Source organism: Streptomyces sp. NPDC091416, assembly GCF_044756845.1.
Lineage (GTDB): Bacteria > Actinomycetota > Actinomycetes > Streptomycetales > Streptomycetaceae > Streptomyces.
Genome location: NZ_JBIVTU010000020.1, coordinates 57,672 through 107,176, shown reverse-complemented (window position 1 = coordinate 107,176; position 49,505 = coordinate 57,672). Strand labels below are relative to the sequence as shown.

Below are 49,505 nucleotides of genomic sequence, written 5' to 3'. Positions count from 1 at the left end.
CAGGGGAGTCCCCGCAGGGACTGGCGTACGACCCGGGTCAATCACGTACCCGGGTGAACACGCCAGTTCCGAGGAGATCTCCCCGGAGGGACCCCGCCCCCACCCACCGGGCGTGGGCGGCCGCACCCGACGGGGAACCCGCACGAATCAAGCCCGTCCGGCGCTTGAGGACGGAACCCTCAGCGCCGGACCGGGGCAAGGTCAGGACCCCCGCCGCCGCCCGCCCAAGGGCCCCGCACCCCCGGACCGGGGCGCGGCAACCTCACCGCCCGCCCGGCCGAGGGCCCCGTGGGTCAGCCGTTGCGGGGGCCCGGGAAGGCGCCCGGGCGCAGATCCTCGCGCATCGGCGGACGCTCCGCCGACGGCTGTGGAGGCATCGAGCGGGCGGCCGGGACGGTAGGCAGCGCGGGGCTCGGGGACCCGGGCACCACCGGCACCGGGCGCTGTGCCACGACCTCGGCCGCGCCCTCGGCCGTGACCGGCTGGGGAGTGGCGCGCCGTGCGCCGTAGCGGCGGTGCACCGCCTGCTTGGTGACTCCGAGCGCGGAGCCCACCGCGTCCCAGGAGAACCCCAGCGAACGGTCGAAGTCCACTGCCGCCGTGACCAGGGTCTCGACGCTGTCCCGCAGTTCCTGGGCCAGCCTGACGGTGGGGGCCGGGGCCCTGCCGTAGACGACGAAGCCCGCGGAGGGGCCGGAGCGGCGTGGACGGTAGACATTGCCCAGCTGGGCGGTGAGTGTGCGCAGTGCGTCCACCTGCCGCCGCACCCGCTCGATGTCCCGCACCAGTAGATGCAGGCTGGCCCGCGCTTGGGCGTCGTGGGTTGCGTGGTCGGCCATGAAGAAGCCTCTCGAACCGGCGTTGAAAGGGATCGGGCCGCACCAGGGCGGCTCGCTTCGGTCAATCTCTCTTGACCAACGCCTCACCGGGGGATCTGGTCACGCTGCGGGGGCGCATATGCATACGCAAGGGGCGCGCAACCGTGCGTACGCCCCCCGGCGCCCCACCGGCTTCCGGGCCCATAGACTTGTGCGTTGCTCGTTACCGTAACGTTTCGGCCTGAGAGGCAGTCAGCCACCCATGAAGCTCGTCTTCGCAGGCACCCCCGAGGTAGCCGTACCCGCACTGGACGCCCTGATCGCCTCCGGTCGCCATGAGGTGGCCGCCGTCGTGACCAGGCCCGACGCGCCGGCCGGGCGGGGTCGCCGGCTGGTGGCCAGTCCCGTCGCCGAGCGGGCGGAGGAGGCCGGTATCGAGGTGCTGAAGCCTGCCAGGCCCCGGGACGAGGACTTCCTGGCCCGGCTGAGGGAGATCGCGCCGGACTGCTGTCCCGTCGTCGCCTACGGGGCACTGCTGCCCAAGGCCGCACTCGACATCCCGGCCCGCGGCTGGGTCAACCTCCACTTCTCGCTGCTGCCCGCCTGGCGCGGCGCCGCTCCCGTCCAGCACTCCGTCATGGCGGGCGACGAGGTGACGGGGGCCTCCACCTTCCTGATCGAGGAAGGGCTCGACTCCGGACCCGTCTACGGCGTCCTCACCGAGGAGGTGCGGCCCACCGACACCAGCGGCGACCTGCTGACCCGGCTGGCCTTCGCCGGCGCCGGGCTGCTCGCCGCCACGATGGACGGCATCGAGGACGGCACCCTGCACGCCGTGCCGCAGCCCGCCGACGGCATCACCCTCGCACCCAAGATCACCGTCGAGGACGCCCAGGTCCAGTGGTCGGCGCCCGCCCTGCGCGTCGACCGCGTGGTCCGCGGCTGCACCCCTGCGCCCGGCGCCTGGACCCTCTTCCGCGGGGAGCGCCTCAAGCTGATCCAGGCCGTGCCCGTCGTGGACCGGGCCGATCTGGCGCCCGGCGAGCTGTCGGCGGCCAAGAACAACGTGTACGTGGGCACCGGGTCGCACGCGATCGAGCTGCTCTGGGTCCAGCCGCAGGGCAAGAAGCCGATGCGCGCCGCCGACTGGGCGCGCGGGGTGCGCATCGTCCCCGGCGAGCTCGTCGGCATCTGAGGGGCTCGGCGGACGGGCGGACCGGGCCGGGGACGTAGGCTGGGACGGTTCGCCCCCTCACCATCAGCGGAGCACCTTTCACGTGAACGACCAGCCGCGTCGCCGTCCCGCCAAGCCGCACCGCCGTCCGCAGAAGGACCCGGTCCGCTTCCTCGCCTTCGAGGCCCTCAGGGCCGTCGACGAACGCGACGCGTACGCCAACCTCGTCCTGCCTCCGCTGCTGAAGAAGGCCAGGGCCAAGGGAGACTTCGACAACCGGGACGCCGCGCTGGCGACCGAGCTGGTCTACGGGACGCTGCGCCGCCAGGGCACGTACGACGCGATCGTCGCCGCCTGCATCGACCGGCCGCTCGTCGAGGTCGACCCGCCGGTCCTGGACGTACTGAACATGGGCGTGCACCAACTGCTCGGCACCCGCATCCCGACGCACGCCGCCGTCTCCGCCAGCGTGGAGCTGGCCCGCGTGGTGCTCGGTGAGGGACGCGCCAAGTTCGTCAACGCCGTCCTGCGCAAGGTGTCGGCGGACGACCTCGACGGCTGGGTGGAGCGGGTCGCCCCTTCCTACGAGGACGACGCCGAGGACCACCTCGCCATCGTCCACTCGCATCCGCGCTGGGTCGTCTCGGCCCTCTGGGACGCGCTGGGCGGCGGCCGCGCCGGAATCGAGGACCTGCTCGAAGCCGACAACGAGCGGCCCGAGGTCACCCTGGTCGCCCGCCCCGGACGCTCCACCACCGATGAGCTCCTCGACGCCCTCGGCGAGGAGAACGGCCTCCCGGGCCGCTGGTCCCCGTACGCCGTACGGATGGCCGAGGGCGGCGAGCCCGGCGCCCTGACCGCCGTTCAGGACGGCCGGGCCGGCGTCCAGGACGAGGGCAGCCAGCTCGTCGCCGCCGCCCTCGCGAACGCCCCGCTGGAGGGCAGCGACACCCGCTGGCTCGACGGCTGCGCCGGCCCCGGCGGCAAGGCCGCGCTGCTGGCCGCTCTGGCCGCCGGCCGCGGCGCCGCCCTGCTCGCCGCCGAGAAGCAGCCGCACCGGGCCCGCCTCGTCGAGCGCTCGCTGGCCGGCAACCCCGGCCCGTACCAGGTGATCACCGCCGACGGCACCCGCCCGCCGTGGCTGCCCGACACCTTCGACCGGATCCTGATGGACGTCCCGTGCTCGGGCCTCGGCGCGCTGCGCCGTCGCCCGGAGGCCCGCTGGCGCCGGCGCAAGGAGGATCTGGAGAGCTTCGCGCCGCTCCAGCGGGGGCTGCTGCGCGAGGCGCTGAAGGCCGTCCGGATCGGCGGCGTCGTCGGATACGCGACGTGCTCGCCGCACCTCGCGGAGACCCGGGTGGTCGTCGAGGACGTGCTCAAGGGGCGCGGCGGCGCCCCCGTCGAGGCCGAGTGGGTGGACGCCCGCCCGCTGATGCCCGGAGTGCCCGCCCTGGGCGACGGGCCCGACGTCCAGCTCTGGCCCCATCTGCACGGCACCGACGCGATGTACCTGGCGCTCCTGCGGCGCACCGGCTGATCCCCGCGGGAGGGGCCGGCCGGGGTGAAAAGCCGGGAATGCGCGAACTGTAATGATCCCGTGAGGCTTTGGAGCGCACCGAAGCGGGGAAGTGCCCCGGAGCATGGCAGTCTTGGCCCCATGGCCCAGATCAACCCCAGCATTCTTTCCGCCGACTTCGCACGTCTCGCCGAGGAGGCGCAGGCCGTCGAAGGTGCCGACTGGCTCCACGTCGATGTCATGGACAACCACTTCGTGCCCAATCTGACGCTCGGTGTCCCGATCGTGGAATCGCTCAGCAGGGCCACCAGCACGCCGCTGGACTGCCATCTGATGATCGAGGACGCGGACCGCTGGGCACCCCAGTACGTGGAGGCGGGGGCGGGTTCCGTCACCTTCCACGCGGAGGCCGCCGCGGCACCCGTCCGGCTCGCGCGGGAGATCCGGGCCAAGGGGGCCCGCGCGTCCATGGCGCTCAAGCCGGCGACGCCCATCGAGCCGTACGAGGACCTGCTCCCCGAGCTCGACATGCTGCTGATCATGACGGTGGAGCCGGGCTTCGGGGGCCAGTCGTTCCTCGACATCATGCTGCCGAAGATCCGCCGCACCCGTGAGCTGATCTCCAGGCACGGACTCGAACTCTGGCTCCAGGTCGACGGCGGCGTCTCCGAGTCCACGATCGAGCGGTGCGCGGAGGCGGGGGCCGACGTCTTCGTCGCGGGTTCCGCCGTGTACGGCGCCAAGGACCCGGCCGACGCCGTCCGGGCCCTGCGCGCCAAGGCCGACGGGGCCATCGCCTCGGCGGGGTGGGCGTGCGGCCACTGACGCCGATGACGGCGCAGACACCCGCTCCGGCCCCCGATCGCACGTCGGCCGGGCCAAGTGCAGATGAACGCGGTCCGACGGGACCGATCAAGGGCCGCCGTATCTGACAGGATGAACGGCGTATCGAGAGCGTGAACAGCAGTGAGGAGAACGCGGTGTCTGCAATGTCGGCGGGCCGGTCCGCCCTGCGGATGGGGCCCGCGGAGCTGGTGCAGGCGGCGGCCATGGCCCGCCGCTTCTACCTCGAGGGCAAATCCAAGATCCAGATCGCCGAGGAGTTCGGCGTCAGCCGCTTCAAGGTGGCCCGGGTCCTGGAGACGGCCCTGGAACGTGACCTCGTACGGATCGAGATCCGGGTCCCCGCGGAACTGGACGCCGAGCGCTCCGACGCGCTGCGTGCCCGCTACGGGCTGCGCCACGCGGTCGTGGTCGAGTCCCCGGCGGAGGAGCAGGACGACGCCGCCGATCCGGAGAACCTCGGCGAGGTCGCGGCCGACCTGCTCGGCGAACTGGTGAACGAGGGCGATGTGCTCGGCCTTGCCTGGGGGCGGTCGACCATCCACATGGCGGCGGCCCTCGACCGGCTGCCGCCGTGCACGGTGGTGCAGCTCACCGGGGTGTACGACGCGGGAACGGCCGAGCGCGGCTCGGTCGAGGCCGTGCGGCGGGCCGCGCAGGTGTCCGGCGGCGAGGCCCACCCCATCTACGCGCCGATGCTGCTTCCCGACCCGGCGACGGCTGCCGCGCTGCGCCACCAGACGGGCATCGCGCGCGCCTTCGAGTACTTCGACAAGGTGACGGTCGCGGCCGTCTCCATCGGCTCCTGGGAGCCGGGGATCTCCACGGTCCACGACATGCTCTCCGACGCGGAGCGCGAGCACTACGCCTCGCTGGGCGTCGCCGCCGAGATGTCGGCGCATCTCTTCGACGCGGACGGGCGCCGGGTCGGCCGGGACCTCGGTGAGCGCTGCATCACCGTCGAGGCGGACCGGCTGCGCCGGATCCCCGAGGTGGTGGCGATCGCGGGCGGCCAGCGCAAGGCCGCGGCGATCGGCGCGGTACTGCGGTCCGGTCTCGTCACCAGCCTGGTGACCGACACCGCGGCCGCCGACTACCTGCTGACGGACTCGGCCGCGCCGCGCCGGCCCGCGCTGGAGCGGACCGACCCCGACGGGGAGTGAGTTCTCGGAACGCGGCGGGAGGGGGGGGGGGGGGGGCCACCCCCCCGCGCCCCCCCCCCCCCCCGCCGCGTCCGGGTCAGTCCTGCCCGACGCCCAGCACCGTCGCCTCCAGATACTGCTCCGGTTCCTTGTACTGGTTGACGTCGGCCGGGTTGTAGCGCGGGGTCTGCCGCGACCAGTCGAGGTTCCCGCGCATCCAGCTCCGCATCCCGTCCAGATACGGTTCCAGCATCCAGGTGAGCTGCGGATGGGCGGCCAGCAGCTCCGCCTCCGCGGTCAGGAAGCGCTCGGTCTCCGTGGCGATCTCCGCGCAGACGTGTTCCAGCGCCTGCTGCTTGCCGAAGCCGCGATGGTGCCGGACGAGGTGCACGAGGTTGTGGATCTCGCCGAGAACCTGTTCCTTCTCGTACGAGTAGACGTCGTTGGCCCAGCACACGACGTTGCACGAGGCCTCGAGCGCCGTGATGAAGCGCGGGTCGTCATGGACCGACGAGGGCGCCTCGATGCCGGCCACGATCTCGATCAGGTCCATGCAGACATGTATCGCGCCCGTGTGGCGGCGCTTTTCTATGTACGTCGCCTCGGCCGGGACCACGCCGGCCGCGCGGTTCCCGGCCTCCCAGGTGGTGGCCGTCGTGAGATAGGTGATCAGGTGCCGGGCGAAGCGCTGCCGCCAGTGGGCCGCCGCGGCCGGCATCGTGCGTTCCCACAGGTCCGTGAGGGCGACGACCGCGGCGGGCAGCCGCTCGTTCGCCGGGGTGCCCGTCCCGGTGCCCTCGACCACGGACTGCATCAGTGCCACGACGTCCCGTACGCGGTCCGGGCTCCGGCCCAGATGCCCGTCGTCCAGCTGGTCGTCGACGAGAAACAGCCAGACGAACCAGTCGGCCACGAGGTCCAGATTCTTGCTGTCGGCGGTCGGGTAGACCATGCCGACGAAAGCCCCGAAGTCCGCCTGCTCGAAGCGGTCCCTGGCTGAATCCCGGTGCACCAGACCGGTGTTGCGGGTCCAGCTGTCGAGATGCTCGCGTACGTGTCCGACGTGCGGGTTCGTCCGCTGGGGGAACGGGCAGTAGATGTCCGGCAGTTCGATCTCCACGGGCGGGTCGCCATCCTCTCCGGTGGTACGTGCGGCGGGAGTTGTGGCCGCACCGCCTTGATGCTCCGGGGCGTCTGGTGACCCGCGGGACCTGCGCGTTTGAAGCTACCTGACCCCGAGTCACCAGGTCCAGGGAAGGTGATCACGAATGATTCCGGCGCCCCTCGGGTAGGGTCTGTGGGCAAGGCAGGTTCCACTTGCCCGGGACTCCCGATCCTGTTCCTTGGAGGAACATACGAAGGCGGGAGTCATTTGCTGTGTCTTCGTGGAAGCGACCTGCGTCATTTCGTATGAAAAAATGAGTGTTATGCGTTTTCTTGAGCCCGGCACCGGTCGATACACAGAGTCCCCCTCCGTCCCGTACGACCTCACGTACGACGACGTCTTCATGGTTCCGGGCAGGTCGGCGGTCGGATCCCGCCAGGGGGTCGACCTGGCCTCGCCCGACGGAACCGGCACCACCATCCCGCTCGTCGTCGCCAACATGACGGCCATCGCGGGCCGCCGGATGGCCGAAACCATCGCCCGTCGCGGTGGGCTCGTCGTCATCCCCCAGGACATCCCGATCGAGGTCGTCACCGAGGTCATCAGCTGGGTGAAAACGCGCCACCTCGTGCTCGACACACCCATCGTCCTGGCCCCCGGCCAGACGGTCGCCGACGCGCTGTCGCTGCTGCCCAAGCGGGCCCACGGTGCCGGGGTCGTCGTCGACGGCGACGGGCGTCCGGTCGGCGTCGTCACCGACCACGACCTGACCGGCGTCGACCGCTTCACGCAGCTCTCCGAGGTCATGTCGAAGGATCTGGTGCTGCTGGACGCGGACATCGACCCGCGCGACGCGTTCAACAAGCTCGACGGCGCCAACCGCAAGCTCGCCCCGGCGGTCGACGCGGACGGCCGGCTCGTCGGCATCCTCACCCGTAAGGCCGCACTGCGCGCCACGCTCTACACACCCGCCACCGACGCGGCGGGCAAGCTGCGGATCGCGGCCGCCGTCGGCATCAACGGCGACGTGGCGGGCAAGGCCAAGCAGCTCCTCGACGCCGGAGCCGACACGCTCGTCGTCGACACCGCGCACGGTCACCAGGAGTCAATGATCAGCGCGGTGCGCGCCGTGCGGGCGCTGGATCCGCAGGTGCCGATCGTCGCCGGCAACATCGTCGCCGCCGAGGGCGTGCGCGACCTCATCGAGGCGGGCGCGGACATCATCAAGGTCGGTGTCGGACCCGGCGCGATGTGCACCACCCGGATGATGACGGGCGTGGGCAGGCCCCAGTTCTCCGCCGTCCTGGAGTGTGCCGCCGAGGCGAAGAAGTACGGCAAGCACGTCTGGGCCGACGGTGGGGTCCGTCACCCGCGCGACGTGGCCATGGCGCTCGCGGCCGGTGCCTCCAACGTGATGATCGGCTCCTGGTTCGCCGGGACGCACGAGTCGCCCGGCGACCTCCAGCAGTCCGCCGACGGGCGCTTCTACAAGGAGTCCTTCGGCATGGCGTCCGCGCGCGCCGTGAAGAACCGTACGTCCGACGAGTCGGCGTACGACCGGGCCCGCAAGGCGCTCTTCGAGGAGGGCATCTCCACCTCGCGGATGTTCCTGGACCCGGCCCGCCCCGGAGTCGAGGACCTGGTCGACTCGATCATCGCGGGCGTCCGCTCCTCCTGCACGTACGCCGGTGCGGGCTCCCTCGCGGAGTTCGCCGAGAAGGCGGTCGTGGGTGTGCAGAGTGCCGCCGGTTACGCGGAGGGCAAGCCGCTGCACGCCAGCTGGGGCTGATCCCGCATCCTCGTAGCGACCGTGCCCCTTCCGGCTGTTCACGCCGGAAGGGGCACCGGTGTTTTCCGGGCGTCCGAGGGCCGGGGCGTGGCCGGAAACGGCGCTCGGGGCAGGCCGGTATCCACCACAACTCTGTTGAAAAATAAGTAATATGAATCCCATTCAGCTGCCCGCCACTCTGCGGTAAGGGATCTCATGTCCTTCTTCACTGACCTGGCCCATCAGTACATCGACGGAGAGTGGAGGCCGGGCAAGGGGTCCTGGGACATCATCGACTTCAACCCGTTCGACGGGGAGAAGCTCGCCTCCATCACCGTCGCCACGGCCGACGAGGTGGACCAGGCCTACCGTGCGGCACAGACCGCACAGCAGGCGTGGGCGGACACCAACGCGTACGCCAGGCGAGCGGTGCTGGAGAAGGCCCTGCGGGTCGTCGAGGAGCGCGAGGACGAGATCGCCGAGGCGATCGTCGCCGAGCTCGGCGGCACCCGGCTGAAGGCGGCCTTCGAGCTCCACCTGGCCAAGGAGTTCCTGCGCGAGGCGATCCAGCTCGCGCTGCGGTCCACCGGGCAGATCCTGCCCTCGCCGACCCCGGGCAAGGAGAACCGCGTCTACCGGGTGCCGGTCGGCGTGGTCGGCGTCATCAGCCCCTTCAACTTCCCCTTCCTGCTCTCCCTGAAGTCCGTGGCCCCGGCCCTCGCGCTGGGCAACGCCGTGGTCCTCAAGCCGCACCAGAACACCCCGGTCTGCGGAGGCACGCTGGTGGCCAAGGTGTTCGAGGACGCCGGACTCCCGGCCGGTCTGCTGAACGTCGTCGTCACCGACATCGCGGAGATAGGCGACGCGCTGCTGGAGCACCCGATACCGCAGGTGATCTCCTTCACCGGCTCGGACAAGGTCGGCCGGCACGTCGCGACGGTGTGCGCGGCCAACCTCAAGCGCTCGGTGCTCGAACTCGGCGGCAACAGCGCCCTGATCGTCCTCGACGACGCCGATGTGGACTACGCCGTCGACGCGGCGGTGTTCAGCCGGTACGTGCACCAGGGGCAGGTCTGCATGGCCGCCAACCGGATCCTCGTCGACCGCGCGGTGGAGCAGGAGTTCACGGAGAAGTTCGTGGCGAAGGTCGCCTCGCTGCGCGTCGGCGACCCGGCCGACCCGGCGACCCAGATCGGCCCGCTGATCAACTCGACCCAGGCCGAGGCCATCGCCACCCTCGTCGACCAGACCGTCGAGGCCGGCGCGACCGCGCTGCTGCACGGCCGGGCCGAAGGAAACGTCGTCAGCCCGTCCGTCCTCACCGGCCTGGCGCCCGATTCCCCCGTGCTGTCCCAGGAGATCTTCGGCCCGGTCGCGCTCCTCGTGCCCTTCGACGGCGAGGACGAGGCGGTCCGGATCGCCAACGACACGCCGTACGGGCTGAGCGGCGCCGTCCACACCGCCAACATCGAGCGCGGTGTCCGGGTCGGGCAGCGCATCCGCACCGGCATGATCCACATCAACGACGGCACCGTCCACGACGAGCCCATCGTCCCCTTCGGCGGCGAGAAGAACTCCGGGCTCGGGCGGCTGAACGGGGACTCGATGCTGGAGGCCTTCACCACGCAGAAGTGGATCTCCGTGCAGCACGGGCGCTCGCAGTTCCCGTTCTGATCCGGCACGCTCTGCGCCGAGCGCGCCCTGCGGGGCGGGCCCATGGTCTACTTCCGGGGGTGGCGATGCCGCCCCCGGCAGCAGCCGTGCCCCGCCCGACCAGGGCCCTCGCCATCGCAGAGAAGTGACCCGTACGACGTGCGACTGAACGACCTCGACGAACGCATCGTCCACGCCCTCGCCGAAGATGCCCGCCGCTCCTACGCCGACATCGGCGCGATCATCGGGCTGTCCGCACCCGCGGTGAAACGCCGGGTGGACCGGCTGCGCGCCGAAGGGGCGATCACGGGGTTCACCGTCCGGGTGGATCCGGCGGCGCTCGGCTGGGAGACCGAGGGATACATCGAGATCTACTGCAGCCGCAACACCTCACCGGAGTCCATCAAGCAGGGCCTCGCCCGCTACCCGGAGGTCGCGTCGGCGTCCACGGTCACCGGGGACGCCGACGCGCTCGTCCAGGTGTTCGCGGCGGACATGCGCCACTTCGAGCAGGTCCTGGAACGGATCGCGGGCGAGCCGTACGTCGAGCGGACGAAGTCCGTCCTGGTCCTGTCACCGCTGCTGCGGCGCTACTCGTCGGGGTCGCCGGGATAGCCGTTCCTCTCGCGCGGCCCCCGGCCTCCGAGGCCCGACGGGCCGGCGGCACCCGCGTCGCGCAATGAATCGCCGCCCCCCGCCGGTCACGCGCAACGGATCGACGGTCGGTGCGCAACGCTCGCGCCTTGTCCGGGGCGAATCGCGGAACGTACCGTCATTACGTCCCCGCCCCGCCCGCATCGTCCGAGGTCAGCCATGCCGCCGCTGCGCACCGCCCTGCTCCAGAGCTCCGGAATTCCGGGCTCGGTGGCCCGGAACACCGAGGTGCTGGAGAGCGCCGCCACCCGCGCCGCGGCGAGCGGCGCCCGGCTGCTCGTCTGCCCCGAGATGTTCCTGACCGGGTACGCGATCGGGGACGACGTACCCCGCCTGGCCGAAGCGGCCGACGGACCCGCCGCCCGGGCCGTCGCCGAGATCGCCGTACGGCACGGCATCGCCGTCCACTACGGCTACCCGGAGCGCGACGGCGACACCCTGTACAACGCCGCGCAGCTCATCGGGCCCGACGGGACCGCGCTCGCCCACTACCGCAAGACCCACCTCTTCGGTGACTTCGAGGAGCAGTGGTTCACCCCGGGCGACCGGCCCGTCGTGCAGGCCGAGCTCGACGGCCTCCGGATCGGCCTCCTGATCTGCTACGACGTCGAGTTCCCGGAGAACGCGAGGGCCCACGCCCTCGCCGGAACCGATCTGCTGCTGGTCCCGACCGCGCTGATGCACCCCTTCCCCTTCGTCGCGGAATCCGTCGTCCCGGTCCGCGCCTTCGAGAACCAGCTCTACATCGCCTACGCCAACCGGACCGGCACCGAAGGACCCTTCGAGTTCGTCGGCCTGAGCACGCTCGCCGGCCCCGACGGCACGGTCCGCGCCCGCGCCGGACGCGGAGACGAACTCGTCATCGGCGACGTCGACCCCGGCCTCCTGGCCGCCTCCCGGGCCGCCAACCCCTACCTCCGCGACCGCCGCCCCGGTCTGTACGGCTCCCTCGTCTGAGTACGCCGCCCCCTCTCCCACCCGTCTTTCCGCAAGGAGTCCGTACCCCATGACGTCCACGGTGCCCCCGGCCGTCCCGCACACCGACGCAGCCCCGCCGATCACCATGTTCGGACCGGACTTCCCCTACGCGTACGACGACTTCCTTGCCCACCCCGCGGGACTCGGGCAGATACCGGCGACCGAGCACGGCAGCGAGGTCGCCGTCATCGGCGGCGGGCTCTCCGGCATCGTCACCGCCTACGAACTGATGAAGATGGGCCTGCGGCCCGTCGTCTACGAGGCGGACCGCATCGGCGGCAGGCTGCGCACCGTCGAGTTCGACGGCTGCACCGCGGACGGCGAACCGCTCACCGCCGAGATGGGCGCGATGCGCTTCCCGCCGTCCTCGACGGCCCTCCAGCACTACATCGACCTGGTCGGACTGGAGACGAAGCCCTTCCCCAACCCGCTCTCCCCGGCCACCCCCTCCACCGTCGTCGACCTGAAGGGCGAGTCGCACTACGCCACGACGATCGACGACCTCCCGCAGGTCTACCGCGACGTGATGGACGCCTGGAACGCCTGCCTGGAGGAGGGCGCCGACTTCTCCGGCATGAACCGGGCCATGCGCGAGCGCGACGTGCCGCGGATCCGGGAGATCTGGGCCCGGCTCGTCGAGAAGCTCGACAACCAGACCTTCTACGGCTTCCTCTGCGACTCGGACGCCTTCAAGTCCTTCCGCCACCGCGAGATCTTCGGCCAGGTCGGCTTCGGCACCGGCGGCTGGGACACCGACTTCCCCAACTCCATCCTGGAGATCCTCCGCGTCGTCTACAGCGAGGCGGACGACCACCACCGTTCCATCGTCGGCGGCAGCCAGCAGCTCCCGCTGCGCCTGTGGGAACGCGAACCGCAGAAGATCGTCCACTGGCCGCTCGGCACCTCGCTCGCCTCGCTGCACGGCGGCGAGCCGCGCGGAGCCGTGACCCGCCTGCACCGCACGGCCGGCAACCGGATCACCGTCACCGACGCCTCCGGCGACATCCGCACCTTCCGTGCGGCCGTCTTCACCGGCCAGTCCTGGCTGCTGCTCTCCAAGATCGCCTGCGACGACGCGCTCTTCCCGATCGACCACTGGACGGCGATGGAGCGCACCCACTACATGGAGTCGTCCAAGCTGTTCGTCCCCGTCGACCGGCCCTTCTGGCTGGACAAGGACGAGACCACCGGACGCGACACCATGTCGATGACGCTGACCGACCGGATGACGCGGGGCACGTACCTCCTCGACGACGGCCCGGACCGGCCGGCCAGCATCTGCCTGTCGTACACCTGGTGCGACGACAGCCTGAAGTGGCTGCCGCTGTCCGCGGCCGAGCGGATGGACGTCATGCTGAAGTCGCTCGGCGAGATCTATCCGAACGTGGACATCCGGGGGCACATCACCGGCAACCCGGTGACGGTGTCCTGGGAGAACGAGCCCTGGTTCATGGGCGCGTTCAAGGCCAACCTGCCCGGCCACTACCGCTACCAGCGGCGGCTGTTCACCCACTTCATGCAGGACCGGCTGCCCGCCGACAAGCGGGGCCTGTTCCTGGCGGGCGACGACATCTCCTGGACGGCCGGCTGGGCCGAGGGCGCCGTGCAGACGGCGCTGAACGCCGTGTGGGGCGTGATGAACCAGTTCGGTGGCGCGACCGACGCCACGAACCCCGGCCCGGGCGACCTCTTCGACGAGATCGCCCCGGTCGAACTCCCGGAGGACTGAAGCCGGTTGCGGCCGCGGTCAGGCAGGGCGGCAGAGGCTGCGCTGCCGGCCCAGTCCGGAGATCTCGACCTCCATCACATCGCCCTCGGCCAGGTAGGGGAAGCGTCCGGACAGGGCGACGCCCTGCGGCGTACCGGTGTTGATGATGTCACCGGGCTCCAGCACCAGGTACTGCGACAGATGGTGCACCAGATGCGCCACGCTGAAGATCATGTCCGCGGTGGAGGAGTCCTGCCGGGGCTCGGCGTTGACGAAGCTGCGCAGCCGCATCTGCTGTGGATCGCCCGCCTCGTCGGGGGTCACCAGCACCGGGCCCAGCGGGTTGAAGGTCGCGCAGCTCTTGCCCTTCGACCACTGACCGCCCGACTCCTCCAGCTGGAAGGCGCGCTCGGAGACGTCGTTGCTCACCGCGTATCCGGCGATGTGGGCGGCGGCGTCGGCGGGGGAGTCCAGATAGGAGGCGCGGCGGCCGATCACCACGGCGAGCTCCACCTCCCAGTCGGTCTTCTTCGAACCGCGCGGGATGAGGACGTCGTCGTACGGACCCACCACCGTGTTCGGCGACTTGTAGAAGAGAATCGGCTGCTCCGGCGGCTCGGAACCGGACTCCGCGGCATGGGCCGCGTAGTTCTGCCCGATGCACAGCAGTGCGGACGGCCGGGCCACCGGGGCGCCGATGCGCTGCCCGGTGATGTCGGTCTCGGGGAGCTTGGGTTCGGCGGGGATCAGGTACGGATTGTCGGCCAGCGCGGCGAGGAAGGCGCCGTCGATGTCGTCCGTGATGCCGGACAGGTCGTAGTGGCGGCCCTCGGGGCAGACGGCGACCGGGCGCTCATGGCCCGGCTCGCCGATGCGCATCAGTCGCATGGCGGTGAGATCTCCTGACGGGTACGGGGTTGGGGGACGGGGTGGGGCTCAGTGCAGGCGGGCGAGGGCGTCGGCGGTGACGGCGTGGACCGGCGGGCGCCCGGCGAGCAGCCGCAGGACCTCGTTGACCGCGCTGGTGCCCAGCCGCTGCCGGCACTCGACGCTGCCCGCGGCCTGGTGCGGCGTGAGCAGGACGTTCGGCAGCCCGCGGAAGGGGTGGCCGACGGGCAGCGGCTCGGCGTCGAAGACGTCGATCGCCGCGTCCAGCCGGCCCGTGGTCAGTTCGGCCAGGAGCGCGTCCTCGTCGACCAGCCACGACCGGGCGGTGTTGACGAGCCCCGCCCCGTCCGGCATCAGCGCCAACTGGGCGGCGCCGATCATGTGGTGCGTCTCCTCGGTGACCGGCGCGTGCACGGCCACGATCCGGCTCCGGGTCAGCAGCGTCTCCAGCGGAACGGAGGTCACCCCGAGCTCCCGGGCGTCCGCCTCCGACAGGAACGGGTCGGTGACGCTGACCCGCGCCCCCATCGCCCGCACCAGCCGGATGTACGCGCGGCCGGTGCGGGACGCGCCGATCACGCCGATGTCGCTGCCGTGGATCTCGTGGCGCGGCGGGGCCTTGCTCGCCGCCGCCCACTCCAGCCCGCCGCGCAGCGCGTGGTCGAAGCGCTGGATGCGGTGGAGCAGGGACAGCGTGAAGGCGAGCGCGACCTCGGCGACCGGGCGGGCCATCTCGTCGCCGGCCTGGGTGACCAGGATGGAGCGCCGGAACACGTCCTCGGTGACGTAGGGCGCGACCGCCGAACCGGTGTGCGCCACCAGTTCCAGCCGGTCCGCGTGGGCCAGCAGGCCGGCGTCCACCCTGGGGGCCCGCCACGAGGTGATCAGCGCACGGGCGCCGGGCAGCGCGGCCGCGACCGCCGCCCGGTCGGAGTGGTCGTCGATCACGATGAGTTCGGCGGCCCGCTCCAGCTCCTGCCACACCTCGGCGGTGAAGAACTGGGCGCGCAGGCCGGGAGGTACGGCGACGACGACCCGGGAGGTGCGGTCGGCGGGTTCAGGAGAGCCAGGCATCGAGGTGCTCCGCAACGAAGGCGTCATCGGTCAGCCAAGGGTAGGCGGCGGCCACCCGGGTGATCTCGTCGGCCTGTCCGGGGGAGAGCGTCTCGGCCGGGTCCAGGCAGCGGATGTTCGCCAGCAGCCCCTGGCGGCGCAGCACTTCGTGCACCCCGGCGATGCAGCCGCGGAAGGCGCCCCGCACGTCGAAGACCGCGCTGTTGGCATCGGTCAGTTCGGAGCGGCGGGCCAGGCAGCGGACCATCGCCCCGTGGTCTCCGGCGCGGGCGCGACGGATGTCGTCGAGCAGGGTCACCGCGGAGCCCGTCCACACCGCCCACTGGCCGAGCAGCCCGCCCGCGAACCAGCGGGGCGTGCCGGCCGCCGTCTCGTACGGGGTGAGCAGGTCGCCGATGATGTCGTCGTCGTTGCCCGTGTACAGCGCCACCTCGTCGGCCCGGTCGGCGGCGGCCACCGCCCGTACGACATCGGCGGTGCGGTAGCGGTCGAACGGGGCGATCTTCACGGCGACGGTGTGCGGCAGATCGGTGAACGCGGACCAGAAGGCGGGCGACAGATACCGGCCGCCGACGGCCTCCTGGAGGTAGAAGCCGATCACCGGCAGCACCTCGCCGACCGCCCGCGCCCGCTCCAGCAGCCCCTTCTCGTCCGCGCCGGGAACGGCCGGGCTGAGCAGTACCGCGTCGTAGCCGAGCGCGGCGGCGGTCTCCGCCTCGGAGACGGCCTGGGCGGTGTAGCCGCAGGCCCCGGCGACCTTCACGAACGGACGGCCGGCCTCGGCGTCGATCGTCTCGGCGGCGAGCTCCAGCACGGGCCGGAAGAGGCCCACCTCACGCTCGCGGATCTCGAACTGGGTGGTGTGCACGGCGACGGCGGCACCGCCCGCGCCCGAGGCGAGGTAGTAGCGGGTCAGCGCGCGCTGCCGGCGCTCGTCGAACGTGCCGTCCGCGTGCAGCGCGAGCGGATGGGCGGGGATCGCCGCGCCGTGGGCCAGCAGCTCCAGCGCGGGCGTGGACAGGAGGGAGGGAGTGGACATGGAGTGGATCAGAACCTTCCGTCACGTACCTGGAACTTGGTGGGCTTGCCGGACAGCGGCAGCCCGCGGCGCAGCCAGTCGGCCTGCCATTCGACGAGGGTGCGCAGCGCGACGTCCGGGTAGCCGAACAGGGCGTGGCAGCGGCTCGCGTCGGAGAGCAGCGCGGTGGGCGCCTCCTGGCCGGCAAGGACGGGCTCCTTGTCGAACTCCTCGCCGAACCACTGGGCGATCCGGCGTACGGACGCGGTCTCGGGGCCGGTGAGGTTGAGGGTGAACGCCTCGCCGTCGGTGGCGTGCAGCAGCGAACGCAGGGCGACCTCGTTGGCGTACCCCTGCCAGACCACGTTGGCGTGACCAGTCGTCACATCGACCGGCTCGCTGCCCTGGACGCGGTACGCGATGTCGGCGAGGACGCCGTAGCGCAGGTCCACCGCGTAGTTGAGGCGGATGTTGGCGACCTTGGTGCCACGGGTCAGCGCGGCGTGATCGAAGATGCGCTCCCGGCCCAGGCACGACATGGCGTACTCACCGACCGGCCCGACCGGGTCCGTCTCGGTACAGCCGCCGGAGGAGACGGGCACCAGCGGGTAGACGTTGCCGGTGGAGAAGGCGGCGATCCGCGCCCGTGCCCAGCGCCGGGCCACCCGGTCCGGCATCGCGGCGTTCACCGCCCAGGCGTGCGAAGGCGCCCCGGCGGAACCGAACTTGGCGCCGACCATGAAGACGACGTTCCCGGCATCGGGCAGTTCGGCCAGGTCGGCTGCCGGGTCCATGAGGTCGAAGGCGACGGTACGGACCCCGGCGGCCTCCAGTTCCCCGGCGGCCGCCTTGTCGGACCAGCGGGAGACCGCGTGCACCGTCACGTCCGTGCGGCCCGCGGCGTCCAGCGCCCGGCGGGCCAGCCGGCACAGGCTGGGGCCCATCTTGCCGCCCGCGCCGAGCACCAGCAGATCGCCGTCGAGCCGGCCGAGATCGGCGACGAGCGCGGGGGAGGGGGTGGCGAGCCGCTCTTCGAGTGCGGCCTCATCGGTGAACATGTGTGGCTATCCCTTGATTCCGGACGCGGTGACGCCCTCGGTGAAGTAGCGCTGGCCCACCATGTACGCGGCGAAGATGGGCACGAACGCGATGACGGAGCCGGAGAGCACCACGTTGAGCGGCACGTTCTGCTGCTGGAGCGAGGCGATGCCGACCGTGAGGGTGCGCATGTCGGTGGACTGGCCGATGACCAGCGGCCACAGGAAGTCGTTCCAGTGCCACAGGAAGACGAAGACACCGAGCGTGGCGAGGATCGGCTTCAGCAGCGGCAGCACGATGCGGTAGAAGATCTGCCATTCGCCGCAGCCGTCGAGCCGGGCCGCCTCGAAGAGCTCGTCCGGAAGTCCCTGGATGAACTGCCGCATCAGGAACACCGCCTGGGCGTTGGCCAGGGTCGGCACGATGAGTCCCCAGTACGTGTCGACGCCGCCCAGCTTCGCGATCATCGCGAAGGTCGGGATCATCGTGACGTGGTACGGGACCATCACCATCGACAGGAACGACCAGAACATCGTCTCCCGGCCCGGGAAGCGCTTCTTGGCGAAGGCGTAGCCGGCCAGCGAGGCGAGCAGCAGCACGCCGACGACCGAGACGACCGAATAGATCAGGGTGTTCAGCAGCCAGCGCGGTACGTCCTGGGCGCCCATGACGGTGTCGTACGCCTCGCCGGTCAGCGGCCACGGCAGCAGGCTGCCGGGGAAGTCGACCGCCGCCGACGGCTTCAGGGAGAGCACGACCATCGCGTAGAACGGGAAGACCGTGACGAGCGCGGCCACCGTCAGCAGCACACCGCGCGCGATGCGGCCGGTGCGGGTGGGGCGCATGCCGTACGGGACGGTGTCCTGCTCGGAGAGTTTGCGCAGCTTGCGTTCGGCCCGGCGCACGGCCCGGTCCGGGGGTGCGGTGGGCCGGCCCGTCGGCGGGGCCTTCGTCTCGGTGGGTGCCGCTGTCATGGTCACTGGTCCTTCCCGATCACGAGCCGCTGGATCACCGCGACCACCACGGTCAGCACGAAGAGCGCGACCCCGATGGCGGAGGCGTAACCCAGGTCGAAGTACTTGAAGCCCGCGTCGTAGAGCTGGAAGACGAGCGTGTAGCTGGCGTTGGCGGGGCCGCCGCCCGTCATCGTGTAGACGGCGTCGAAGACCTGGAACGAGGCCGTCGTCTCGATCACCGCGAGGAAGAAGAGGGCGGGCTTGAGCTGCGGCAGCACGATGTGCCTGAACCGCTGCCAGGGCCCGGCCCCGTCGGTCAGGGCGGCCTCCTCCAGCTCGCGCGGGATGTCCTGCATCCGGGCGAGCAGGATGAGCATCCCGTATCCGAAGCGGGACCAGACGCCGACGATGGCGAGCGCGGGCAGCACCAGCACGTCGTCGGAGAGCCAGGAGCCCTCGGACATCCCGAACCAGCCCATCAGGGTGGACCACGGGCCGCCGGTCGAGAAGATCCACACGAAGACGGTGGCGGCCAGCACCAGCGAGGTGACGACCGGCAGGAAGAACACCGACCGGAAGAACTTGGCGCCGCGGAAGGCGCGCCGCGTGATCAGCGCCAGGGACACCGACGCGATGAGCGTGCCCGGTACGGCGAGCACGGTGTAGAGGACGGTGACCTTCAGCGCCTGCCAGAACAGCGGGTCGTCCCACAGGCGGGTGAAGTTGTCGAGTCCGATGAAACTGCCGCCGCCGGTGAGGGAGTAGTCGGTGAAGCTCATCAGCACACCGGCGACGCCCGGACCGAACCGGAAGGCGAGGAACAGCAGGAAACACGGAAGGACGAAGAGCAGGCCGATCCGGGCCTCGCGGCGCGCCTGCGGCCCGCTGCGACGGCCCCGGCGGGTGGGTTCCGCGACGACTGCCACGGGGATCTCCTTGAGGTACGGGGGAATTGCGGGGGGTCGGGGGGAGTGCCCCCGTGGGGTGGGGGGGGGGGGGGGCGCCCCCCCCCCCCCCCCCCGGCGCGCCGCCCGCCCCCCCCCCCCCCCCCGGGGCGGGGGCCCGCCCCCCCCCCGGGGGGGGGGGGTTTGGGGGGGGGGGGGGGGGGGGGGGGGGGGGGGGGGCCCCCGGGGGGGGGGGGGGGGCGGCCCCCCCCCCCCGCGACCGTCGGTCAGCGGCCGAGCATCGCCTGCGCGGCCTTCTGCGCGGCGTCCAGCGCGTCCTGCGGGCTCTTCTTGCCGAGCAGCGCCGCCTGGATCTCCGGCGCGAGCATGCCCTGGACCTCACGTGCCTTGTCCTGCAGCGGGCCCACGTCCATGCTCGGCAGCGTGGCGCCCACCGCGCTCTGGAGCGCGTCGCCGGGGTACAGGTCACCGGCGGACTTGCGGGCCGGGAAGTAGCCCGCGGCCTTCTGCAGACCGGCCGCGTTCTTCGATTCGGCGACGAAGTTCAGCCAGTCCCCGGTGTTCTTCTTGTCTGCGCCCTTGAGCATGGAGAGCGCGCCCACGGTGCCGTAGCCGACCGAGGCGGTCTCCTTCAGCGGCGGCTGGACGACGATGTTCTCCTTGCCCCAGAACGGCTCGACGTCCGCCGTGGTGTTCTGCCAGGTGCAGGCGACCTTGCCCTTGGCGGTCGGGGTCTGCTCCAGCTTGGGCGTGGTCGTGACCAGGTCCTTGTCGGTGTAGCCGCCGTCGACGAGCTTCTTCAGGTACGTCAGCGCCTTGACGCCGGCCGCGTCGTTGAAGGTGACGTTCTTGCCGTCCTCGGAGAAGACGTCGCCGCCCGCCTGCCACAGCAGCGGGTAGAACGTCATGTTCAGGGTCTGCTGGGTGTCGCCGCTGTAACTGGTGGCGTAGTAGCCCTTCTTCTTCAGCTTGGGCGCCAGGGCCTCCAGGTCCGCCCAGCTCGCCGGATAGCTCTTCTCGCCGATCGCGTCGAAGACACGCTTGTCGCAGATCAGCGGGTTGGCGCTGGTCAGGATCGGGGTGGCGAGCGCCTTGCCCTCGACGGTGACGGACTTCAGCGCGAAGTCGGTGTAGTCGGACTTGGCGTCGGCCGGCATGTAGTCGTCGGCCGGGACGATGCTCTTGGCGTACTTCGGGAGCTGGTCCGGGATCAGATAGACGGCGTCCGGGCCCTTGCCCGAGGCGATGGCGGTGGCCAGAGCGGTGTCGCGGTTGGCCCACGGGAAGGTCTCGACCTTCACCGTGACGCCCGCGTGCTCCTTCTCGAACGCCTTGACCAGGCCGTCCCAGTACGCCTTGTTCTTGGCCTCGTCGAAGATGACCGGGTAGGTCCACATGGTGACGGTGCTGCCGTCGTCGCCGCCGCTGGAACAGCCGGCCAGCACACCGGCGGCCAGCGCGGTCGCCATGACGGGCGCGGCCAGGGCGCGGACTCTGGAACGGCGGGTGAGGAGACGGGACATGAGGGGGTCCTCCGAGGACGTGAGGGTGGTGCGGGAAGAAGTCACTGCGCCGGGACCGTCTGGACGGTGCCGGTGTGCCGGGCACGTTCGGCGGCGAACGCCGCGAGATGACTGCCGAGCGAGGTGGCGGGGCCGGAGCGCACGGCCCCGGCGTCACCGGTGGCGACGGCGGTGACGAACGCCTCGACGAGCGCGGCGTCCCCGCCGCCGTGCCCGTCGGCGGCGTTCGAACCGGACGCGCCGAGTTCGTGGACGGCCGACTCGCCGGTCCGGAAGTCCTGCACGGTGACGCGCTCGCCGTCACCGATGAGCCAGCCGTGCGAGCCGAAGATCCGCGTCTGCCGGTGCGTCTGTTCGGTGAACGCCACCATCTGGAAGGTCGCGGTCACCCCGGCCGTCAGCTGCATCGCGAGGACCTGGTGATCGACCACGTCGTTGTCGCTGCGGTACGCGCAGACCCCGTACGGGCCCTCGCGCAGCGCCTGGACGAGACCGGCCTCGTCACTCGCCTCGGTGACGTGGGTGACCGGCCAGACGGCGCCCTTCTCGCGCAGCGTCGGCATGTACAGCTTCAGCGCGCTGTAGGGGCAGGCTGACTCGACGGCGCAGTCGAGGCAGCGCTCGGCGGACCCTTCCGGGGCGTTCTCCGGCCTGAAGTGCTTCAGCCCGCCGAATCCGGTGACCTGCTCGATCCGGCCGCCCATGATGTACGTGATCCAGTCCAGGTCGTGACAGGACTTGGCGAGCAGCATCGGGGACGAGTCCTTCTCGCTGCGCCAGGGACCGCGTACGTAACTGTGGGCGTAGTGCCACCAGCCGACGGGCTCCAGATGGTCGATCGAGACCAACTGCCCGAGCACACCGGAGTCCACGACCTCCTTCACCAGGTCGGTGTACGGGGTGTACCGCATGACGTGGCACACCGCGAACAGGACCCCGGCCCGCTCCACCCCCTCGACGATCCGGCGGGTCTCCTCCTCGGTCGGGGCGAGCGGCTTCTCGGCGAGGATCGCGTAGCCGGCCTCCGCCAGGGCCAGTACCGGCTCCACGTGGAAGCGGTCCTGGGTGGCGACGATCACGGCGTCCGCGATCCGGTTCTCGACGAGCGGGCGCCAGTCGTCGAACTCGACGGGCGCACCGGCGGCGGCCCGCGCCGCGGGGCGCGGATCGGCGACGGCGACGAGCTCGGCGCGCTCGGGGTGGGCCTTGATCCACTCGGCGTACGTCAGACCGCGGTTGCCGGCGCCGACGAGGGCGACCCGTACGGGCCGGCCGGTGATCGGGGTATGCGTGGACACGGGGAATCCCTGGTGCTCGATGGGCGGTTGGGCCTGGTGGTCAGAAGCGGAGCGTGGCCGCGGTGTGGGCGACGCGGTCGCTCTCGTCGGGCAGCGCGGTGCGCTCGGTGCCGTCCTCGACGCAGCCGGTGTGCAGCAGATGGCTGTCCCCGCCGAAGCCGGCCGGCCGCAGTTCGATCCGGCCGCCGGTGAAGGTGGAGCCGGTGGCCCGGTAGCGGTTGACGCCGTCGGTGACCCGCACATGGGCGGTGTCCCGGGGTGCCGTCGAGTCGAGGCCGCTGAGCTGCCAGTCGACGGTGCGTCCGGCACCGGTACGGGCGAGCAGGGCGCCGTCCTTGTTGGTGCCGGAAAGCCTCGTGCCGTCGATGCGCAGGCGCTGGTCCTTCGCCGAGGTCAGCTTGAGCCCGGTGTCGCGCAGTTCGCCGCCGAGCACGGTGAGGTCGGCGTGGGCGAGCGAGACGGGGGCGGCGTCCTTCGATCCGGTCAGGGTGCACTGGTCGAGGACGAGCGGCCCGGTGCCGTTGAACACCGCGCCGTCGACGCCCTTGAGCGTGGAGCGCTGGAGAGTGAGCGGCACGGTGACACTGGTCTGGGTGACCTCCGCCCCCGCCGCGAACGCGAACGAGGAGTCGGCGATGACGTTGGGACGGGCGGAGAGGTCCGAGGCCCGCGAGACGATCAGCGGACCCGTGGCCGTGCAGCCCCGCATCTGCACCCCGTCCGCGTTGACCCAGAGCATCCCGGAGCCCGCCAGGGACTCCTTGCCGATGACCAGGACGTCCTCCAGCGTCAGATCGGTGATCTTGACGCGGGCCACGAACCAGGAGCAGGCGTGCCGCCGTACGGTGATCCGCTTGGCCCTGCCGCCCCAGGCCGCACCCGAGTTGGCGAACGTCATCAGACCGGAGTTGCCGGTGTAGACGAGGTCGTGCTCGAACTGGCCGTGCGTCACGAACGGGCCCTCGTCGTCGCCGTCGCCGTGGCAGTTGGTGACGTAGCAGTAGGCGGAGGCCGTGAAGTCGTTGAGGTGACGGGCGTTGGAGGTGTGACAGTCCTCCACGTGCCCGTACAGGCAGTAGATCTGCTGGGTGAGGTAGCCCGCGCCGCCGTAGGTGACGGACTTCGGGTTGGTGAGCGAGCACTGCTCGGTGCGGTAGTACGTGCACCAGCGGCGCATCACCACCGGCCAGAAGGTGCCGACGGCCTCGATGCCCGAGACGTCGCAGCGCACCGCGTACTCGTACGCGACCGGGTGCGAGCCGGTCATCTCGTCCTCGCCCCAGCCCTCGAAGACCATGTTGCGGACGTGGGCGCGGTCGACGGGCTCGACCCGGGTCCAGGTCAGCGCGCGCCCGGCCGCCAGGTCCCAGCCGATCTGGTAGTTGACCCGGATGTGCGCCGGGTCGACGACGTCGGTGACCTGGACCAGGCGCTGGATCTCCTTCTCGTACTTCCCCGCCAGGGCGTTGATCTCCACGGCCCACCACTGGCCCACGGCGAACTTCGACGAGTCGCCGACCTCGAAGAGGTCCGAGAGGTCCGGCATCGCCGCGCTCAGGCTGTGTTCGACGGTGGTGTCGGTGACGGTGCCGCGGAAGGAGAGGACGGCGCCGAAGGGGTTGTCGTGGGTGTTCTTCTCGATGCCGGTGGTGTGGAGGCGGTGGCCGCCGAAGTCGAGTTCGATGTTCGAGCGGTCGAAGAGGTGGCGTCTGGTGAACAGGAGGTCGGTGTGGGCTTCGATGCGGTGGACGGCGGGGTCGTTGACCAGGGCGTCGAGGGCGTTGTCGGCGGGGGTGGAGGCGTCGAAGTGGCCGAAGGTGCGGAAGTCGAGGGTTCCGGTGTGGAGCTGGTGCCAGCGTCCGGTCCTGGGTGCGGTGGCGGGGGCGATGACGGTGCCGCCGTTGTGTGCGGCGGTGGACTTGTTGTCCCAGCGCAGGGCCATGGTGCCGCCGTCGCCGGGGGCGTCGTAGCCGGCGAGGAGGACCTGGGTGCCGTGGTCGAGGGGGTGGGTGTTGAGGGCGCGCAGTGCGGCGACGGTCTCCAGGCGCAGGACGTTGCCGGTGCGGGCGGGTGCGGCCTGTGCGGGGCCGGTGGCCACGGCCGAACCGGCCACGACCAGACCGGCCAGACCCGAGGCCCGCAGAAGATTCCGGCGGGAGGACGCGGGTGTGCTGTGGTGCGGAACGCTCATGCGGACTTCGCCTTCCGAGAAGTGCGACAAGTGAGGGAGCGTTCCTGCGGTGGACTGCCATGAGGCGGATGGCTGAAAAGGGTTCGGTCCTCAGGTGTTCACGACGCGGTGGGCAGGCGCCGGAAGCGGACCGGAAGGGGTAAATCGTCGGTGACGGTGGAAAGTCACCTCGGTTGGCAGGGAACCTACGGCGGGCGGAGCCGATCGGTCAAGACCCGAATCCGTCGGAATGCGACGGGTCGGTGTCCGGGGCGTCGGGCTCCGGGTCCTCGACCCAGCCCAGCGAGACGCTGATCCGGCGGGCCGCGTCACGGACCTGCCCGCCCAGCTCCTGGTAGCGCCAGGCCGGCAGGCCGAGCTTGAGACCGGTGATGGAGACGGCCCCGGCGCACACCGACCGGTCGTCGAAGACCGGCGCCCCGATGCAGATGATGCCCTCGGCGTCCTCCTCGTCGTCCAGGGCGTAGCCGGCCCGGGCGATGTCGCGCAGGTGGGACAGGAACGTCGCCGGATCCGTGATCGTGCGGGAGGTGCGCCGGGGCAGCCCGAACCGTTCGACGACCGAGGCGGCCTCGCTCTGCGGCATCGCGGAGAGCAGCGCCTTGCCCAGTCCCGTGCAGTGCGGCAGCTCGCGCTGGCCCATGCGCAGATCGAGCCGGACGCGCTGGTCGAGCTCGACCTGGTCCACCACGACCGCGTGGCCGTCCTCGGGAACGGCGAGCCGGGACGCCATGCCGGTGGCCCGGGTGAGGTCGCGCAGAACGGGGTGGGCGACGCCGCGCAGGGAGACCTGGGACCTGGCGCGGTCGCCGAGCCGGGCCAGGCTCATGCCCAGCCGGTAGCGGCGGTTCATGCCCTCGCCGTCGTCCGAGACGAGTCCGTACGCACGCAGGGTCTGGAGCATGCCGAAGGCGGCGCTCTTGGAGATGGAGCAGGCCTGGCCGACCTCGGTGACGCTCAGACCGTTGCCCTGCGAGGGAGCGGCGAGCGCTTCGAGGATGTCCGCTGCCCTGGCCACGCTCTTGACCCAGTACTTCGGCTCTTCTGGGGCAGCACTGTTCGTCATAGCAGAACAGGGTAGTGCCTCCGGGGGTGCGGAGAGCACCGCCGATTCACCAAATCCGCTCCATTCGGGCCTTGGTGGGGCGGAAGGGGGTTGACCGGTTTTCGGGGCGGACGTAATATCCAGGCACTGTTCTGCTCTACAGAACAGTGTTCTGAAAAATTGCAACGCACCACGGATCACCCTCTTCCTGCGGCGACTGCCGGGCGGATGGCGCCAGGGACTCACGGGCCGGGCAGGGCTCGCGACAACCGACGACTCTCGACGCAAGGAGCAAGCACCATGAGTTCAGGCCCGGTAGGCAACGAATCCGGAGCCCGACTCGCCGAGCGCGCCCGCCAGGTCGTACCCGGCGGCGTGAACAGCGGTCAGCGCAGCGTTCCCGGACTGACCGACCTGGTGGTCACCGGGACCCACGGCGCACGGTTCCGTACCGCCGACGGACGCGAGTACACCGACTTCCACTCGGCGTTCGGCCCACCGCTGCTCGGCCACAACGACCCCGACGTGGCCGCCGCCACCGCCGAGGCGGGCGCGACACTGGGGCACATGGGCGTCGGCGTGACCGAGGGCGAGGTCCTCCTCGCCGAACAGCTCACCGAACTGATCCCCTCGATCGAGAAGGTCCTGCTCACCAGCACCGGCAGCGAGGCCACGTTCCACGCGCTGCGCGTCTCCCGCGCCGCCACCGGCCGCCGCCTGGTCGTCAAGTTCCAGGGCTGCTACCACGGCTGGCACGACGCGGTCAGCCTCAACGTCATCTCCGAGCCCTCGAAGGTCGGCGGCCACGACCCGATCTCCACCGGCATCCTGCCCGAGGTCCTCGAAGCCACCCTCGTCCTGCCGTTCAACGACAGCGAGGCCGTCCGCCGCACCTTCGCCGAGCACGGCCCCGACATCGCCGCCGTCATCGTCGAACCCGTCCCGCACAACGTCGGCGCTCTGCTCCCGTACCAGGAGTTCCTCACCACGCTGCGCGAGGAGACCACGAAGGCCGGCAGCGTCCTGATCTTCGACGAGGTCATCACCGGCTTCCGCCACAGCATCGGGGGCTGGCAGCAGATCTCCGGCGTCACCCCCGACCTCACCACCCTCGGCAAGGCCATCGCCAACGGCGCCCCCGTCGGCGCGATCGGCGGCCGGGCCGATCTGATGGACCTCTTCTCCACCCGCCCCGGCGCCCCCGCCTTCTTCGCCGGCACGTACAACGGCCACCCCTCCGTCGTCGCCGCCGCCCTCGCCACCCTGCGCAAGCTCCGCGAGGAACCGGTCCACGACCACGTCTTCCGGCTCGGCGGCCGCGTCCGCACCGAACTGACCGGCCTCTACGAGCGCCTCGGCGTGCCCGCGGTCGTCACCGGCTACGGCTCCGTCTTCGTCAGCTACTTCATGCCGGGCGAGGCCCCCCGTACGTACGCGGACCTGCTGGACAACGACGCCTCGATGTTCGTCGGCTACCGCCGCAAGCTCCTGGACCACGGTCTGTTCGAGCTCCCGCTCAACCTCAAGCGCAGCCACATCAGCTACGCACACACCGACGCCGACGTGGACCGTCTGATCGAGGGCACCGAGGCCGCGGTCAGGGCCGTCCTCGCCGACGGCGGCGCCCGCGACCTGGAGAACACCTCGACCATGGGTGGAGCGACCCGCTGATGCTGACCGTCAACCGTACCCGCCCCGTCGGCCCCGCCGGCCGGATCACCCGCGTCGAGACCCTGATGCTCGGCACCTCCTGGCGCGACTTCGGCTATGTCCGGGTCCACACCGACGAGGGCCTGACCGGCATCGGCGAGATCACCCACCCGTACCGGGTCGGCGAGGTCTGCGCCCTCACCGAGGCCATCGCCGGGCGCCATCTGATCGGCGCCGACCCCTTCGACATCGAGGAGCTCTGGCTCCGCGTCTACCAGGGCGACTTCCTGCGCGGCGGCGACATGGGCGGCGTCGCCCTGTCCGGCCTCGACCAGGCGATGTACGACCTGATGGGCAAGGCGCTCGGCGTGCCCGCCTACCGGCTGACCGGTGGCGCCTGCCGCGACGACGTCCGGGTCTACGCCAACGGCTGGTACACCGGTGAACGAGAGCCCGAGACCTTCGCGGCCAAGGCCAAGGAGACCGTGGCCAAGGGCTACTCCGCCCTCAAGTTCGACCCCTTCGGCCCCGGCCTGCACGAGCTGGAGCGCGCCGAACTGCGCCGCTCCATCGACCTCGTCGCCGCGGTCCGCGAGGCGATCGGCCCCGACGTCGACCTCTTCATCGAGGGCCACGCCCGCTTCGCCATGCCGACCGCCGCCCGGCTCGTCCGGGAACTGGAACCGTTCGACATCGGCTGGTTCGAGGAGCCGATGCCCTGGACCCACATCGAGCGCTACGCCGAACTGCGGCAGCGCGCGGCCTTCCCCATCTCCGGCGGCGAGCACTTCCACAACCGCTACGAGTACAAGCAGCTCTTCGCCACGAACGCCGTCGACATCATCCAGCCCGACCTCTCCATGGCCGGCGGCTTCACCGAGGTACGGAAGCTGGCCGCGATCGCGGACACCCACGGCATGCTCGTGGCCCCGCACAACTCCAACTCCCCGCTCTGCACCACCGTCTCGGTGCACGCGGCGCTCGGAATCCCCAACTTCAAGATCCTCGAAACCTTCGACGGGCTCCTGGAGCCGTTCGTCTTCGACGCCCTCAAGGGCACCCTCCCGATGGAGGACGGCCGCATCGGTCTGCCGACCGCCCCGGGCCTCGGCGTCGAACTCGTCGACGAGGTCTTCGAGAAACACCCGCCCAGCCACCGCTTCTGGAACATGTTCGCGGACGGCTGGGAGAAGCGGAACCGCACATGATCGTCGACGTCCACTCCCATCTCTTCCGGCACAGCCACGACTTCACCGACCCGTTCAGCTCCGACTCCGCCCGCGCGCACGCCGGCGAGGTCGACCTGACGGTGAAGTGGGAGGAGTACGCGGCCACCGCGCCCGAGTCCACCCGCACGATCGTCGTCGGCGGCAAGGCGCGCCGCAGCGGGCTCTGGGTCGACGACGCCGCCGTGGCCGCGTACGTCGGCGAGCACCCCGACCGGCTGATCGGCTACCTGGCACTCGACCCCACCCAGCCCGGCTGGCAGGAGGAACTGCGCTACGGCCACCAGGAGCTGGGCCTGCGCGGCATCAAGCTGATGCCGATGTACGCGGGCTTCGACCCGGCCGCCGAGGAGTACGACGAGCTGTACACGTACGCCGAGCGGCACGGGCTGCCGCTCCTGGTGCACACGGGCACGACCTTCGTCTCCAGCGCACCGCTGGAGTGGGCCATGCCCCGGCACCTGGACGCCGTCGCCATCCGCCACCCGGAACTGCGCATGGTCCTCGCCCACCTCGGCCACCCCTTCGAGGGCGAGTGCATCGCGGTCATCCGCAAGCACCCGCACGTGTACGCCGACCTCAGCGCCCTGCACTACCGGCCCTTCCAGCTCTGGCACAGCCTTCGGCTGGTCCAGGACTACGGGGTCTTCCACAAGGTGCTGTTCGGCAGCGACTACCCGTTCACCACGGTCGACGACTCGGTCAAGGGGCTCCGGGAGATCGCCCGCATCCCCGGCATTCCCGGATTGCCGCCGCTCGACGCGGACGCGGTGGAGGAGATCATCCACCGGCCCTCGCTCGATCTGCTGGGCCTGAACGGCTGACCGGTCCGTTCCCACAGCCTGCGGCCCGGCGCCCGGTGCCACCCCCCGGCCCGGTCGCCGGTCCGCAGCCGGGCCGCCGCGCTCCCACCCCGTTGTGTCCCCGCGCGGCGGCCCACCACCCCGCTCGCCCCGCCCTCCCGAAGGAATCCCGCGATGACCGCAGCCGTCCCGCCCCGCGGCACCGACCGCTTCGACCTGACCGGCCGCACCGCGGTCGTCACCGGGGCCGCCCGGGGCCTGGGCCGGTCCTTCGCCGTCGGCCTCGCCGAGGCGGGCGCGGACCTGGTCCTGGTCGACCTGCCCGGGGCCGAGGGCGTGACCGAGACCGCCTCGGCCGTCGAGGCGCTCGGCCGGCGCTGCCGTGTCTACGGACAGGACCTCGCGGACACCGAGGCGCTGGCCGGCTTCGCCGACACCGTGCGCGCCGAGGCAGGACCGCTGCACATCCTGGTCAACAACGCGGGTACGGCGGCCCTGGAACGCTTCAACGAGATCACCCCGGCCGGCTGGTCACGCATCATGCGGGTCAACGTCGACGCCGTCTTCTTCCTCAGCCAGCGCATCGCCGAACACATGACGGCGGACGCCGTCGCCGGCCGCATCATCACCATCACCTCGAAGAACGCCCTGGTGGCCGAGGCCGGCCTGGCCCACTACAACGCCTCCAAGGCCGCCGCCCAGCTGCTCACGGAGACGCTGGCCGTCGAACTCGCCCCGCACGGCATCACCGCCAACACCCTGGCCCCCGGCATGGTCGAGACACCCATCGACGGCGAGTTCCCCTTCGACCGGGAAGCCTTCGAGTCCGCGTACCGCGAGCGCATCCCGCTCGGCAGGTACGCGCACCCCGACGAATGCGTGGGCGCGCTGTTGCTGCTCGCCTCGGACGCCGGCGCGTATCTCACGGGCGCGCGCCTCGTCGTCGACGGGGGAGTGCTGGCGGACCAGATGCCGCGGATGCGCTTCATGCCGCCGTACCGCAACACGATCTGACCGCGACCGGCCCGCACCCGGTCCCCACCGAGCACGTATCGACAACGCGAGGAGCACCTCCGTCATGTCCGTCCATGCTTCGCCCTCCGCGTCCTCCCGCCGGAATCTTCTGCGGGCCTCGGGTCTGGCCGGTCTGGTCGTGGCCAGTTCGGCCGTGGCCACCGGCCCCGCACAGGCCGCACCCGCCCGCACCGGCAACGTCCTGCGCCTGGAGACCGTCGCCGCACTGCGCGCCCTGAACACCCACCCCCTCGACCACGGCACCCAGGTCCTCCTCGCCGGCTACGACGCCCCCGGCGACGGCGGCACCATGGCCCTGCGCTGGGACAACAAGTCCACCGCCGCACACAACGGCGGCACCGTCATCGCCCCCGCCACCGCACCCAGGACCGGACGCTGGCACCAGCTCCACACCGGAACCCTCGACTTCCGCACCTTCGGCCACTTCGACGCCTCCACCCCCGCCGACAACGCCCTCGACGCCCTGGTCAACGACCCCGCCGTCCACCGCATCGAAGCCCACACCGACCTCCTGTTCACCAGACGCCACCTCTTCGACCGCTCGAACATCGAACTCGACTTCGGCGGCCACCGCCTCCACACCACCGGCATCGAGAAGAACACCCACGACAACCCCTTCGGCGCCGTCCTCTCCTTCCGCGGCACCGTCACCGACACCACCGTCAAGCACGCGCTCTCCGGCAAGGTCATCGAACTCACCGACACCTTCCCGGTCCCCGACGCCAAGGCGTTCGAGGCAGGCCAGTGGTGGGCGGTGCGGGTCGACCCCGTCGCGGGCGGCGGCGGTGACGAACGCGAGCTGCAGAAACTGGTCGAGATCACCGAGATCGTCGACGCGGGCCACATCCGGATCGGCTACCTCAACGGCTGGGAGCTCGCCGCCGGCCGCACCCTCACCTGGACCCGGACCGAGCCCGTCCGCAACACCCACATCCGCAACATGGTCTTCGAGGGCGCGGGACCCGACGAGTACACCGGCTCCCACCCCGTCAGCTTCGAGTACGCCGTCGGCTGCGACGTCTCCGGCATCCACGCCACCGGTACCTTCTGGCCCGTCATCATGCGCCGCTGGTGCACGCGTTTCCGTACCGAGGACTGCTCCCTGAAGAACCCGCCCACCGTCGAGTACGGCGGCGCGGGCTATCTCACCCAGCAGATCTACTGCCTGTACGGACGGGTCGCCGACTGCACGACCAGTAACGTGCGCCACCTCAACGACCTCACCGCCTCCGCCTACTGCACCGTCGTGAACTGCCACGGCGACGGCGACGACGCCGGCGGCAACCCCTTCACCACCCACGGGCAGTACGAGCACGACCTGCTCTTCGACGGCAACTCCGGACTGATGGACATCGCCAACTCCGGGGCGCAGTGGGGCATCTCCGCAAAGCGGATCACCGTACGCAGACACGTGTGCTCCTGGTTCACCGCCAACACGAAGATCACCGACCTGACACTGGAGGACATCACGGTGATCGCGCGCCCCACCTTCGACCAGGCGGGCACCCTCACCGTGAACGCCGACGGCGCCCAGGTACGCGGCTGCACCGCGAAGACCTTCGCCGTCGCCCAGCGCTCCGCCCGCTCCGGCAGGCCGACCACCATCAGCGACTGCACCTTCGAACCGCCCGCCGGTGCCGTCCTCGTGCAGACGCCCGTCACCGCGCCGGTCCACTTCGTACGCTGCACGTTCAAGGGCGTCGACGGGGCGGTGCTGCGCGGTGCGGGCCCCGTCCACTTCACCGACTGCACCGTCACCGGCGCCGAGAACGCGGCCCCGCTCTCCATCGGTTCCGCGGACCTGCGCATCGACGGCGGTACGTACGACAACACCGGCATCGAGCTCAGCGGCGTGCGCGACCAGCGGATCACCGTGACCGGCGGGGCCGGGTTCACCGGCAGCAACAAGGCCAGGGCGCTGCTCGGCCGAGCGTCCGGCCCGGGCGGGACGACCTGGGAGATCACCGGCCTCAGCAGCAGGACCACCGGGACCGACACCGCCCACATCCGCATCGCCGACGGCACGAACCACTACGCGGCCACCGGCAGCCGCTTCACCGGCGGCACCCTCCACCTCGCACCCGACGCCCTCGCCTCGGTCCTGCACACCGCGTGTGTCGAGGACGGCACACGGCGCAGCGCGATGCCTCCGGCCGGCGACACGGTGCGCACGGACGGGAACCTCGTCCTGTGAACACCGTCGTCCGCACCGCGACCGCCGCCGACGACCCCGCCCTCGCCGCACTGTGGCGCCGCTGCTTCGTCGCCCCGCACCTCATGGACCTGTACGCCCTCGACCCGGAACGCCACCGCCACACCTTCGTCGCCGAGAACGCCGGAGGCGACGGCATCGACGCCGTCGTCGTCTACGTGCCGAGGCTGATCCGCGACGCCTCGGGCGCACCGCAGCGCGTCGGCGGCATCGGCAGCGTCGCCACCCGTCCCGAGGCCCGGGGCAGAGGGCTGATCAGGCTGCTGCTCGCGGCAGCGGAGCGCACCATGAGCGCCGAACAGTGCGCCTGGTCCCTGCTGTTCACCGGTACACCCGGCGTCTACCGCGGCTCGGGCTGGGAGGAGTTCGCGACCTCGTACACCGAGGGGACCCTCGCGCCCCCGGCCGCACCCGGACCGCACACGGTCCGCGAGGCCACCCCCGACGACGCCGTGGAGGTGGCCGCGCTGCACCACGCCTACAACGCGCGCCGGCCGCTCGCCTCGCTGCGTGAACCCGGCGACTGGGCGGTGCGGGTGCCCGCCTGGTACGGCCCCGCCGAACGGCCGCTCGTGACGGTGGACCCGGCCTCAGGGGCGCTGACCGGCTGGATCGTCGCGCAGCACGGGGCGGACCGGGTGGAGGTGCGCGAGTTCGCGGGCGCGGCCGGCTGCCTGGGCCCGCTGTTCGCGGCCGTCGGTTCGCGGGCCCGGGCGGCGGGGCTGAGCCGGGCCCGGGTGCCCGGTGTCCCGGAGGCGACGGGGGCCCTGCCCTTCCTGCTGGCCGACGCCCGTCAGGTGACGGAACACACGGGGATGGCACGGCCGTTGCACGCCTCGGCCGCCTCCGTGCGCGCCACGGTCACGGCGCCCGGCGCGGTCCACTGGTACGGCGACTGCTTCTGAGCGCCGCGGCATCCGGCCCGGTCAGCGGCATGGCGTGAGGAGACAGCGCCCGACCAGACCCGCCCCCGCGTCCAGCCGCTGCCCGAACTCCGCGGCCAGCAGCGGCACATCGCGCAGCCTCCACAGCACCCGGGCCGCCGACCAGGAGGCCTCGCAGGCGCGCTCCAGGTTCCAGCTGTCCACCAGATGGGTGAGCGGATCGGTGACCTCCAGCCGTTCCGGACCCGGCATCAGATCCTCGCCGATCCGCTCCTCCAGCATCAGCAGCAGACCGCCCACCCGGTCGAACTCCTCCGCCAGGTCCGCCGGGGCACAGCGGAGCGTACGGCAGGTGTCGACGACGGCGAGCGCCAGATCGTGGCCGGCCTGCGCGTTCAGACCCGCAAGGGCGAACTGCACCGGCCGTACGCCGGGGTGGCGCCGGTACTGGAACAGCGGACGCCAGCACTCCGGCATCCGGTGCCCGGCCGCCGCGGGGCCGACAGCGGCCAGATACCGTTCGGCCAGGCGCTCCGCCAGCACCCCGGGCACGGCCCCGGCCTGCGTGTCGAGGACGGCGAGACAGACCCGGTGGTAGACGGCGATCCCGTCCTCGCCGCGGTCCGCCGAGGGCCGGAACGAGCGCATCCGCCCGGTCACCGTGCCCGTGCCGGCCCGTGTGCGCTGGGCGCCCGGACCGCTCACGACTTGCTCCAACTGCTCGAACTGCGCCATGGGGGCAGCGTCCCAGCCATAGGCTCGCCGTGGCATCCGGGAGCCGTCGGTTCATCGGAATGGGGTAACGAGCAGCCCTGCCGGGGCCGGGGAGGAGATCGAGGAGTGCCGGGCGTACGCACATCACGCCGGTCCGCACGGGACCGGTCCGGGCAACGCGGGCGCCGCGCACGCCATCACCTCATGGCCCTCGTCGCCTCCGCCGTGGTGGCCGCGGGCGCAGCGGCGGGCGTGATCTCCGCGGTCGCGGGCGACGAGGAGCGGACCACCGCCCGCCCCGACACCACGGCGTCGCCGACCGTGGCGCCCCTGCCCGCCGTCCCGAGCCCGACAGCGGTCTCGCCCAGCCCGTCCGCCACGGCGCCCGCCGCCTCCCGCACACCCCGCCCGTCGAAGAAGCCGGCCCCCGCGGCGTCCCGCGGCGCGGCGGCCCCGCCCGGCGGCCGGCTCTACCGCCACCCCGCCTCACAGGTCCTGGACTGGGTCGCCGCCCACCCCGACGACCCGCGGCGCCCCCTGATCGAGACGCGGATCGCGGCCCGGCCCGCAGCCGTCTGGTTCGCCGCCTACAACCCGGGGTCCGTCACAAGCCAGGTCAGGTCGGTCACCGCGGCCGCGGCCCGGGAGGGCCGGACACCGGTGCTGGTCCCCTACGTCATCCCCGACCGGGACTGCGGCGGAGCGTCCGGGGGCGGGGCGCCCGGCCCCGCGGCGTACGACGCGTGGATGCGGGAGTTCGCGGCGGGACTCGGCGGCGCGCCGGTCATCGTCATCCTGGAGCCCGACGCCATCGCACTCGCCGACTGTCTCGCGCCCGGCGACCGAGCGGCGCGCTACGCCTCACTGGCCCGGGCCGGCCGCACTCTGCACGCGGCCGGCCCGAACGCCCGGGTCTACTTCGACGGCGGCCACTCCGGCTGGCACGCGGCCTCGAAACAGGCCGCGGCGCTCCGGGCGGCGGGCGCGGCGAGCAGCGGCGACGGCATCTTCACCAACGTGTCGAACTTCCACCGCACCGCCGACGAGGCCGCCTACGCCCGCCGGGTACTGGCCGCACTCGGCGGCCCGGCGCGGCTCGGCGCCGTCATCGACACCAGCCGCAACGGGAACGGACCGCCCGAGGCCGGCGAGTGGTGCGATCCGCCGGGCCGGGCACTCGGCCGGACACCCACGACCGACACGGGAGAGTCCCGCATCGACGCCTATCTGTGGGTCAAGCTGCCCGGCGAGTCCGACGGCTGCTCCGGCACCGCGGGCTCCTTCGCGGCCGACTACGCCTACCGGCTGGCGACGGGCTGACCAGATCAGGTCCCGGAGGCCGGCGGCTCCTCGTCGTATGCCGACGTACCGGAGTCGAGCAGCGGCTCCTGCGTCTTGAGATGGGCCGGGGCGAAGGCCCGCAGCACGTGATAGCCGGTGATCACGACGATGGTGCCGAGCGCGATGCCGCTGAGCTCGAAGTTGTCGGAGATCTTCAGGCTGACCCCGCCGACGCCGATGATGATGCCCGCCGCGGCCGGCACCAGGTTCAGCGGATTGCGCAGGTCCACCTTGGCGTTCAGCCAGATCTGGGCGCCGAGCAGCCCGATCATGCCGTAGAGGATCACGGTGATACCACCGAGCACCCCGCCGGGGATGGCCGCGACGACCGCACCGAACTTGGGGCAGAGCCCGAAGAGCAGGGCGAAGCAGGCGGCGGCCCAGTAGGCGGCCGTCGAGTACACGCGCGTCGCGGCCATCACTCCGATGTTCTCGGAGTACGTCGTGTTCGGCGGACCGCCCACGGCGGTCGACAGCATCGAGGCGGCGCCGTCCGCGGCGATCGCGGTGCCCAGCTTGCCGTCCAGCGAACGGCCGGTCATCTCGCCGACCGCCTTCACATGGCCCGCGTTCTCGGCGATCAGCGCGATGACGACGGGAAGCGCGACCAGGATCGCCGACCACTCGAAACTCGGGGCGTGGAACGACGGCAGACCGATCCAGTCGGCCTTCCCCACACCGGACAGGTCCAGCCGCCAGTGGTCCACGGCCTCGGCACCGCCGGCGGGCGAGTGGATCTTCCCGAAGATCCGGTCCAGGACCCAGGACAGCACATAGCCGAAGACGAGACCGAGGAAGATCGCGATACGGGAGAAGAACCCGCGCAGACAGACCACGGCCAGTCCGGTGAACAGCATGACCAGCAGGGCCGTCCACTGATCCTGCGGCCAGTACGTCGACGCGGTCACCGGCGCCAGGTTGAACCCGATCAGCATGACCACCGCGCCGGTCACCACGGGCGGCATGGCCGCGTGGATGATCCGCGCGCCGAAGCGCTGCACCGCGAGACCGGCGAGGAAGAGCACGATCCCGACCACGAAGACCGCGCCGGTGACCACCGCGCTGCTGCCGCCGCTCGCCCGGATCGTGGCGGCGACGCCGACGAAGGAGAGCGAACAGCCCAGATAGCTGGGCACCTGGCCGCGGGTGGCCAGCAGGAAGATGGCCGTCGCGACACCCGACATCATGATCGCCAGGTTGGGGTCGAGCCCCATCAGCACCGGCGCGACGAACGACGCTCCGAACATGGCGACCACGTGCTGGGCGCCGAGGCCGAAGGTCCGCGGCCAGGACAGCCGCTCGTCGGGGCGGACGACCGCGCCCGGCGCGGGCGTCTTCCCGTCGCCGTGCAAGGTCCAGCGCACGCCGAGGCCGCCCATGGTTGCTCCCTGTGTGTAGGTGCGGAGTCCGGTGCCTCGACGGGCACGTCCTCTCCGCGGAAACGATCAGCGCCATGGTAGTGCCGGACCGGGACGCATTCCCGGCCGGGCTCTCCGCGCGGCCCCGAATGGTTCAGGGGCGCGGTGCGGCCGCCGCCGTGCTCGCCGCGCCGGCATCCGAGGAGGCCACGGCCTTGCGGTCGCCCGCCCGCAGCACCCCGGCCCCGAGCACCAGCCCGAAGGCCAGCACCGAGACCACGCCGAACGAGACGACCAGCGAGGTGGCCTCGGCCAGCGAACCGATCGCCGACGGGGCGATGAGTCCCGAGGTGTACGTGATCGTCGCGACGCCCGCGATGGCCTGGCTCGGATTCGGGCCGCTGCGTCCCGCTGCCGCGAAGGCGAGCGGGACGACCACCGCGATGCCGAGCCCCATGCATCCGAAGCCGGTCATGGCCAGGGCCGCGTTCGGGGCGGTGACCACCAGCACCCCGCCGACCGTCGCGAGCACGCCACCGGTCCGTACGGTCCGCACCGCGCCGAAGCGGTCGACGATCCGGTCACCGGCGATCCGGGCGATGGCCATGGTCAGGGCGAAAGCGGTCGTCGAAGCGGCCGCGAGCCCGGCCGAGCTGTCCAGTACGTCACGCAGGTAGACCGCCGACCAGTCCAGACTGGCGCCCTCGGCGAAGACCGCGCAGAAGCCGACCGCGCCGATGATCAGGGCCGACCTGGGAGGCAGGGCGAACCGCGGCGGCGGCTCCTCGTCCGGCTCGCTGCGCAGGTCCAGCACCCGCTGACAGGCGATCAGCCCCAGCGCGGTGAGGACGAGTGCGGCGATGGTGTGGTGCAGGCGGGCATCGGCGCCGATGTGCGCGGCCACCGTGCCCGCCGCCGAACCGATCAGGGCACCGACGCTCCACATCCCGTGCAGCCCGGACATGATCGACTTGTCGAGGCGGTTCTCGACCTCGACCCCGAGCGCGTTCATGGCCACGTCCGACATGCCCGCCGAGGCGCCGTACAGGAAGAGGGCCGCGCACAGCGTCAGCAGGTTGGGGGCCAGGGACGGCAGGATCAGTGCCAGGGTCCACAGCGCCAGCAGTCCGCGCAGGGCGGTCCGGGCGCCGAAGCGGTGGCTCACCGTACCGGCGAGCGGCATCGCGAGCGAGGCTCCGATCGCCGGGAACGCCAGGGCGAGGCCGAGCTGACCCGCGCTGACCCCGGCATGATCCTGGATCCAGGGCACCCGGGTGGCGAAACTGCCGGTCACCGCCCCGTGCACGGTGAAGACCGCGGCGACGGCGTACCTGGCGCGCTTCACCTCGTTCATGCCGAAGACCGTAGCCGTGGAATCCGTCGTCATACCGCCGTGCCCTCCCCTGTGGAAACACCCCGTCCGTGTGCGGGCAGTAAACTATCAGGAACCCTGCCTGATAAATAGACCGCCCGATCCCACCACCGCGGCGGAGATCTGGAAGGATCCCGGCATGCCCGCATCACCGAGCACCGCCCGGGCCATCAACGACCGGCTCGCCCTGCGTCTGCTCCAGCAGGACGGCCCGCTGACGGCCACTCAGTTGAAGTCCCTGACCGGGCTCTCCCGGCCCACCGTCGCCGACCTCGTCGAGCGGCTCCAGGATGCGGGCCTGATCCGGGTGGTGGGCGAGACCGGCGCCGAGCGCCGGGGACCCAACGCCAGGCTGTACGGGATCGTCGCCGACCGTGCCCACCTCGCCGGGCTCGACGTCCGTACCGACAGCGTCGCCGTGGTCGTCGCCGACCTGCTGGGCGTCACGCTGGCCGAGGACACCCTGCCCATCGGCAGCGACACCCCCGTCGACGACGCGGTGGAGCAGGCCGCCGCGCTCCTGGAGCGCACGGCACGCAGCGCCGGCACGGCGCCGCTGCACAGCGTCGGCATCGGCGCCCCCGGCCTGATCGACCCGGTCACCGGCGAACTGCGGGACACCAGCGGCCTGCCCGCCTGGCACCGCCGACTGGTACGGGCGCTCCAGCAGCGGCTGCCGGCGACCGTGCTCGTGGAGAACGAGACCAATCTCGCCGCGGTCGCCGAGCACCGGATCGGGGCCGCCCGGGACCACGACACGTTCGTCCTGCTGTGGCTGGGCCACGGCGTCGGGGCGGCCGTCATGCTGGACGGCACACTGCGCCGGGGCGCGTCGGGCGGCGCGGGCGAGATCGGCTTCCTGCCGGTTCCCGGCACGACCGGGATTCCCTCGGCCGCCAACTGCGACGGGGGGTTCCACTCCCTGGTGGGCTCGGCGTCCGTCTGTGAACTGGCCGCCGCCCACGGCATCAACGCACCGGCCGCGGGCCAGGAGCCCGGCGCCGCGGTCGCCATCCGTGCGGCGCTGGCGGGGGAGGGCGACGCCGAGGCCTTCCTCGACACGTTCGCCGACCGCCTCGCCCTGGGCGCGGCCGCCGTGGCATCGGTCCTCGACCCGGGGTACGTCCTGCTGGCGGGCGAGGTGGGCCACGCGGGGGGAGACGCGCTTGCCGCGCGTGTGGAGGAGCGGCTGACCATGATGTCGCCCCTGCGCACGGAGGTCCGACCGGGCCTGCTGGGCGGTACGGCGGTGTTGCGGGGCGCGGTGCTGGCGGCCCGGGAGGCGGCCCAGGACGCGTTGTTCGCCCCGGCTGGGTGAGCGGGTTCCGCCATCGAGCGCCGGACGGGCCGGTGGGTGCGGGGCTCCGCGGGTGTGCGTCCCCGTCGGCGGAGTCCTCTCCCCGGAGCGGCACCGCCCCCATCGCCCATGGGGCTGTGGGGGCGGAGAGCGAGGACGGAAACCCGCGGACGGGGACCGGGCGGATGCCCCGGTCCCCGTCCGTGAGGATCAGCAGGCGCCGAGGTCCTGCCAGACGCCCCATTCACCGGTGGACCCGGGTGTCTCGCCCTTCGTCCACCACTTCGCCTTCCACTGGTGCGAACCGTGGCTCACCGTCGCCCCCGCGCCGTACTCGGCCGAAGCGCTCCAGGCCCCCGCGGCGCACGTGCCTCCCGTGGGGTCCGGGCTGGGCCCGCCCGTGCCGGACGGGTCCGGCGTGGGCGTCGAGCCGCCCGGCTCGACGACCGTCGTGCCCCGGGCCAGGTCGGCGGCCAGCGCGTAGGACCGTCCGCCGAAGGTCACCGTCCAGTTCGACGGGGTTGACGTCGGCAGGTAGTACGTGAAGTCGACCTGGACCGAGGCGCCCGGCGCGAGAGTCTGCCAGGCGGGCAGCTTCAGCGAGACGCGGTTGTAGTCGCCCTTCAGCCCGCCGATGTTGTTCGCGGCGGTGTGGTCGCTGCGCACGATCGTGGTGCCGAAGCCGGACTGGTCCTTGGCGTTGGCGGGCGCCGAGGTCGCGTAGTCGAACTGGAACTCCGTGCCGCCGGGCAGCGTCGCCTTCGTGTTGTTGGTGATCTTCAGCTTGGGGCTGATCGGGTAGTTGGAGTCACCCAGCGGGAACTGGTCGAAGGACACGTCGATGTCCAGCGCCTGGGCCGGCAGGTCGATGGTGGAGCGCTTCGCCCCGTACGGCGCGGCCGACTTGAAGGTGTCGTACATCGTCGAGGTGAGCGTGGAGCCCGGCTCGTACTGGCCCTTGGCCGCGTTCCAGCCGTAGTCGCCCGCCAGCTCCCAGATCATCGTGCCGCCGATGCCCTTGTCGGCCACGTAGTCCGCCTTGGCCTTCACCGACTGCTCGTCCTCGGTGGAGAGGAAGACCTTCTTCTCGGCGTTCCACAGCCACGGCGCGACGAGCGTCGAGTCGTAGTTGCGGACGTAGGTGCCGGTCAGCTTCGTGTCCGCGGGGAATCCGTAGTCCGTGACGTAGTCACCGACGACGCCCTTCTCCAGGTTCTTCGCGTGCCACATCGGGTTGGAGCCGGCCGGTGCCTCCTTGCCCGCGGTGTCCTGGTCGTGCCAGAGGTTGTCGATGCCGACGGCGCCGTCACCGCACTTGGTCAGCCCCGCGCCGGCCGGGCAGCTGGTGGAGGCGGCCTTGCCCCACAGGCCGTTGGTGCCGCCCTGCACGTTCTTGAAGCCGCGGGTGTAGTACGGCAGCCCGATGTTGATGCGCCCGGACGGCATCGAACCGCGGAAGTAGTGGTAGGCCCAGTCGGTGTTGAGGTAGCCCGTCCCGCCGTACTGCGAGGTCGAGTAGACGCTCGCCTGGGCGAGCTCGGCGTCCTTGCCGTCGTCGAACAGGGCGGCGTTCGGGCCGACGTACTCGTTCCAGGCGCCGTGCAGGTCGTACGACATGATGTTGACGTAGTCCAGGTACTTCTGGACCTGGAAGGTCTCCATGCCGCGCAGCAGGTAGCCGGACGAGGGGGCGGCGACGCTGAGCAGGTAGTGCTTGCCGTCGGCGGCGGACGCGCGGTCGAGCTTTTCGCGCAGGGTCTTCATCAGGGACGCGTAGCCCTTGACCAGACCGGCCCGGCGGGCGTTGGACAGGGTCCAGTCCAGCGGGTTTCCGGCGTCCTTCATCGTGGTCGGGTACTCGTAGTCGATGTCGACGCCGTTGAAGCCGTACTTCTTGATGAAGTCGACCGTCGAGTCGGCGAAGGTGTTGATCCCGGCCTGGTTGACCGAGCCGTCGGCGTTGGTCGCCATCGAGTAGAAGCCGCCGGAGTCGACCCGCTTGCCGCTGTCGTCGAAGTAGCCGCCGGTCTCGGCCCAGCCACCCACCGACACCATCGTCTTCACGTTCGGGTACTTCTTCTTGAACTTGTTGAGCAGGTTGAAATGACCCTTGTAGGGGAGGTCCGGGTCCATTTCGGCACCGGCGACTCCCGGCCACGTCATACCGGTCGAGGCGTTCTCCGGACCGTCGCCGCCGACCGAGAGCTTGTTGGCGCCGTCGACGTGGGCGAACGCGTAGTTGAGGTGGGTGACCTTGTCCCACGGGATGTCGGAGGCGAGGTAGGCGGGCTTGCCGTCCTTGCCGGTCCGCCAGTTGGTGAAGTAGCCGATGACCCGCCGCGGGTGGTCGGCGCCCATCTTCTCGCGGCCCTCGGAGTCGTACACGGAGCAGTACGGGACGGCCACGCCCGGGGTCTCGTAGAGCCCGTCGGGGCGACAGGACTCCTGGTCGGCGGCTTGCGAGGGGGCTGCGGCGAGTGAGCCGACCAGCAGGGCGGCGACACTGACGCCGGCTGCGAGCAGGGTGGCTCTCGCGCGAGTGGGGGACAGCACGTTCGGTTCCTCCTGGGGAGGTCGGCAGAACACAACTGACAAGGGGGTGGGTCGTGTTGGTTCCCCGGCGTGCGCACACCCGGGAACCGATCCTCGGAGGTGACGCAGAGATTAAGAGGACTAGACCAGTGCGTCAATAGGTCTGGACCAATAGGGTGGGAGTGTCCGAAAAAAGCCCTTGTCACGGCCTGTCTGTGAGCCACTCCACAGCGTTCGCCCGTATGGGTCACGGCCACTCGTGGCACACTGATCGTGTACCAGCAGCAGCGCACTCCGGGGTCGGTGCAATTCCGAACCGGCGGTTATAGTCCGCGACCCGTCCGCATCCAGCGGCCGGTTGACCAGGTGGGATTCCTGGACCGACGGTTAAAGTCCGGATGGGAGGCAGTGCGCGGCGGGCCGTTTCGCGGGTACGCCGCCGTCGGCGGATGGGTTTCGGGCGACCGATCCATCCGTCTTTCGGGCGTTCGGCGTCCCTGTTCAGCGTTCCGCTTCATCTGTCGTCATCGACAGGCCCCGGAGTCCGTGCCCGAAGAGGCAGGAGGACCCGGTGGACACCGCAGCCGACATCACCGCCATGCGCCGAGCCATCGCGCTCGCCGCCCGCGGCCTCGGCTCCACCAGCCCCAATCCGGTCGTCGGATGCGTCATCCTCGACGCGACGGGGCGCCCCGTCGGCGAGGGCTACCACCAGCGTGCCGGCGGCCCCCACGCCGAGATCCACGCCCTGCGCGCGGCCGGCGAGAAGGCTCGTGGCGGCACCGCCTACGTCACCCTCGAACCCTGCAACCACACCGGTCGCACCGGCCCCTGTGCCCAGGCGCTCGTCGAGGCCGGCGTCGCCCGCGTCGTGTACGCGGTCGGCGACCCGAACCCGCAGGCCACCGGCGGTGCGGACACCCTGCGCGCCGCCGGGATCGCGGCCGGGCAGGGCCTCCTCGCCGAGGAGGCCGAAGCGGTCAACGCCGCCTGGCTGACCTCGGTGCGCCGCGGCCGCCCGCACGTCACCTGGAAGTACGCGGCGACCCTGGACGGCAGGATCGCGGCCGCCGACGCCACCAGCCGCTGGATCACCTCCGCCCAGTCCCGCGCCGACGTCCACCGGCTGCGTGCCGAGGCGGACGCCGTCGTGGCCGGCTCCGGCACCGCCCGCACCGACGACCCCCAGCTCGGCGTGCGGGGCATCGACGGTGCCGTCCAGCCCCTGCGGGTGGTCGTCGACACCGCCGCCACCGCCGTACGGCCGGGCGCCCGGGTCCTCGACGGCACCGCACCCACCCTGATCGCGGTCGCCGACGACGCCGACGCCCGCCACCTCCCCGTCGAGTCCGTCCTGCGGCTGCCCCGCGCCGCGGGCGGCCCCGGGCTGGACCTTCCCGCACTCCTCGCCGCCCTCCACGGGCGCGGCGTCCGCTCCGTACTCCTCGAAGGCGGCCCGACCCTGGCCGGGTCCTTCGTCGCGGCGGGACTGGTCGACAAGGTCGTCGGCTATCTCGCCCCCGTGCTCCTCGGCGCCGGCCCCGCGGCCCTCGCCGACGCCGGAATCTCCACCATCGCCGAGGCGTTGCGCCTCGATGTGACCGAGACCGAACACATCGGCCCCGATCTCCGCATCACCGCCGTCCCCGGCCCCGCCCGGAAGGAAATCTGAGTGTTCACCGGAATTGTCGAAGAACTGGGTGAGGTCACCGCCGTCGAGAAGCTCGACGACGCCTCCCGATTCCGCCTGCGCGGCCCCGTCGTCACCGAAGGCGCCAAGCACGGTGACTCGATCGCCGTCAACGGTGTCTGCCTGACCGTCGTGGACCTCGGCGAGCACGAGTTCACCGCCGACGTGATGGCCGAGACGCTGAACCGCTCCAGCCTCGGCGCGCTGGCCACCGGCTCGCGGGTCAACCTGGAGCGCCCCATGGCGCTCGGCGGCCGGCTCGGCGGGCACATCGTCCAGGGCCACGTCGACGGCACGGGCCGCATCCTCGAACGCAAGATCTCCGAGAACTGGGAGATCGTGAAGATCTCCCTCCCCGCGGACCTCACCCGGTACGTGGTGGAGAAGGGCTCGATCACCGTCGACGGCGTCAGCCTGACCGTCGTGGACGCCGGACCCGACTACTTCACCATCAGCCTCATCCCCACCACCCTCGCCCTGACCACGCTCGGCATCAAGGAGCCCGGCGACCCGGTCAACCTGGAGGTGGACGTCATCGCGAAGTACGTCGAGCGGCTGCTCGGCAACTCCGCTCAGGAGCCCGGGGAGACGGCGAAGTGAGCGCCCTGCACTGGCTGAACTCGGAGGCCTTCACCGTCTTCGACCAGCACATCATCTGGTCCGACATGATCGGCAACACGATCGGTCTGATCGCCCTGACCCTGGGCTGGCTCCGCTCGATCTGGACCTGGCCCGCCCAGCTCCTGTCCGGCGTCGTGCTGGTCGCCGCCAACGTCTCCGTCCACCAGGCCGGAAGCGTGGGCAAGCAGGTCATCGTCATCGCGGTGGCGGTCTGGGGCTGGCAGCAGTGGACCCGGGGCCGTCAGCAGGCCCAGGACGGTTCCATCGCCGTACGCTTCGCCACCTGGCGCGAGCGCGGCTACCTGCTCGGCGGCGCCGCCCTCGGCACCCTCGCGGTCGGCGGCCTGTTCACCGCGTTCCCCTCGCTCTCCTGGAGCCCGTGGGCGGACGCGTACATATTCGCCGGCACCCTCGTGGCGATGCTCGCCCAGGCCCGCGGCATGGTCGAGTTCTGGTTCGCCTGGCTCCTCGTCGACCTGGTCGGCGTCCCGCTCAACTTCCACAGCGGGCTCGCCTTCTCCGGTCTCATCTACGTCGTCTACGGGGCCCTCGTCCTGTGGGGCATGCGCGACTGGTGGCTGCGTACGCGGACACCCGCTCTGGAAGGAGCCACGGCATGACTGCCCAGCCCACCTGGCTGCACCGCGATCACGACGCACCCGTCGAGGACCTTTCCCTCGACCCCGTCGCGCAGGCCATCCGCGACATCGCCGCCGGCCGGCCCGTCGTGGTCGTCGACGACGAGGACCGGGAGAACGAGGGCGACCTCGTCATCGCGGCGGAGAAGGCCACGCCCGAGATCGTCGCCTTCATGATGAGCGAATGCCGCGGACTCATCTGCGCGCCCATGGAGAACGACGAGCTGGAACGGCTCGAACTGCCGCAGATGGTCACGCACAACACCGAGTCGATGAAGACCGCCTTCACCGTCTCCGTCGACGCCTCCGCCGCGCACGGCGTGAGCACCGGCATCTCCGCCGCCGACCGGGCCGCCACGCTCCGGCTCCTGGCGGGCGGCACGGCAGGACCGGGCGACTTCGTGCGCCCCGGCCACGTCTTCCCGCTGCGCGCCCGCTCCGGCGGGGTGCTCGTGCGCAACGGCCACACCGAGGCCGCCGTCGACCTCGCCCGGCTGGCCGGACTGCGGCCCGCCGGGGCCATCGTCGAGATCGCCGGGGAGGACGGCGTCATGCTGCGACTGCCCCAGCTGGTGCCGTTCGCACGCAAGCACGGACTGACGATCATCTCCATCGAGGACCTGATCGCCTACCGCCGTACCTCCGAGCCGACCGTCCGCCGCGAGGCCGAGGTACGGCTGCCGACCGACTTCGGCGCGTTCACCGCGTTCGGCTACCGCTCCACCGTGGACGGCGTCGAGCACGTCGCCCTGGTCCACGGCGACATCGGGACCGGAGAGGACGTCCTCGTCCGGGTCCACTCCGAGTGCCTGACCGGCGACATCTTCCGGTCCCAGCGCTGCGACTGCGGCCCCCAGCTGCAGGCCTCGATGCGGCGCATCACGGAGGAGGGCCGCGGCGTCGTCGTCTATCTCCGCGGCCACGAGGGCCGCGGCATCGGACTGCTGTCCAAGCTGCGCGCGTACGAACTCCAGGAGCGCGGCATCGACACCCTCGACGCCAACCTGGAGCTCGGCCTGCCCGCCGACGCCCGGGACTACGCGGCCGGCGCCCAGATCCTCAAGGACCTCGGCGTCCACAGCCTGCGGCTCATGACGAACAACCCGGAGAAGACCGCCGCCGTCCTGCGGTACGGCCTGGCCGTCACCGGCCGGGAGCCGATGCCCGTCCAGGCGGGCGAGCACAACCTGCGCTACTTGCGCACCAAGCGCGACCGCATGGGCCACGACCTGCCCTGGCTCGACGCCGCCACCGCGTCGACCTGCGGCAACCAGTAACACACCAGCACCTATCCGGAACGAAGTAGGAGAGACATGAGCGGCAAGGGCGCACCCGAACTGTCCGTACGCAACTGCGGTGACCTGCGCGTCGCCGTCGTCGCGGCGCAGTGGCACGAGAAGGTCATGGACGGACTCGTCGACGGTGCACTGCGCGCGCTGCACGAGCTGGGCATCGACGAGCCGACCCTGCTGCGGGTTCCCGGCAGCTTCGAGCTCCCGGTCGTCGCGAAGGTGCTGGCCGGCCGCGGTTACGACGCGATCGTCGCCCTCGGCGTGATCATCCGCGGCGGCACCCCGCACTTCGAATACGTGTCCCACGGCGTCACCAACGGCCTGACCCAGGTAGCCGTGGACACCGGAGTCCCCGTCGGCTTCGGCGTCCTCACCTGTGACACGGAGGAACAGGCGCTCGACCGGGCCGGCCTGGAAGGGTCCAACGAGGACAAGGGGCACGAAGCGGTCACCGCCGCCGTGGCCACCGCCACCACACTGCGCTCGGTCAGCGAACCCTGGCGCTGAGTGCGGGTCCCGGACCCCGTATTCTTAAGGACATCATGGCGAACAAAACCTTCGAAGAGCTCTTCGCCGAGCTGCAGCTCAAGGCCGCCAACGGCGACCCCTCCACCTCCCGTACCGCCGAACTGGTGGACAAGGGCGTGCATGCCATCGGCAAGAAGGTCGTCGAGGAGGCCGCCGAAGTCTGGATGGCCGCCGAGCACGAGAGCAAGGACGCAGCCGCCGAGGAGATCTCGCAACTGCTGTACCACGTCCAGGTGATGATGGTCGCGCGCGGAATCTCCCTCGACGACGTCTACGCCCACCTCTGAGCACGACCTCCGCATCCGCCCGACGTTCCCGACCTCTTTCGCAAAGGAAACCCGACCTCATGCTGCGCATCGCCGTCCCCAACAAGGGTGCTATCTCCGGGCCTGCGATGGCGATGCTCCATGAGGCGGGCTACAAACAGCGCAAGGAGTCCAAGGAACTGGTCCTGGTCGACCCCGAGAACCAGGTCGAGTTCTTCTACCTGCGTCCGCGCGACATCGCGATCTACGTCAGCTCGGGCCGCCTCGACATCGGCATCACCGGCCGCGACCTGCTGCTGGACTCCGGTGCCGATGCCGAGGAGATCCTCCAGCTCGGCTTCGCCCGCTCCACCTTCCGCTACGCCACCAAGCCCGGCACCGCCGCCGGGCCCCAGGACTTCGACGGCATGACGATCGCCACCTCCTACGAGGGCATCGTCGCCAAGCACCTGGCCGACACCGGCGTCAACGCCTCCGTCGTCCACCTCGACGGAGCCGTCGAGACCGCCATCGAACTCGGCGTCGCCCAGATCATCGCCGACGTCGTCGAGACCGGCACCAGCATGCGCAACGCCGGACTCGAAGTCATCGGCGAGCCGATCATGAAGTCGGAAGCGGTCGTCATCCGCCGCACCGGCGCCGCCACCGACGATCCCAAGGTCCAGCAGTTCCTGCGCCGTCTCCAGGGCGTCCTGGTGGCCCGCAGCTACGTGATGATGGACTACGACTGCCGCGTCGAGCACCTGGAGCGCGCCGTGGCCCTCACCCCGGGCCTGGAGTCGCCGACCATCTCCCCGCTGCACCACGAGGGCTGGGTCGCCGTCCGGTCCATGGTCGCCTCCAAGGAGGCGCAGCGGATCATGGACGACCTGTACGACCTCGGCGCCCGCGCCATCCTCACCACGGCCATCCACGCCTGCCGCCTCTGACGGCGGGACACGGAAGAAGACCATGCCAGCCCCCGCACTCCCCGCCCTTCCGGTCACCTTCCGGCCCACCCGGACCCGGGTGGTCCTGCTGACCGTCGGAGCGGTGATGTTCGCCGTCATCACCGCCGTCGCCTTCACCCTCGAACAGCTCAGCGGGGGAGAGCGGGTCAGCTTCATCTTCACCGCGCTGCTCTTCTTCGGCGTCCTGGCGCTGCTCAGCCGCCCCCGGATCGTGGCGGACGACAGCGGGGTGACGGTCGTCAACCTCACCCGCACCAGGCGGCTGTCCTGGGCGGAGATCGTGCGCGTCAACCTGCGCGCCGGCGACCCGTGGGTCTTCCTCGACCTCAGCGACGGGACCAGCATGCCCGCTCTCGGCATCCAGCCCGGAATCGCCAAGGAGCAGGCCATCCGCGACGCCCGGACGCTCCGCGCCCTCGCCGAGAACCGCGGCACCGGCACGGACAACCGCTGAGCCCCCTGCCCCGTACGGCCTCTCGTTGACTACTCTGGAGGGCGGCGGCGCCCTGTGCGCCCCGCCCCGCACCAGAGGCCCCCAAGGCCGGCGGGGCTTTCCTGCGACCCAAGGAGTGACTCCCTCCAGCAATGGACGGATCGTCCGGTAGTACCTGCGCCGCCCCTTCAGTGGAGGCGGCGGTATGACCACCCCCCTGCTGCTTCTCGGTGCGGCATTCCTTCTCATCCTCGCCAACGGATTCTTCGTGGCAGCCGAATTCGGGCTCGTCACCGTGGAACGGGCGGACGCCGAGAGCGCCGCCGCCGAGGGCGACCGACGGTCCCGGACCGTCGTCGACGCCCTGCGCGAGCTCTCCTTCCAGCTCTCCGGCACCCAGCTCGGCATCACGATCACCTCACTGGTGGTCGGGATGCTCGCCGAACCGGCGCTCGCCCAGCTGCTGCACGGCCCCCTCGCCCTGACCGGTCTGCCCGACGGTGCCGTTCCCGGCATCAGCGTGGTCATCGGCATGCTGGTCGCGGCCGCCGTGCAGATGGTCATCGGCGAACTCGTACCGAAGAACTGGGCGGTCTCCAAACCGCTCCAGGTCGCACGGTTCGTCGCCGGACCCCAGTTGGGGTTCACCCGGGTCTTCCGCCCGGTGATCGGACTGCTGAACACCGTCGCCAACCGGCTGGTGCGGCTCCTGGGAGTCGAGCCGGCCGAGGAGCTGGCATCGGCCCGTACGCCGGGGGAGCTGGTCTCCCTCGCGCGGCACTCGGCCGAGGCCGGCACCCTCGAACAGGACACCGCCGACCTCTTCGTGCGGACCCTGTCGCTCGCCGGGCTCACCGCCCAGCACGTGATGACCCCGCGCGTGAAGGTCAGCGCCCTCCAGTCCTCCGCGACCGCGCAGGACGTCCTCAACCTCACCCGCGCCACCGGCCTCTCCCGCTTCCCCGTCTACCGGGAGCGCATCGACGAGGTCGTCGGCATGATCCACCTCAAGGACGCGCTGGCCGTACCCGCCCAGGACCGGCTGCGCACCCCCGCCGGCCGGATCGCCGTGCCGCCGCTCCTGGTCCCCGAGACCCTGCCCGTGGAGCAGCTGCTCCAGCGGCTGCGCAACGAGCAGCCGATCGCCGTCGTGGTCGACGAGTACGGCGGCACCGCCGGAGTCGTCACGCTGGAGGACATCATCGAGGAGCTCGTCGGCGAGGTACGCGACGAGCACGACGCCGAAGGCGCCGACCGCCCCGAGCTGGCCGCCGCAGCCCCCGAGGACGGGCGGCCCGCCTGGGACGCCGAAGGCAGCTGCCGGGTGCTGACCCTGCGCCGCATAGGCCTCGACGTTCCCGACGGCCC

42 protein-coding genes and 1 riboswitch (1 of these 43 only partly in view) are annotated in these 49,505 nt (G+C 71.4%); of the genes, 26 read left to right on the top strand and 16 right to left on the bottom strand.

Annotation, left to right across the window (positions count from 1 at the left end; genetic code table 11):
• Nucleotides 1-293: 293 nt before the first annotated feature.
• Nucleotides 294-839: a hypothetical protein gene (locus ACIQMX_RS38100; protein ID WP_363078032.1), complete on the bottom strand. Its 546-nt coding sequence runs from the start codon at nucleotides 837-839 to the stop codon at nucleotides 294-296.
• A gap of 241 nt (nucleotides 840-1,080) precedes the next feature.
• Here ACIQMX_RS38100 and fmt point away from each other — a divergent pair, with 241 nt between their 5' ends.
• The 4 genes from fmt to ACIQMX_RS38080 all read left to right on the top strand — a co-directional run bounded on the left by fmt (nucleotide 1,081) and on the right by ACIQMX_RS38080 (nucleotide 5,514).
• Nucleotides 1,081-2,013, top strand: a complete 933-nt coding sequence (gene fmt / locus ACIQMX_RS38095) for a methionyl-tRNA formyltransferase (protein ID WP_363078030.1) — start codon at nucleotides 1,081-1,083, stop codon at nucleotides 2,011-2,013.
• Between the two features lie 82 nt (nucleotides 2,014-2,095).
• Complete coding sequence (locus tag ACIQMX_RS38090) at nucleotides 2,096-3,529, top strand: transcription antitermination factor NusB (RefSeq protein ID WP_363078028.1); 1,434 nt, start codon at nucleotides 2,096-2,098, stop codon at nucleotides 3,527-3,529.
• 120 nt (nucleotides 3,530-3,649) lie between these two features.
• Nucleotides 3,650-4,333, top strand: a complete 684-nt coding sequence (gene rpe, locus ACIQMX_RS38085) for a ribulose-phosphate 3-epimerase (RefSeq protein ID WP_219570754.1) — start codon at nucleotides 3,650-3,652, stop codon at nucleotides 4,331-4,333.
• 164 nt (nucleotides 4,334-4,497) lie between these two features.
• Complete coding sequence (locus ACIQMX_RS38080) at nucleotides 4,498-5,514, top strand: sugar-binding domain-containing protein (protein WP_363078083.1); 1,017 nt, start codon at nucleotides 4,498-4,500, stop codon at nucleotides 5,512-5,514.
• 76 nt (nucleotides 5,515-5,590) lie between these two features.
• Here ACIQMX_RS38080 and ACIQMX_RS38075 read toward each other — a convergent pair whose 3' ends face one another.
• Entirely contained in the window at nucleotides 5,591-6,613 is a 1,023-nt protein-coding gene (locus ACIQMX_RS38075) for a terpene cyclase (RefSeq protein ID WP_402485165.1), read from the bottom strand.
• Between the two features lie 307 nt (nucleotides 6,614-6,920).
• Here ACIQMX_RS38075 and ACIQMX_RS38070 point away from each other — a divergent pair, with 307 nt between their 5' ends.
• From ACIQMX_RS38070 to ACIQMX_RS38050, 5 genes are all read left to right on the top strand, one after another.
• Nucleotides 6,921-8,387, top strand: coding sequence for a GuaB1 family IMP dehydrogenase-related protein (locus tag ACIQMX_RS38070; protein ID WP_363078853.1), 1,467 nt, complete (start codon nucleotides 6,921-6,923; stop codon nucleotides 8,385-8,387).
• 195 nt (nucleotides 8,388-8,582) lie between these two features.
• Nucleotides 8,583-10,040, top strand: coding sequence for an aldehyde dehydrogenase family protein (locus ACIQMX_RS38065; protein ID WP_363078854.1), 1,458 nt, complete (start codon nucleotides 8,583-8,585; stop codon nucleotides 10,038-10,040).
• Nucleotides 10,041-10,178: 138 nt separating this feature from the next.
• Nucleotides 10,179-10,634 carry an Lrp/AsnC family transcriptional regulator gene (locus ACIQMX_RS38060; protein ID WP_402485160.1) on the top strand — a complete coding sequence of 152 codons (456 nt, stop codon included), beginning with the start codon at nucleotides 10,179-10,181 and terminating at the stop codon, nucleotides 10,632-10,634.
• Between the two features lie 198 nt (nucleotides 10,635-10,832).
• The gene (locus ACIQMX_RS38055) at nucleotides 10,833-11,630 is read left to right on the top strand and encodes a carbon-nitrogen hydrolase family protein (protein WP_402485158.1); all 798 of its coding nucleotides are present in this window, start codon (nucleotides 10,833-10,835) and stop codon (nucleotides 11,628-11,630) included.
• A 49-nt stretch (nucleotides 11,631-11,679) separates the two neighbouring features.
• Nucleotides 11,680-13,380 (top strand): NAD(P)/FAD-dependent oxidoreductase, encoded by a 1,701-nt coding sequence (locus ACIQMX_RS38050; RefSeq protein WP_363078858.1) that lies wholly within the window; start codon nucleotides 11,680-11,682, stop codon nucleotides 13,378-13,380.
• A gap of 18 nt (nucleotides 13,381-13,398) precedes the next feature.
• On the opposite strand, the gene ACIQMX_RS38045 is transcribed toward ACIQMX_RS38050, so the two are convergent.
• The 10 genes from ACIQMX_RS38045 to ACIQMX_RS38000 form a co-directional block, all read right to left on the bottom strand.
• Nucleotides 13,399-14,247: a fumarylacetoacetate hydrolase family protein gene (locus ACIQMX_RS38045; RefSeq protein ID WP_363078859.1), complete on the bottom strand. Its 849-nt coding sequence runs from the start codon at nucleotides 14,245-14,247 to the stop codon at nucleotides 13,399-13,401.
• 48 nt (nucleotides 14,248-14,295) lie between these two features.
• Nucleotides 14,296-15,321, bottom strand: coding sequence for a hydroxyacid dehydrogenase (locus ACIQMX_RS38040; protein WP_363078860.1), 1,026 nt, complete (start codon nucleotides 15,319-15,321; stop codon nucleotides 14,296-14,298).
• Nucleotides 15,305-16,360, bottom strand: a complete 1,056-nt coding sequence (locus ACIQMX_RS38035) for a dihydrodipicolinate synthase family protein (protein ID WP_402485154.1) — start codon at nucleotides 16,358-16,360, stop codon at nucleotides 15,305-15,307. Before ACIQMX_RS38035 ends, ACIQMX_RS38040 begins: the two co-directional genes overlap by 17 nt.
• A gap of 8 nt (nucleotides 16,361-16,368) precedes the next feature.
• Nucleotides 16,369-17,397, bottom strand: a complete 1,029-nt coding sequence (locus ACIQMX_RS38030; RefSeq protein ID WP_363078862.1) for an NAD-dependent epimerase/dehydratase family protein — start codon at nucleotides 17,395-17,397, stop codon at nucleotides 16,369-16,371.
• A gap of 6 nt (nucleotides 17,398-17,403) precedes the next feature.
• The gene (locus ACIQMX_RS38025; RefSeq protein WP_363078863.1) at nucleotides 17,404-18,351 is read right to left on the bottom strand and encodes a carbohydrate ABC transporter permease; all 948 of its coding nucleotides are present in this window, start codon (nucleotides 18,349-18,351) and stop codon (nucleotides 17,404-17,406) included.
• Between the two features lie 2 nt (nucleotides 18,352-18,353).
• Nucleotides 18,354-19,259, bottom strand: coding sequence for a carbohydrate ABC transporter permease (locus ACIQMX_RS38020; protein WP_148016340.1), 906 nt, complete (start codon nucleotides 19,257-19,259; stop codon nucleotides 18,354-18,356).
• 245 nt (nucleotides 19,260-19,504) lie between these two features.
• The gene (locus ACIQMX_RS38015) at nucleotides 19,505-20,761 is read right to left on the bottom strand and encodes an ABC transporter substrate-binding protein (RefSeq protein WP_402485150.1); all 1,257 of its coding nucleotides are present in this window, start codon (nucleotides 20,759-20,761) and stop codon (nucleotides 19,505-19,507) included.
• Nucleotides 20,762-20,802: 41 nt separating this feature from the next.
• Entirely contained in the window at nucleotides 20,803-22,059 is a 1,257-nt protein-coding gene (locus ACIQMX_RS38010) for a Gfo/Idh/MocA family oxidoreductase (RefSeq protein ID WP_363078962.1), read from the bottom strand.
• A 40-nt stretch (nucleotides 22,060-22,099) separates the two neighbouring features.
• Entirely contained in the window at nucleotides 22,100-24,250 is a 2,151-nt protein-coding gene (locus ACIQMX_RS38005; protein WP_402485147.1) for a peptidase C14, read from the bottom strand.
• 208 nt (nucleotides 24,251-24,458) lie between these two features.
• On the bottom strand, nucleotides 24,459-25,316 hold the full coding sequence (locus ACIQMX_RS38000) for an IclR family transcriptional regulator (protein WP_402485144.1): 858 nt from the start codon (nucleotides 25,314-25,316) through the stop codon (nucleotides 24,459-24,461).
• Between the two features lie 279 nt (nucleotides 25,317-25,595).
• Here ACIQMX_RS38000 and ACIQMX_RS37995 point away from each other — a divergent pair, with 279 nt between their 5' ends.
• From ACIQMX_RS37995 to ACIQMX_RS37970, 6 genes are all read left to right on the top strand, one after another.
• Nucleotides 25,596-26,966 (top strand): aspartate aminotransferase family protein, encoded by a 1,371-nt coding sequence (locus ACIQMX_RS37995; RefSeq protein WP_402485141.1) that lies wholly within the window; start codon nucleotides 25,596-25,598, stop codon nucleotides 26,964-26,966.
• Nucleotides 26,966-28,153, top strand: a complete 1,188-nt coding sequence (locus ACIQMX_RS37990; RefSeq protein ID WP_402485138.1) for a mandelate racemase/muconate lactonizing enzyme family protein — start codon at nucleotides 26,966-26,968, stop codon at nucleotides 28,151-28,153. The genes ACIQMX_RS37995 and ACIQMX_RS37990 overlap by 1 nt, the downstream gene beginning before the upstream one ends.
• Nucleotides 28,150-28,995, top strand: coding sequence for an amidohydrolase family protein (locus ACIQMX_RS37985; RefSeq protein WP_219573692.1), 846 nt, complete (start codon nucleotides 28,150-28,152; stop codon nucleotides 28,993-28,995). Before ACIQMX_RS37990 ends, ACIQMX_RS37985 begins: the two co-directional genes overlap by 4 nt.
• A 153-nt stretch (nucleotides 28,996-29,148) precedes the next feature.
• Nucleotides 29,149-29,988 carry an SDR family NAD(P)-dependent oxidoreductase gene (locus tag ACIQMX_RS37980; protein WP_402485135.1) on the top strand — a complete coding sequence of 280 codons (840 nt, stop codon included), beginning with the start codon at nucleotides 29,149-29,151 and terminating at the stop codon, nucleotides 29,986-29,988.
• Nucleotides 29,989-30,052: 64 nt separating this feature from the next.
• The gene (locus ACIQMX_RS37975; RefSeq protein WP_402485133.1) at nucleotides 30,053-32,203 is read left to right on the top strand and encodes a peptidase C14; all 2,151 of its coding nucleotides are present in this window, start codon (nucleotides 30,053-30,055) and stop codon (nucleotides 32,201-32,203) included.
• On the top strand, nucleotides 32,200-33,126 hold the full coding sequence (locus tag ACIQMX_RS37970; protein WP_363078385.1) for a GNAT family N-acetyltransferase: 927 nt from the start codon (nucleotides 32,200-32,202) through the stop codon (nucleotides 33,124-33,126). Before ACIQMX_RS37975 ends, ACIQMX_RS37970 begins: the two co-directional genes overlap by 4 nt.
• Before the next feature lie 21 nt (nucleotides 33,127-33,147).
• Here the strand turns inward: ACIQMX_RS37970 and ACIQMX_RS37965 are convergent, their stop codons facing one another.
• Nucleotides 33,148-33,840, bottom strand: a complete 693-nt coding sequence (locus ACIQMX_RS37965; protein WP_402485130.1) for a DUF5995 family protein — start codon at nucleotides 33,838-33,840, stop codon at nucleotides 33,148-33,150.
• Nucleotides 33,841-34,023: 183 nt separating this feature from the next.
• Between ACIQMX_RS37965 and ACIQMX_RS37960 the strand changes: the two genes are divergently transcribed.
• Nucleotides 34,024-35,139 (top strand): glycoside hydrolase family 6 protein, encoded by a 1,116-nt coding sequence (locus tag ACIQMX_RS37960; RefSeq protein WP_402485128.1) that lies wholly within the window; start codon nucleotides 34,024-34,026, stop codon nucleotides 35,137-35,139.
• A 5-nt stretch (nucleotides 35,140-35,144) separates the two neighbouring features.
• Here ACIQMX_RS37960 and ACIQMX_RS37955 read toward each other — a convergent pair whose 3' ends face one another.
• Both ACIQMX_RS37955 and ACIQMX_RS37950 read right to left on the bottom strand, forming a co-directional pair.
• Complete coding sequence (locus ACIQMX_RS37955; protein WP_363078388.1) at nucleotides 35,145-36,539, bottom strand: solute carrier family 23 protein; 1,395 nt, start codon at nucleotides 36,537-36,539, stop codon at nucleotides 35,145-35,147.
• Nucleotides 36,540-36,672: 133 nt separating this feature from the next.
• Nucleotides 36,673-37,905: an MFS transporter gene (locus ACIQMX_RS37950; protein ID WP_402485124.1), complete on the bottom strand. Its 1,233-nt coding sequence runs from the start codon at nucleotides 37,903-37,905 to the stop codon at nucleotides 36,673-36,675.
• A gap of 124 nt (nucleotides 37,906-38,029) precedes the next feature.
• Here ACIQMX_RS37950 and ACIQMX_RS37945 point away from each other — a divergent pair, with 124 nt between their 5' ends.
• Nucleotides 38,030-39,208, top strand: a complete 1,179-nt coding sequence (locus tag ACIQMX_RS37945) for an ROK family protein (protein ID WP_402485121.1) — start codon at nucleotides 38,030-38,032, stop codon at nucleotides 39,206-39,208.
• Nucleotides 39,209-39,397: 189 nt separating this feature from the next.
• Here ACIQMX_RS37945 and ACIQMX_RS37940 read toward each other — a convergent pair whose 3' ends face one another.
• On the bottom strand, nucleotides 39,398-41,740 hold the full coding sequence (locus ACIQMX_RS37940) for a chitinase C-terminal domain-containing protein (protein WP_402485118.1): 2,343 nt from the start codon (nucleotides 41,738-41,740) through the stop codon (nucleotides 39,398-39,400).
• Between the two features lie 264 nt (nucleotides 41,741-42,004).
• A riboswitch (FMN riboswitch) is annotated at nucleotides 42,005-42,135 on the top strand.
• A 155-nt stretch (nucleotides 42,136-42,290) separates the two neighbouring features.
• On the opposite strand from ACIQMX_RS37940, the gene ribD reads away from it, so the two are divergent.
• The 9 genes from ribD to ACIQMX_RS37895 all read left to right on the top strand — a co-directional run.
• On the top strand, nucleotides 42,291-43,391 hold the full coding sequence (gene ribD / locus ACIQMX_RS37935; protein WP_402485115.1) for a bifunctional diaminohydroxyphosphoribosylaminopyrimidine deaminase/5-amino-6-(5-phosphoribosylamino)uracil reductase RibD: 1,101 nt from the start codon (nucleotides 42,291-42,293) through the stop codon (nucleotides 43,389-43,391).
• Nucleotides 43,392-44,009, top strand: a complete 618-nt coding sequence (locus tag ACIQMX_RS37930) for a riboflavin synthase (protein WP_363078397.1) — start codon at nucleotides 43,392-43,394, stop codon at nucleotides 44,007-44,009.
• The gene (locus ACIQMX_RS37925; RefSeq protein ID WP_328892839.1) at nucleotides 44,006-44,650 is read left to right on the top strand and encodes a nicotinamide mononucleotide transporter family protein; all 645 of its coding nucleotides are present in this window, start codon (nucleotides 44,006-44,008) and stop codon (nucleotides 44,648-44,650) included. Before ACIQMX_RS37930 ends, ACIQMX_RS37925 begins: the two co-directional genes overlap by 4 nt.
• Nucleotides 44,647-45,945: a bifunctional 3,4-dihydroxy-2-butanone-4-phosphate synthase/GTP cyclohydrolase II gene (locus ACIQMX_RS37920; protein ID WP_363078399.1), complete on the top strand. Its 1,299-nt coding sequence runs from the start codon at nucleotides 44,647-44,649 to the stop codon at nucleotides 45,943-45,945. The genes ACIQMX_RS37925 and ACIQMX_RS37920 overlap by 4 nt, the downstream gene beginning before the upstream one ends.
• A 36-nt stretch (nucleotides 45,946-45,981) precedes the next feature.
• Complete coding sequence (gene ribH, locus ACIQMX_RS37915; protein ID WP_266776450.1) at nucleotides 45,982-46,467, top strand: 6,7-dimethyl-8-ribityllumazine synthase; 486 nt, start codon at nucleotides 45,982-45,984, stop codon at nucleotides 46,465-46,467.
• Nucleotides 46,468-46,502: 35 nt separating this feature from the next.
• The gene (locus tag ACIQMX_RS37910; RefSeq protein ID WP_018524273.1) at nucleotides 46,503-46,775 is read left to right on the top strand and encodes a phosphoribosyl-ATP diphosphatase; all 273 of its coding nucleotides are present in this window, start codon (nucleotides 46,503-46,505) and stop codon (nucleotides 46,773-46,775) included.
• Between the two features lie 59 nt (nucleotides 46,776-46,834).
• Entirely contained in the window at nucleotides 46,835-47,683 is an 849-nt protein-coding gene (gene hisG, locus ACIQMX_RS37905; protein WP_402485110.1) for an ATP phosphoribosyltransferase, read from the top strand.
• 22 nt (nucleotides 47,684-47,705) lie between these two features.
• Nucleotides 47,706-48,158: a PH domain-containing protein gene (locus ACIQMX_RS37900; RefSeq protein WP_363078403.1), complete on the top strand. Its 453-nt coding sequence runs from the start codon at nucleotides 47,706-47,708 to the stop codon at nucleotides 48,156-48,158.
• 184 nt (nucleotides 48,159-48,342) lie between these two features.
• Nucleotides 48,343-49,505, top strand: partial view of a hemolysin family protein gene (locus ACIQMX_RS37895; RefSeq protein WP_363078405.1) — the 5' portion only. The gene runs 205 nt beyond the window's last position; the window shows 1,163 of its 1,368 coding nt (coding positions 1-1,163); the start codon lies at nucleotides 48,343-48,345; the stop codon falls past the right edge of the window.

What these genes read in the sequence shown, in the direction of transcription:
- ACIQMX_RS38100 (WP_363078032.1), bottom strand. Translation starts at nt 839, where the DNA reads ATGGCCGACCACGCAACCCACGACGCCCAAGCGCGGGCCAGCCTGCAT.
- fmt (WP_363078030.1), top strand. Translation starts at nt 1,081, where the DNA reads ATGAAGCTCGTCTTCGCAGGCACCCCCGAGGTAGCCGTACCCGCACTG.
- rpe (WP_219570754.1), top strand. Translation starts at nt 3,650, where the DNA reads ATGGCCCAGATCAACCCCAGCATTCTTTCCGCCGACTTCGCACGTCTC.
- ACIQMX_RS38080 (WP_363078083.1), top strand. Translation starts at nt 4,498, where the DNA reads ATGTCGGCGGGCCGGTCCGCCCTGCGGATGGGGCCCGCGGAGCTGGTG.
- ACIQMX_RS38070 (WP_363078853.1), top strand. Translation starts at nt 6,921, where the DNA reads ATGCGTTTTCTTGAGCCCGGCACCGGTCGATACACAGAGTCCCCCTCC.
- ACIQMX_RS38065 (WP_363078854.1), top strand. Translation starts at nt 8,583, where the DNA reads ATGTCCTTCTTCACTGACCTGGCCCATCAGTACATCGACGGAGAGTGG.
- ACIQMX_RS38055 (WP_402485158.1), top strand. Translation starts at nt 10,833, where the DNA reads ATGCCGCCGCTGCGCACCGCCCTGCTCCAGAGCTCCGGAATTCCGGGC.
- ACIQMX_RS38050 (WP_363078858.1), top strand. Translation starts at nt 11,680, where the DNA reads ATGACGTCCACGGTGCCCCCGGCCGTCCCGCACACCGACGCAGCCCCG.
- ACIQMX_RS38045 (WP_363078859.1), bottom strand. Translation starts at nt 14,247, where the DNA reads ATGCGACTGATGCGCATCGGCGAGCCGGGCCATGAGCGCCCGGTCGCC.
- ACIQMX_RS38040 (WP_363078860.1), bottom strand. Translation starts at nt 15,321, where the DNA reads ATGCCTGGCTCTCCTGAACCCGCCGACCGCACCTCCCGGGTCGTCGTC.
- ACIQMX_RS38035 (WP_402485154.1), bottom strand. Translation starts at nt 16,360, where the DNA reads ATGTCCACTCCCTCCCTCCTGTCCACGCCCGCGCTGGAGCTGCTGGCC.
- ACIQMX_RS38030 (WP_363078862.1), bottom strand. Translation starts at nt 17,397, where the DNA reads ATGTTCACCGATGAGGCCGCACTCGAAGAGCGGCTCGCCACCCCCTCC.
- ACIQMX_RS38025 (WP_363078863.1), bottom strand. Translation starts at nt 18,351, where the DNA reads ATGACAGCGGCACCCACCGAGACGAAGGCCCCGCCGACGGGCCGGCCC.
- ACIQMX_RS38015 (WP_402485150.1), bottom strand. Translation starts at nt 20,761, where the DNA reads ATGTCCCGTCTCCTCACCCGCCGTTCCAGAGTCCGCGCCCTGGCCGCG.
- ACIQMX_RS38005 (WP_402485147.1), bottom strand. Translation starts at nt 24,250, where the DNA reads ATGAGCGTTCCGCACCACAGCACACCCGCGTCCTCCCGCCGGAATCTT.
- ACIQMX_RS38000 (WP_402485144.1), bottom strand. Translation starts at nt 25,316, where the DNA reads ATGACGAACAGTGCTGCCCCAGAAGAGCCGAAGTACTGGGTCAAGAGC.
- ACIQMX_RS37995 (WP_402485141.1), top strand. Translation starts at nt 25,596, where the DNA reads ATGAGTTCAGGCCCGGTAGGCAACGAATCCGGAGCCCGACTCGCCGAG.
- ACIQMX_RS37990 (WP_402485138.1), top strand. Translation starts at nt 26,966, where the DNA reads ATGCTGACCGTCAACCGTACCCGCCCCGTCGGCCCCGCCGGCCGGATC.
- ACIQMX_RS37985 (WP_219573692.1), top strand. Translation starts at nt 28,150, where the DNA reads ATGATCGTCGACGTCCACTCCCATCTCTTCCGGCACAGCCACGACTTC.
- ACIQMX_RS37980 (WP_402485135.1), top strand. Translation starts at nt 29,149, where the DNA reads ATGACCGCAGCCGTCCCGCCCCGCGGCACCGACCGCTTCGACCTGACC.
- ACIQMX_RS37975 (WP_402485133.1), top strand. Translation starts at nt 30,053, where the DNA reads ATGTCCGTCCATGCTTCGCCCTCCGCGTCCTCCCGCCGGAATCTTCTG.
- ACIQMX_RS37965 (WP_402485130.1), bottom strand. Translation starts at nt 33,840, where the DNA reads ATGGCGCAGTTCGAGCAGTTGGAGCAAGTCGTGAGCGGTCCGGGCGCC.
- ACIQMX_RS37960 (WP_402485128.1), top strand. Translation starts at nt 34,024, where the DNA reads ATGGCCCTCGTCGCCTCCGCCGTGGTGGCCGCGGGCGCAGCGGCGGGC.
- ACIQMX_RS37955 (WP_363078388.1), bottom strand. Translation starts at nt 36,539, where the DNA reads ATGGGCGGCCTCGGCGTGCGCTGGACCTTGCACGGCGACGGGAAGACG.
- ACIQMX_RS37950 (WP_402485124.1), bottom strand. Translation starts at nt 37,905, where the DNA reads ATGACGACGGATTCCACGGCTACGGTCTTCGGCATGAACGAGGTGAAG.
- ACIQMX_RS37945 (WP_402485121.1), top strand. Translation starts at nt 38,030, where the DNA reads ATGCCCGCATCACCGAGCACCGCCCGGGCCATCAACGACCGGCTCGCC.
- ACIQMX_RS37920 (WP_363078399.1), top strand. Translation starts at nt 44,647, where the DNA reads ATGACTGCCCAGCCCACCTGGCTGCACCGCGATCACGACGCACCCGTC.
- ribH (WP_266776450.1), top strand. Translation starts at nt 45,982, where the DNA reads ATGAGCGGCAAGGGCGCACCCGAACTGTCCGTACGCAACTGCGGTGAC.
- ACIQMX_RS37910 (WP_018524273.1), top strand. Translation starts at nt 46,503, where the DNA reads ATGGCGAACAAAACCTTCGAAGAGCTCTTCGCCGAGCTGCAGCTCAAG.
- hisG (WP_402485110.1), top strand. Translation starts at nt 46,835, where the DNA reads ATGCTGCGCATCGCCGTCCCCAACAAGGGTGCTATCTCCGGGCCTGCG.
- ACIQMX_RS37900 (WP_363078403.1), top strand. Translation starts at nt 47,706, where the DNA reads ATGCCAGCCCCCGCACTCCCCGCCCTTCCGGTCACCTTCCGGCCCACC.